The following is a 57,671-nucleotide window of genomic DNA, read 5'->3' as shown; positions in this document are numbered from 1 at the left end:
CCGAGCCTCCACCCGCGCACGGCCACGATGGTCACCACCGCCGCGAGCGTGGAGTGGACGGTGGTCAACACCGAGGTCGAGGCGCTCCAGCTGGAGTACTCCTGGATCAAGGAGTTCGACCCGCGGTTCAACGTCAAGTACCGCGACGACAAGTCCTACCCGTGGCTGGCCGTGACGGTCGGCGAGGAGTTCCCCCGGGTCATGGTCGGGCGCGGCGCGAAGCGCAAGGGCACCCGCTACTTCGGCCCCTACAGCCACGCCTGGGCGATCCGGGAGACCGTCGACGTGCTGCTGCGGGTCTTCCCGATGCGCTCGTGCAGCAACGGCGTGTTCAAGCGCAGCCAGCAGATCGGCCGACCCTGCCTGCTGGGCTACATCGACAAGTGCACGGCTCCCTGCGTGGGCAACATCAGCGCCGAGGACCACCGCAGGATTGTGGAGGACTTCTGCGACTTCATGGGCGGTCAGACCTCCGCCTTCATGAAGCGCATCGAGAAGGAGATGTACGCCGCCAGCGACGCCCTCGACTTCGAGCGGGCCGCTCGGCTGCGCGACGACCTCGGTGCCATGGAGCGAGCCCTGGAGAAGCAGTCGGTCGTGCTGGGCGACGGTGCCGACGCCGACGTGATCGCGCTGGCCGAGGACCCGCTCGAGGTGGCGGTGCAGATCTTCCACGTCCGTGGCGGCCGGATCCGGGGCCAGCGCGGCTGGGTGGCCGACCGGGTCGAGGAGGGCGGGACCGACAAGCTCGTCGAGGACTTCCTGCTCCAGTTCTACGCCGACGAGCCCGACGCCATCCCGCGCGAGATCCTGGTGCCGGCGCTCCCGACCGACCACGCCGAGGTGGAGCAGCTGCTCGGGGAGCTGCGCGGCAGCAGGGTCCAGGTGCGGGTGCCGCAGCGTGGCGACAAGAGGTCACTGCAGGAGACCGTCGCGCGCAACGCCGCGCAGACGCTCGCCCTGCACAAGACCAAGCGCGCCTCCGACCTGACCACCCGCAACCAGGCGCTGGAGGAGATCCAGGAGGCGCTGGAGCTGCCCGAGGTACCGCTGCGCATCGAGTGCTACGACATCTCGCACCTGCAGGGCTCGGAGATCGTCGCCTCGATGGTCGTCTTCGAGGACGGCCTGCCGCGCAAGAACGAGTACCGCCGGTTCGTCATCCGCGGCCAGGAGGGGTCCGACGACGTCCGAGCGATGCACGAGGTCATCACGCGGCGGTTCCGGCGGCTGCTCGACGAGCAGGCGACGTCGGTGCCGTCCTCGGAGATCGGTGGCGCCGGGTCGGGCTCTCGGGAGGGACCAATGCTGGTCGACCCCGAGACCGGGCGGCCGCGGAAGTTCGCCTACGCGCCCGGCCTGGTGGTCGTCGACGGCGGCGCGCCGCAGGTGGCGGCCGCCGTACGCGCCCTGGACGAGCTCGGCATCGACGACATCCCGGTGTGCGGCCTGGCGAAGCGGCTGGAGGAGGTGTGGCTGCCGTCGCAGGAGGACCCGGTCATCCTGCCGCGCAGCTCCGAGGGCCTCTACCTGCTGCAGCGGGTCCGCGACGAAGCGCACCGGTTCGCGATCGCCCACCACCGCAACCGGCGCTCCAAGACCATGGTCGAGAGCCTCCTCGACGACGTGCCCGGCCTCGGCGAGGTGCGCCGCAAGACACTGCTCAAGCACTTCGGGTCGCTCAGGAAGCTGCGCGCGGCGTCGATCGAGGAGATCGCCACCGTGCCCGGCATCGGACCCGGCACAGCGGCAGCGATCAAGGCCGCGGTCGACCAGAATGCTCCCGGTGTCGCGGTCAACACGGCGACCGGAGAGATCGAGGAGTCCTGATGAGCGAGCCCGAGCATCCCGCGCAGCCCGAGCCGGCCGAGCCCGGTGAGCTGGTCGTGGTGACCGGCATGACCGGTGCCGGACGGAGCACGGCCGCCAAGGAGCTGGAGGATCTCGGGTTCTACGTCGTGGACAACCTGCCGCCGTCGCTGCTGCCCGACGTGGTGCGACTGGTCGACCAGTCCCGCGGTCCTGCGCAGCGCATCGCAGTCGTCGTCGACGTGCGGTCGGGCTCGTTCTTCGAGGAGCTGCAGGCGACCGTCCACGCCGGCGTGGAGGGCCGGCACGCGACGCTGCTGTTCCTCGACGCCGGCGACGAGGTGCTCGTGCGCCGCCAGGAGGCCGCCCGCCGACCGCACCCGCTGCAGGGCAGCGGCCGGTTGCTCAACGGCCTGCAGCGCGAGCGGGTGGTGCTCGCCGACCTGCGGTCGATGGCCGATCTCGTCATCGACACCAGCAGCCTCAACGTGCACCAGCTGACCGCGCGCATCGCGGAGGCCTTCGGTACGCCGGAGACGACCCGCCTGAAGGTGTCGGTGGTCAGCTTCGGCTTCAAGTACGGCATCCCCGTGGATGCCGACTTCGTCGCCGATATGCGCTTCCTGCCCAACCCGCACTGGATCCCCGAGCTCCGGCCCGGCAACGGCCGCGACAGCCCGGAGGTGGCCGGCTACGTCTACTCCCGGCCCGGCGCCCAGGAGTTCCTCGACGGCTACGTCCCGGTCCTGGCCGGTGTGGCCGAGGGCTACCTGCGGGAGGGCAAGCGCTTCATGCGGGTCGCCGTCGGCTGCACCGGCGGCAAGCACCGCAGCGTCGCCATGGCGGAGGAGATCGTGCGCCGGTTGCGCGAGCTCGGGCTCGAGGCGCGGCCCATCCACCGGGACCTGGGGCGCGAGTGACGGCGACCTCCAGCCGGGACTCCCGGCACGACCGCGCCCAGGCCGTGGTCGCGTTCGGCGGCGGCCACGGCCTGCACGCGTCCCTGTCGGCGCTGCGGCGCCTCGTCGACGACCTCACGGTCGACGAGCTGACCGCCGTCGTCACCGTCGCCGACAACGGCGGGTCCTCGGGCCGGCTGCGGCGCGAGTTCGACGTGCTGCCCCCCGGTGACCTGCGCATGGCGCTCGCGGCGCTGTGCGGCAGCGACGACTGGGGCCAGACCTGGGCCGACGTGCTGCAGCACCGGTTCGCCGGCGACGGCGAGATGAAGGGCCACAGCCTCGGCAACCTGCTCATCGTCGGACTGTGGGAACGCCTGGGCGACCACGTCCAGGCGCTCGACTGGGTGGGACGACTGCTCGGCGCCAAGGGGCGGGTGCTGCCGATGGCGCTGGTCCCGATGGACATCAGCGCCCAGGTGCGCGGCCTGCTGCTCGACGACCCGCACGCCCTGACCTCTGTCCGGGGGCAGGTGCAGGTCGCCACCACCGACGGCGTCATCGACTCCGTCGCGCTGGTCCCGGCCGACCCGCCGGCGGCCCCGGAGGCGGTCGCCGCCATCGGTGCGGCGGACTGGGTGTTCCTCGGTCCGGGCTCCTGGTTCACGTCGGTGATCCCGCACCTGCTGGTGCCGGGCCTGCGCGAGGCGCTCACGACCACCCACGGGCACGTCGTCGTGGTGCTCAACCTCGCCGAGCAGGCAGGGGAGACCCCGGGCTTCGGTCCGGCCGACCATCTCGCCGTACTCCTGGAGCATGCGCCCGACCTCACGGTCCACACCGTGCTGGCCGACCGCGGCTCCGTGGCCGACGGGCTCGCGGAGCTGCGTGAGATCGTCGCGGCGTGCGGCGCCGCGCTGGTGCTCGACGACGTCAGCGTCGGCGACGGCACCGCACGGCACGACCCGGACAAGCTGGCCGCGGCGTACGCCCGGATCATGGCCCGGGACGGGGGTCCCGATGATTGAGTCGCTGATTGACGCGCGTGAAAGGATTCCCGCATGGCGATGACGGGTCAGGTGAAGGCGGAGCTCTCGAGCACCCAGATCACGAAGCCCTGCTGCCGCAAGGCGGAGGTGGCCGCCACCCTCCGCTTCGCCGGCGGGTTGCACATCGCCGGCGGCCGGATCGTCGTCGAGGCCGAGCTGGACACCGGCGCGGCCGCGCGCCGGCTGCGCCGCGACATCGCCGACGTCTACGGCCACGCCGCCGAGGTCGCCATCGTGCAGGGCAACGGCATCCGGCGCGGCAGCCGCTACATCGTCCGCGTCGTGAAGGACGGCGAGGCGCTGGCCCGCCAGACCGGTCTGCTCGACGGCCGGGGCCGTCCGATCCGCGGGTTGCCGCCGGCGGTCGTGGCCGGCGGGTCGTGCGACGCCGTCGCGGCGTGGCGCGGCGCCTTCCTCGCGCACGGCTCGCTTACCGAGCCGGGCCGCTCCTCCTCCCTCGAGGTCACCTGCCCCGGTTCGGAGGCGGCGCTCGCCCTCGTCGGCGTCGCGCGGCGGCTCGGCATCCAGGCCAAGGCCCGCGAGGTGCGCGGCGTCGACCGGGTCGTGATCCGCGACGGAGACGCCATCGGCCAGCTGCTGACGCGGCTGGGCGCGCACGAGTCGCTGATGGCCTGGGAGGAGCGCCGGATGCGGCGCGAGGTCCGCGCCACGGCCAACCGGCTCGCCAACTTCGACGACGCCAACCTGCGCCGCTCCGCGCGCGCGGCGGTCGCGGCCGGGGCCCGGGTCGAGCGGGCGCTGGAGATCCTCGGCGAGCAGATCCCCGACCACCTGCGCCAGGCCGGGCAGCTTCGTCTGGAGCACAAGCAGGCGTCCCTGGAGGAGCTCGGCCAGCTCCACGACCCGGTGCTCACCAAGGACGCCATCGCAGGCCGGATCCGCCGGCTGCTGGCGATGGCCGACAAGCGGGCCGAGGACCTCGGCATCCCGGACACCGAGGCGTCGCTGACGCCCGACATGCTCGCGGAAGACGCCTGACCCTGCGACTCGCGACGGGTGTGACCAGCGTCGCGTCCCTTGGATCGTGCCAACGGTCCCAGCAGCCGGGACACGGCCTCGGGGGCGCTCTGGTTCGCGAAGCCGAGTCGGTAGGGTCGGGTGGTCGGCCCTACCGGGCTGCACCCACCGACCCTCCGTCATCGCATCAGAGCAGGAGCTACCGCAGTGACCGTTCGTGTAGGCATCAACGGGTTCGGCCGGATCGGCCGCAACTTCTTCCGCGCGGTTCGCGCGTCCGGTCTCGACATCGAGATCGTGGGCGTCAACGACCTCACCGACAACGCGACCCTGGCGCACCTGCTCAAGTTCGACTCGATCCTCGGCCGCCTCGACGCCGACGTCTCCGCCACCGAGGACGCGATCAAGGTCGGCGACCAGGAGATCCGCGCGTTCGCCGAGCGTGACCCCGCCGCGCTGAAGTGGGCGGACCTGGGCGTCGACGTCGTCGTCGAGTCGACCGGCTTCTTCACCGACGCGACGAAGGCGCGCGCCCACGTCGACGGTGGCGGCGCGAAGAAGGTCATCATCTCGGCGCCGGCCTCCAACGAGGACATCACGGTGGTCATGGGCGTCAACCACGAGCAGTACGACGCCGAGACGCACACCGTCATCTCCAACGCCTCGTGCACCACGAACTGCCTGGCGCCCATGGCGAAGGCGCTCAACGACGGCCTCGGCATCAACAAGGGCCTGATGACGACCATCCACGCCTACACCGCGGACCAGAACCTGCAGGACAACATCCACAAGGACCTGCGCCGTGCCCGCGCCGCCGCGCTCAACATCGTGCCGACCTCGACCGGTGCGGCCAAGGCGATCGGCCTGGTGCTCCCCGAGCTGAAGGGCAAGCTCGACGGCTACGCGCTGCGCGTGCCCACCCCGACCGGCTCGCTCACCGACCTGTCCTTCGAGGCGTCCCGCGAGACGTCGGTCGAGGAGGTCAACGAGATCGTCAAGGCGGCCGCCGACGGCCGGATCCTGCGCTACTCGACCGACCCGATCGTCTCCTCCGACATCGTCACCGACCCGGCGTCGTGCATCTTCGACGCGCCGCTGACCAAGGTCATCGGCAACCAGGTCAAGGTCGCCGGTTGGTACGACAACGAGTGGGGCTACTCCAACCGCCTCGCGGACCTGATCGCCTACGTCGGCGAGACTCTCTGACGCATGGGCTCCTACGCGGGACTGGGCGAGGTCGGCGGCAAGCGCATCCTCGTCCGGTCGGACCTCAACGTGCCCCTCGACGGTGACCGGATCACCGACGACGGCCGGATCCGGGCCTCCGTCCCCACCATCCGCGCGCTGGCCGACGCCGGCGCGCGGGTGGTGGTGACCGCCCACCTGGGCCGCCCCAAGGGCGAGCCCGAGACGAGGTACAGCCTCGCCCCCGTGGCGAAGCGGCTCGGTGAGCTGCTCGGCCGCGACGTCGCCTTCGCCACCGACACGGTGGGCGAGTCCGCCCAGGCGGTCGTCGGCGGGCTGACCGACGGCCAGGTCGCGCTGCTCGAGAACGTCCGGTTCAACGCGGGCGAGACCAGCAAGGACGACGCCGAGCGCGGCGCCTTCGCCGACCGGCTCGCCGCACTCGCGGACGGGTTCGTGTCCGACGGCTTCGGCGTCGTGCACCGCAAGCAGGCCTCCGTGTACGACGTGGCGCAGCGACTCCCGCACGCGATGGGCGGCCTGGTCGCGGCCGAGATCGACGTGCTGCGCCGGCTCACCGAGACCCCGGAGCGGCCCTACGCCGTCGTGCTCGGCGGCTCGAAGGTCTCCGACAAGCTCGGTGTCATCGACAACCTGCTCGGCAAGGCCGACAAGCTGCTGATCGGTGGCGGCATGGTCTTCACCTTCCTCAAGGCTGCCGGCCACGAGGTCGGCAAGAGCCTGCTCGAGGAGGACCAGCTCGACACCGTGCGCTCCTACCAGCAGCGCGCCCAGGAGCTCGGCGTCGAGATCGTGCTCCCCACCGACATCGTGGTCGCCGACAGCTTCGGCGACGAGGCGAGCGCCCGGGTGGTGGCTGCCGACGCGATCCCGGCCGACACCCTCGGCCTCGACATCGGCCCCGAGTCCGGCGCCGCGTTCGCCGCGGCGCTCGCGGACGCGCGGACCGTGTTCTGGAACGGACCGATGGGCGTCTTCGAGCAGCCGGCGTTCGCCGAGGGCACCCGTGCCGTCGCCGACGCCCTCACAAGGGTGCCCGGGCTCTCGGTCGTGGGCGGGGGCGACTCGGCGGCCGCCGTACGCGCGCTCGGCTTCGCCGAGGACCGGTTCGGCCACATCTCGACCGGTGGCGGTGCGTCCCTCGAGTACCTCGAGGGCAAGCCCCTGCCCGGCATCGACGTTCTGCTTGACGAGGGAGCCTGACCATGCCCGCTGCACCTCACCAGGGCCGGACCCCGCTGATGGCGGGGAACTGGAAGATGAACCTGAACCACCAGGAGGCGGTGGTCCTGGTCCAGAAGCTGGCCTGGACGCTGTCCGACAAGCGCCACGACTTCGCCAAGGCGGAGGTCGTCGTGGTGCCGCCCTTCACCGACCTGCGCTCGGTGCAGACGCTGGTGGACGGCGACCGGCTCGCGATCAAGTACGGCGCCCAGGACGTCTCCGTCCACGAGTCGGGCGCCTACACCGGCGAGATCTCGGCCGGCATGCTGGCCAAGCTCGGCTGCTCCTACGTCGTCGTCGGCCACTCGGAGCGGCGGGAGTACCACGCCGAGACCGACGAGGTCGTGAACGCCAAGGCCAAGGCGGCGCTGGCGGCCGGCATGACGCCGATCCTCTGCGTCGGCGAGGGCCTGGAGATCCGGCAGGACGGTGCCCACGTGCCGCACTGCACGGGCCAGGTCGAGGGCGGCCTGGCCGGGTTCACGGCCGAGGAGGTCGCCGGCATGGTCATCGCCTACGAGCCGGTCTGGGCGATCGGCACCGGTGAGGTCGCCACGCCCGAGGACGCCCAGGAGGTGGCGTACGCCGTCCGCGAGTCCGTCCGCAAGAGCCACGGCGACGAGGCGGCCGACGCGGTCCGCGTCCTGTACGGCGGCTCGGTGAAGGCCAGCAACGTCGCGGCGATCATGGCGCAGCCCGATGTCGACGGTGCCCTGGTCGGCGGCGCGAGCCTCCAGGCCGACGAGTTCGCGGCGATCTGCCGGTACTACGACATGCCGGTGCTGTGAAGCGCCGCCGTTGACGTAGGATTCGCCGCGTGGAACTTCTCTTCACCATCCTCCTCATGGTCACCAGCGGGCTGATGATCCTCCTCGTGCTGCTCCACAAGGGCCGGGGCGGTGGCCTCTCCGACATGTTCGGCGGCGGCGTCTCGAGCTCGCTCGGAGGCTCCTCGGTGGCAGAGCGGAACCTCGACCGCCTCACGGTCGGCATCGGCGTCATCTGGTTCGCGTGCGTGATCGCGCTCGGCCTGATCAAGGCCTACTGAGTAACCGACGCGATTCCCTCGAGAGATAGGACCCACAAGTGGCTGGTGGAGGCAACGCGATCCGAGGTAGCCGGGTCGGGGCCGGACCGATGGGCGAGGCCGAGCGGGGCGAGGCCGCCCCGCGCAAGGCCGTCACCTACTTCTGCGCCCGCGAGCACCGCTCCGTGGTGACGTTCTCCGTCGAGGCCACCGCGCCGGACTCGTGGGACTGCCCCAAGTGCGGTCTGCCGGCCGGCCTGGACGTGGAGAACGCGCCGCCGGCACCGAAGATCGAGCCCTACAAGACGCACCTCGCCTACGTGAAGGAGCGTCGCTCCGACAAGGAGGCGGCCGACATCCTCGACGAGGCCGTCCAGCTGCTGCGCTCGCGCCGCAAGTCGGGCGACATCATCTTCTAGAGCGCCTCGCGACGACGACGAAGGGCCGCCACCCGTCGGGGTGGCGGCCCCTCGTCGTACCTACCGGATGCGTCAGGAGCGGCGCAGCTCGCCGACGAAGTCGCCCACCTCCGCCCGCAGCACCTCCGCCATCTGGGCCAGGCCCTGGCCGCTGCCGGTGCCGTCGACGGCGACGCCGACGGCCTCCGCCATGGGCGTCATCTCCTGCATGGTGGTGTCCACGCTCGCCATGGCGCTGGCGCTCGCCCGCGCCGCCTGCTGGATCGCCTCGACCTGGGTGGTGATGCGACCGGTGGACTCCGCGGTCGAGTCGGCGAGCTGCTTGACCTCGTCTGCGACGACCGCGAAGCCGAGGCCCGCGGTGCCGGCGCGGGCGGCCTCGATGGTGGCGTTGAGGGCGAGCAGCCGGGTCTGCGCGGCGATCCGGGAGATGACCTCCACGACCTGCTGGATCTCCTGCGCGGACCGTTCCAGGACGCTGACCGTCATCGAAGCCGCCTCGGCCTCCTTGCCGACCTGGTGGGCCGCCCCGACCAGGCCGGCGGCCGTGGCGCTCAGCTCGACCGATGCGGCGGCGACCTGCTGCGCGACCGCCGCGACGGTGTCGTCGAGGCGGTCGGCGAGCTCGGCTCGCCGGTTTGATGTCTCGTCCAGCGCACGCTGGGTGGTCGCCATCGCGGTCGTCGCGCGGTTGATCGTCTCGGCCCCACTGCGGAACGCGCCGGATTGGCCCGCGGTCAGGAAGCGGCGGTGGAACCGGCCCTCGCTGGCCGCCTGCAACGAGGCGGCCGATTCACGGACGTAGGCGTCGGCCTGGTCCAGCACCGCGTTGATCGCCGAGCGCAGACCCTGCAGGTCCGGGTCGCCCTCGGTGCCGGCGACAGCCATCGCGCGCGCCTCGAGGTCGCCGTTCGCCACCCGCTCGCACACCTGTCGCCAGGCCCGGATCGCCTCCCGGGACGCCGCCGGGGTGTCTGCGCGGACGGCGTCGCGGCGGGCCTCGCGATGGGTACGCCGGCTCATGCAACCGCCCCGGTCGTGAGCGACCAGACAAGCTCGTCATAGCTGGTGCCACGCTCGGCGAGCAGCCGGTCGAGCGCCTCGAGCCCGGCCTGGGCCGCGTCTCCGGCGTTCGCGTGGCCCGCCTCGGCGCGCAGCATCTCCTGGTAGAGCGGCCAGATCGCGCCGACCGCCGCCGGGGCGGGCAGCCGCCGGTTGGAGTGATAGCCGACGACGGAGCCGTCGGCGGCGAAGCTCGGCGTGACGTGCGCCAGCACCCAGTAGTGGGCGCCGTCACCGGCCAGGTTGAGGATGTAGGCGAAGATCTCGCGGCCCTCCGCGAGGGTCTGCCACAGCAGTCGGAACACGCCGCGGGGCATGTCGGGATGGCGGATCACGTTGTGCGGCTGGCCGAGGACCTCCGGCTCGGTCAGCGCGGAGACGCGGCAGAAGACCGGGTTCGCGTAGGTGATGCGGCCCTTGAGGTCGGTCTTGCTGACGATGACCTCGTCGGGGCCGAAGCGGCGCTCGACTCCCGACGGTGCGATGGACGCGGACAACTGCTCGCCTGCCTCTCCGGTCTGCCGAGGGCCCACGACCCTCCGCAGTGCAGTTCGGTCGCCGCGCCGGCCGGCTTGAGGGAACCTCGGTGTGGTGAACGCCTCACGGGCCGGCTACAGCTGCGAGGCGGCCCCGCGGTCGAGGAACCAGATCGTCTCCTCGGTGCCCTGCACGGCTGCGGCGGGGGTCTGGTGCCGGTCGGCGCCGCCGAGGGCGCTGGCGACGGCGCCCGCCTTACCCTCGCCGCTGACGAGGTACCAGACGGCGTGGGAGCGCCTCAGTGCGGCGAAGGTGAGGCTGATCCGCTCCGGCGGTGGCTTCGGGGAGCCCGTGACGCCCACGGCGTCGGCATCCTCGACGTCGAGCTGGGGGAAGCCGGGGAACAACGAGGCGACGTGCCCGTCGGGGCCGACACCCAGCATCAGGATGTCGAAGCCGGCGGGGCCGGGCCCGTGGCGACGCAGCTCCTCGGCGTACGCCGCCGCGCCCGTCTCGACGTCTGCCGCATCCGCGGTCGACGCCATCGCGTGGATCCGGTGGGCGGGCACGCCGACCTCGTCGAGGAACGCGGCTCGGGCCTGGCCGACGTTGCGGTCGGGGGAGTCGCCGGCGACGAACCGCTCGTCGCCGAACCAGACCTCCACCGCGCCCCAGTCGACGCCCGACGCAGGGGCGAGCCGGGCGATCTCGCGGTGGATCGTCTCGGCGATGGTCCCACCGGTCAGCACGACGTGCGGGACGTGGCCGCTGGCCTGGAGGTCGGCGAGCCGGTTGAGCAGCTCACCCGCCACGGCGGTCGAGAGCTGGTCGGGCCCGTCGTGGACCTCGATGCGCGGTTCGGTCACGGGCGGGCCTTCCGGTGGGAGCGGTAGTACTCGATGAGCGAGCGCGTGGACGGGTCCTGCGCGGCAGCGGCCGCCGCGTCCCCCGCGACGGCCGGGCTGACCTGCAGGGCGAGCTGCTTGCCCAGCTCGACGCCCCACTGGTCGAAGCTGTCGATGCCCCAGACCACGCCCTGGGTGAAGGTGATGTGCTCGTAGAGCGCGATCAGCTGGCCGAGCACCGACGGCGTGAGCTCGGGGGCCATGATCGAGGCCGTCGGCCGGTTGCCGGTGAACACCCGCGCCGGCACGATCGGCTCCGGCGTACCTTCGGCACGGACCTCCTCGGCGGTCTTGCCGAAGGCGAGCGCGCGGGTCTGCGCGACGAAGTTGGCCAGGAACAGCTCGTGGACGTCGACGTCCTGCCCGTCGTGCACGTCGCGCAAGGGGTACGCCGGCGTCGCGAACGCGATGAAGTCCGCCGGGACGAGGCGGGTGCCCTGGTGCAGGAGCTGGTAGAACGCGTGCTGCCCGTTGGTGCCCGGCTCGCCCCAGAACACCTCGCCGGTGGGGGAGGTGACCGGTGAGCCGTCCCAGCGCACGCCCTTGCCGTTGGACTCCATCGTGAGCTGCTGCAGATAGGCGGGGAAGCGGTGCAGCAGCTGCGCGTAGGGGAGCACCGCGTGGGTCTCGGCGCCCAGGAAGTCGGTGTACCAGACGTTGAGCAGCCCCATCAGGGCCGGCACGTTGCGGGCCGTCTCGGTGGTTCGGAAGTGCTCGTCGAGCGCGTGGAAGCCGGCGAGGAACTCGGTGAACCGCTCCGGGCCGATCGCGACTGCCAGCGAGGTGCCGATCGCGGAGTCGACGGAGTAGCGGCCGCCGACCCAGTCCCAGAAGCCGAACGCGTTGGCCGGGTCGATGCCGAAGTCCGCCACCTTGTCGAGCGCGGTGGACACCGCGACGAAGTGCTGTGCCACCGCCTCCGTCCGGTCGACACCGTCCCCGAGGCCCTCCAGCAGCCAGCTCCGGCACAACCGGGCGTTGGTCAGCGTCTCCAGCGTTCCGAAGGTCTTGCTGGCGACGATGAACAGCGTCGTGGCGGGGTCCAGTCCGGCGAGCGTGGTCGCCGTGTCGGTCGGGTCGATGTTGCTGATGAACCGACACTCGAGCTCCGGGTGCCGGTACGGCGCGAGCGCCTCGTAGGCCATCACGGGACCGAGGTCGGAGCCGCCGATGCCGATGTTGACGACCGTGCGGATCCGCTGTCCGGTGGCGCCGGTCCACTCACCGGAGCGGACCCGGTCGGCGAAGGAGTAGACCCGACGCAGGACGTCGTGCACGTCCGGGACGACGTCGTGGCCGTCGACGGCGGGCCGCTGGCCGGCCGGCGCGTCCGCGGGGAGCCGCAACGCCGTGTGCAGCACGGCGCGGTCCTCGGTGACGTTGATCCGCTCGCCGCGGAACATCGCGTCACGACGCTCGGTCAGGCCCACCTGCTCGGCCAGGTCGAGCAGCGCGGCGAGCACGGCCTCGTCGAGGAGTCCCTTGGACAGGTCGACGTACAGGTCGGCGGCCTGGAAGGTCAGTCTCTCGGCACGGCCGGGGTCGGCGTCGAACCAGCCGCGCAGATCGGGCGCGAAGCCCGCTGCGAGGTCGCTGAGACGGCGCCAGGCCTCGGTCGCGGTCGCGTCCACCGGGGCACCGACCACGGTCAGGCGCCCGCCTTCTCCATCTGGCCCTTCACGGTGTCGATCAGCTCGAGCCAGGAGGCCTTGAACTTCTCGACGCCCTCGGTCTCCAGCGTCAGGAACACGTCGGTGACGTCGATGCCGGCTGCCTCGAGCCGGTCGAAGACCTCCTGCGCCTCGGCGGCGCGCCCGCTGACCTGGTCGCCCTTGACCTCGCCATGGTCGGCGAACGCCGCCAGGGTCTTCTCCGGCATCGTGTTCACGGTGTCGGCGACCACCAGGTCGGTGACGTAGAGGGTGTCGGGGTAGTCGGGGTTCTTCACGCCGGTGGAGGCCCAGAGCGGCCGCTGGGCGTGGGCGCCCGCTGCGGCGAGCGTCTGCCACCGCTCGCCCGCGTGCACCTCCTCGAAGGCGGCGTAGGCCAGCCGGGCGTTGGCGACGGCCGCCTGGCCACGCAGCGCCAGCGCCTCGTCGCTGCCGAGCTTCTCGAGCCGGGCGTCGACCTCGGTGTCGACCCGCGAGACGAAGAACGACGCGACCGACCGGATCGTCGACAGGTCGAGACCCTTCTCCCGCGCCTGCTCGAGCCCGGAGAGGTAGGCGTCCATGACGGCGCGGTAGCGCTCGACGGAGAAGATCAGGGTGACGTTGACGCTGATGCCCTCCGCGATCGCCGCGGTGATGGCCGGCAGCCCCTCGAGCGTCGCCGGGATCTTGATGAGCGCGTTGGGCCGGTCCACGGCCGTCCACAGCGCCTTCGCGGAGGCGATGGTGGCCTCGGTGTCGTTGGCCAACGTGGGCTCGACCTCGATGGAGACGCGGCCGTCGTCCTTGGTGGCGTCGGCGACCGGCGCCAGAATGTCGCAGGCGTTGCGGACGTCCTCGGTGGTGAGCTCGAAGATCACCGTGTCGACGTCGGCGCCCCCGGCGACCAGGTCGCGGACCTGCGCGTCGTACCGCTCGCCGTTCGCGATCGCCGCGGCGAAGATCGTGGGGTTGGTCGTCACTCCCACCACGGACTTCTCCGCGACGACCTCCGCCAGGTTCCCGGTCTCGATGCGCTCTCGGGAGAGATCGTCGAGCCAGATCGAGACGCCGGCGTCGGCGAGGGCCTTCAGGCGGTCACTCATGGTGCACTCCTCGTGGGGTTGGAACGATCCAAGCTGCCACACTACCGGTACCCAGAATCAGGCTCCGGCCGCTGCGATGCTGTCCTTCGCGGCCTGCGCGACCGCCTCGGGGGTGAAGCCGAACTCCCGGAAGATGCGGGCGCCGTCCGCCGATGCGCCGAAGTGCTCGAGGCTGACCATCCGGCCGGCGTCGCCGACGTACTCCCGCCAGCCGAGCCGCAACCCCGCCTCGACGCTGACCCGCGCCTTGACCGTCGGGGGCAGGACCTGGTCGCGGTAGGCCTGGGTCTGCTGCTCGAACCACTCGATGGACGGCATCGACACGACGCGGGCGTTGATGCCCTCGGACTTCAGCTGCTCGCGCGCGGCGACGGCGAGCTGCACCTCCGAGCCCGTGCCGATGAGGATGACGTCCGGCTGAGCGCCGTCGGCCTCGACGAGGACGTAGCCGCCCTTGCCGACGTTCTCCGTCGTGGCGAAGCCCTGCTCCCCGCGCGGGAACGTCGGGACGTTCTGACGGCTGAGGATCAGACCGGCCGGGCGGTCGGTGTGCTGGAGGATCTGCAGCCACGCGGCGGCGGTCTCGTTGGCGTCGGCCGGCCGCACGACGTCGAGGCCGGGGATCGCGCGCAGCGCCCAGAGGTGCTCGACCGGCTGGTGGGTCGGACCGTCCTCGCCGAGGCCGATGGAGTCGTGGGTCCAGACGTAGACCACCGGCGCCTGCATCAGCGCGGCGACGCGCACGGCGCCGCGCATGTAGTCGGAGAACGTCAGGAACGTGCCGCCGAAGACGCGGGTGCCGCCGTGGACGGCGATGCCGTTCATGATCGCGCCCATGCCGTGCTCACGGATGCCGAAGTGGAGCACGCGGCCGTCGTACGGGTCGCCCTCCCACTCCTCGACCGAGCGGTCCTTCGGCAGGAAGGACTTCGCGCCCTTGATGGTCGTGTTGTTGGAGCCCGCCAGGTCGGCCGAGCCGCCCCACAGCTCGGGCATGAGCGGCGCCATCGCGTTGATGACCTGACCGGAGGCCGCTCGGGTCGCCACACCCTCCTCCGAGGCCTCGAACACCGGCAGCGCGGCCTCCAGTCCCTCGGGCAGCGCCCGGCTCTTCATCCGCTTCAGCAGGGCGGCGCGCTCGGGATGGGCAGCCGCCCAGGCGTCGTACTGCTTGTCCCACTCGGCGCCCCAGGCCTTGCCGCGCTCGAGCAGCGAGCGGGTGTGGGTGATGACGTCGTCGGGGACCTCGAAGGCCTGCTCCGGGTCGAACCCGAGGATCCGCTTGGTGGCCGCGACCTCCTCGGCGCCGAGGGCGGACCCGTGGGCCGCCTCGGTGTTCTGGGCGTTCGGCGCGGGCCAGGCGATGACGGTCTTCAGCACGATGATCGACGGCTTGTCGGTGACCGCCCGGGCGGCGACGACCGCGTCGTACAGCGCCGGCACGTCCTCGTGGTAGTTGGCCAGGTCGTTGTGGTCGGTGCCGGTCCAGTCGACGGTCTGCACGTGCCAGCCATAGGCCTCGTAGCGCTTCGCGACGTCCTCGTTGAACGCGATGTGGGTGTCGCCCTCGATCGAGATCCGGTTGGCGTCGTAGATGACGGTGAGGTTGCCCAGCTCCTGGGTGCCGGCGATCGAGGAGGCCTCGCTGCTGACGCCCTCCTCCAGGTCGCCGTCGGAGGCGATGCAGTAGATGTGGTGGTCGAACAGCGACGCGCCCTCGGGTGCCTCGGGGTCGAGCAGGCCACGCTCACGCCGGGCCGCCATCGCCATGCCGACCGCGTTGGAGATGCCCTGGCCGAGCGGGCCGGTGGTCACCTCGACGCCGCTGGTGTGGCCGAACTCGGGGTGACCGGGCGTCTTGGAGCCCCAGGTGCGCAGGCTCTTGAGGTCGTCGAGCTCGAGGCCGAAGCCGCCGAGGTAGAGCTGGGTGTACAGCGTGATGGAGCTGTGGCCCGCGCTGAGGACGAAGCGGTCGCGCGCCATCCAGTTCGGGTCGGCGGGGTCGTGACGCATCACCTTCTGGAACAGGAGGTACGCCGCCGGCGCCAGGCTCATCGCCGTGCCGGGGTGGCCGTTGCCGACCTTCTGGACCGCGTCCATCGCGAGGACCCGGGCGGTGTCGACCGCCCTGTCGTCGAGTTCGTTCCACTCAAGGTCGGGGGTGATGCTCACAACTGTCCTCTCGATACGGGCGCCAGCGTTTCCGAGCCTACTCATCGTCGGAGTTAGACTCACACCGTGTCCCACGTCGACGAGCAGGTCTCCGGTGCCCTGCAACAGGAGACCGGTCGGGCGACGGCCAAGGACGTGCTGGCGGCGTACGTCGGCCTGACCAAGCCTCGGGTCATCGAGCTGCTGCTGCTGACCACGGTCCCGGTCATGTTCTTCGCCGCTCGCGGCGTGCCCGGACTCGGCCTCGTGGTCGCCACGGTCGTCGGCGGCACGTTCTCCGCCGGATCGGCGTCGGTGTTCAACTGCGTCTACGACCGCGACATCGACGAGCAGATGCGCCGCACCCGCCGACGCGCGCTGCCGCGCCACATCGTCTCGCCGGCGGCGGCGCTCGTGTTCGGCACCGTGCTCGGCGTGCTCTCCACGGTCGTCCTGTGGGCGTTCGTGAACCCGCTCTCGGCCGTGCTGTCCGTGACCGCGAACGCGTTCTACGTCTTCGTCTACACGATGCTGCTCAAGCGGCGTACGACCCAGAACATCGTCTGGGGCGGGATCGCCGGCTGCTTCCCGGCGCTGATCGGCTGGACCGCGGTGACCGGCGAGCTCTCGTGGGTGCCGGTCGTGCTCTTCCTCGTCGTGTTCTTCTGGACACCGCCGCACACCTGGGCGCTGGCGCTGCGCTACCGCGAGGACTACGCGAACGTCGACGTCCCGATGCTCCCGGTCGTCAAGCCGGCCCGGGCCGTCGGCCTCCAGATCGTGGCCTACAGCTGGGTCATGGTCGCGACCTCGCTGGTGCTGTGGCCCGTCGCCGACACCGGGGCGTTCTACCCGCTCGCCGCGATCGTCCTCGGTGCCGTGTTCCTCGTCGAGGCCCACAAGCTGGCCGCCCGAGCGAAGGGCACCGAGGACCTCTCCGTGATCCAGCCGATGCGGCTGTTCCACAGCTCGAACCTCTACCTCTCGCTGCTCTTCGTCGCGGTCGCCCTCGACCCGCTCATCTCACGCTAGACCCGTCGAGTCGCGGGTTCTCGAGGGTCGAGTCGCGGGTTCTCGAGGCGTGAGTGTCGGGTTCCTGAGGGGTGACTCTCGCCAACCCGGGTCTCAACGCACGCCAACCCAGGTCTCAACCCTCGCCAACCCGGGTTTCAACCCTCGCCAACCCGGGTTTCAACGAGCGCGGGAGCGGACCAGGACCCAGGCGATGGCGGCGGCGGTGACGCCGGCGCCGAGCATGTGGAGGCCGACGAGGAGCTCGGGCAGGTCGGTGAAGTACTGCACGAAGCCGATCAGACCCTGAGCGAGCTCGACGGTGAGCAGCGTGACGGCTGCCGGGAGCAGCGGCTGCTGCTGGGAGCGGCCAGAGCGCTCGGCCCGCAGCGCGAGGACGATCAGCGCGACGGTGAGGGCCACCAGGGCGTAGACCGACCACGCGTGGACGTGCGACATCAGACGGGGGTCCAGGCCGGTACGACGCGACTCCAGATCGCCGGAGTGCGGGCCCGAGCCGGTGACGACGGTGCCGAGCCAGAGCACCACCCAGCCGACGAGGAAGACCGCGATCGCGAGCCACCGCAGCACCGGTGGCGCGGCCGTGCGGGAGGGGCCCCCCAGCAGGTCGATGAGCCACACGCACAGCCCGACGATCGCCATGGAGGCGAGCAGGTGGAGGGCGACGACGTACGGGTTGAGGTCGGTGAGGACGGTGACGCCGCCGATGACCGCCTGGAGGGGTACGCCGAGCGCGATGAGGGTGCTCAGCACCAGCGGCCGGCGGTCCGCGGCGTCGGCGTTCGCGGCCTTGGCGCGGCGGTGCACCACCAGCGCCAGCGCCCAGCAGGCGATCACGACGGCGGCGACGACGAACGTGAGCAGACGGTTGCCGAACTCGATGGCGCCGTGCAGGCCGAGCTCGCCGTGCGGGGTGTAGGACGCCTCGGTGCAGCGCGGCCAGGTCGGGCAGCCCAGGCCCGAGTCCGTGAGCCGTACGGCGCCTCCCGTGACGATGATGCCGATGTTCGCGACCAGGCTGGCGACGGCGGCCCGGCGGAACCAGCGGCGCAGCCGCTCGGTCGTGGCGGGGATCGGGTCCGTCTGCGTCTTTGCCTGGGTCATTCCCACTTGAAGGTCCTTGCGGTCAGAACAGTGCCGAGCAGCGCCCAGCCGAGCAGTACGGCGAGGTCGCGCCAGGCGACCGCGCCGTCGAGGAAGGCGGTGCGGACGGCCTCGCCCAGCGCACCCGAGGGCAGCCAGCCGGCGACGTCCCCGAAGCCGCCGTACGCCCCGGCGGGCAGCACGACCGCGCCACCGGCGAGGAGCAGCAGGTAGATGAGGTTCGCGGCGGCGAGCGTGGCCTCGGCGCGCAGGACACCCGCCACGAACAGGCCGAGCGAGGCGAAGGCCAGCGTGCCGAGCACGATGGCGAGCAGGAAGCCCAGCGCACCGGCGCGTGGCGTCCAGCCGAGCAGCTGCCCGACGCCGCCGATGACGAACAGCTGCACCAGCTCGACGGCGAGCAGGGCCAGCACCTTGCCGGCGAGCAGCCCGAGCCGGGGGAGCGGCGAGGAGCCGAGGCGCTTGATGACGCCGTAGCGCCGCTCGAAGCCCGTGGCGATGGCCAGCGAGGTGAAGGACGTCGACATGATCGCCAGGGCGAGCACGCCGGGGGTGAAGACGTCGACCAGCCGGTGGTCGCCGACCAGGTCGTGGAGGTCGAGGCGCGCACCGCCCTTCACTCCGGCGAGGAGCACGATGACCGGGATCACCAGGGCCAGCAGCAGCTGCTCGCCGTTGCGCAGCATCAGCCGCGCCTCCATGCCGGCCTGGGCGAGCACCATCCTGCCCAGCGGCGCGCCGCCGGGGCGCGGGGCGAACGTGCCGGAGCTCGTCGGTGTCGTCGGGCTCGTCATGCCGGCTCCTCCTCCAGGCCGTGCCCGGTGAGCTCGAGGAAGACGTCTTCGAGGGTCCGGGAGCCGAAGGTGAGCGACTGCACGCCGACGCCGTGGCGCTCGCCCCAGCTGGCGACCGAGGCGCGCAGGTCGGCCTCCGCCGCGGTGCCGAGCTCGCGGTCGACGACCAGCCGAGCCGTCGCCGCTGAGCCGCGCGTCAGCTCCACGGGCGTGCCGGAGGCGACCAGCCGGCCGCGGTCGATGATGTGGACCTCGTCGGCCAGCTGCTCGGCCTCCTCGAGGTAGTGCGTGGTCAGCACGACGGTCACGCCGTCGGCGCGCAGCTCACGCAGCAGCTCCCAGGTCGTACGCCGGGCCTGCGGGTCCATCCCCGCGGTCGGCTCGTCCACGAACACGATCTCGGGCCGGCCCACGATCGCCATCGCGAGGCCGAGCCGCTGCTGCTGGCCGCCGGAGAGCCGGCGGTAGGGGGTGCGACCGCACTCGGCCAGACCGAGCCGCTCCGAGAGCAGGTCGATGTCGAGCGGATGGGCATGCAGCCGGGCGACGTGGCGCAGCATCTCCATGGCGCGCACGCCGCTCCAGGCGCCCTGGCCCTGCAGCATCACGCCCATCCGCGGCAGCAGGGCGGCCCGGTCGCGCACCGGGTCGAGCCCGAGCACCCGGACCGACCCGGACTGCGGGCGCCGGTAGCCTTCACAGGTCTCGAGGGTCGTGGTCTTGCCGGCGCCGTTGGGGCCGAGGACGGCGGTGATGCTCTCCCGAGCCACGGAGAGGCTCAGCCCGTCGACGGCGGTCTTGGCGCCGTACCTCATCACCAGGTCGGTGACCTCGACGGCAGGGGATGGCACCCGAGAAGTGTAGGAACGAGCGCAGGCGCCACCGAATCGGGTCGCCCGGCTGTGGCCTGGGTCTCATGCCCGTGACAGGTAAGGGTGACCTTGCTTGAACGGCGTCCGCGAATATCGCCACACTGTTGTTGTGAAAATCGTCGAGGCACCCGATCGCACGCGCCAGCGTGTCGCTCGGTCGATCCTCCTCGACGGTCCGTCGACCGCTGCGGTGCTCGCCGAACGGCTCGACCTGACCCCGGCGGCCGTCCGCCGTCACCTCGACCAGCTGCTGGAGGAGGGCCTGGTCGAGGCGCGCGAGCCGCGGCACCAGACCCACCGTGGGCGGGGCCGCCCCGCGAAGGTGTTCGCGCTGACCGAGCGCGGTCGCGAGGGGTTCGACCAGCACTACGACGACCTCGCGGTCTCCGCGCTGCGGTTCCTGCGGGAGACCGCCGGCGACGCCGGCGTACGGGAATTCGCCCACCGTCGGGCGGCGTTCATCAAGGAGAGGTTCGCGGTCGTCGCGGCGGCCGATCCCTCGAAGAGCCCGGCGCAGGTCCTGGCGCAGGTCTTCACCGACGAGGGGTACGCCGCGAGCGTCCGCGAGCTTCCGGTCGTGGGGGAGCAGCTGTGCCAGCAGCACTGCCCGGTGTCCCACGTCGCGCACGAGTTCCCGCAGCTGTGCGAGGCGGAGACCGAGGCGATCGGCGCGGTCCTGGGCACGCACGTCCAGCGGCTGGCGACCATCGCGCACGGTGACGGCGTGTGCACCACCTGCATCCCGAGCACCAAGATCTCGACAAGCTCGATCAACGAGAACCAGAAGAAGGAGCAGGTCACCTCATGACCTCGATCGAAGAGCTCAACCCCGAGCTGAAGGGCATCGGCCGCTACGAGTTCGGCTGGGCCGACCCCGACGTCGCCGGCGCCGCCGCGACGCGAGGCCTCAACGAGGACGTCGTGCGCGACATCTCGGCGAAGAAGAACGAGCCGCAGTGGATGCTCGACCTGCGCCTGAAGGGCCTCAAGCTCTTCCACCGCAAGCCGATGCCGACCTGGGGCTCGGACCTCTCGGAGATCGACTTCGACAACATCAAGTACTTCGTGCGGTCCAGCGAGAAGCAGGCCGCGTCGTGGGACGACCTGCCCGAGGACATCAAGAACACCTACGACAAGCTCGGCATCCCGGAGGCCGAGAAGCAGCGTCTGGTCGCCGGCGTCGCCGCGCAGTACGAGTCCGAGGTCGTCTACCACTCGATCCGCGAGGACCTCGAGGCCCAGGGCGTGCTGTTCCTCGACACCGACACCGCGCTGAAGGAGCACGAGGAGCTCTTCAAGGAGTACTTCGGCACCGTCATCCCGGTCGGCGACAACAAGTTCGCCGCGCTCAACACCTCGGTGTGGTCGGGCGGGTCGTTCATCTACGTGCCCAAGGGCGTCCACGTGGACATCCCGCTCCAGGCCTATTTCCGCATCAACACCGAGAACATGGGCCAGTTCGAGCGCACGCTGATCATCGTCGACGAGGACGCCTACGTGCACTACGTCGAGGGCTGCACCGCGCCGATCTACAGCTCCGACTCGCTGCACTCCGCGGTCGTCGAGATCATCGTGAAGAAGGGCGGCCGCTGCCGCTACACGACCATCCAGAACTGGTCGAACAACGTCTACAACCTGGTGACCAAGCGCGCCGTGTGCGAGGCCGGCGCCACCATGGAGTGGGTCGACGGCAACATCGGCTCCAAGGTCACGATGAAGTACCCCGCCGTCTACCTGATGGGCGAGCACGCCAAGGGCGAGACGCTCTCCATCGCCTTCGCCGGCGAGGGCCAGCACCAGGACGCCGGCGCCAAGATGGTGCACGCCGCGCCGCACACCTCCAGCTCGATCCTGAGCAAGTCGGTGGCGCGTGGCGGCGGCCGGACGTCGTACCGCGGGCTGATCCAGGTCAACGAGGGCGCCCACGGCTCGAAGTCCAACGTGCTGTGCGACGCGCTGCTGGTCGACCAGATCAGCCGCTCGGACACCTACCCGTACGTCGACATCCGCGAGGACGACGTGTCCATGGGTCACGAGGCGAGTGTCTCGAAGGTCTCCGACGACCAGCTGTTCTACCTGATGAGCCGCGGCATGGCCGAGGACGAGGCGATGGCCATGATCGTCCGCGGCTTCGTCGAGCCCATCGCCAAGGAGCTCCCGATGGAGTACGCCCTGGAGCTCAACCGCCTGATCGAACTGCAGATGGAGGGTGCTGTCGGATGACGGCCGTTGACAACGCGCTGGACTCGGTGCGTGAGGTGCTCGAGCTCGAGAAGGTGGAGTCGCACCTCCACCCCGAGGGCTCGTTCGACATCGCGGACCACCCGGTGCCGACCGGCCGCGAGGAGATCTGGCGGTTCACCCCGCTCAAGCGGCTGCGCGGCGTCGACACCGACGCCGCCTTCACCGGTGCCCTCGACGTGACGTACGACGTCCCCGACGGCGTCCGGACCGAGCGGGTCCGCGACGCCGCGCTCAAGGGCGTCAGCGGCTACCTCCCGACCGACCGGATCGCCGCGCGGGCGCTCGCCGAGGCCGCCGAGACCTCGACGATCACCATCGCGTCCGACACGGTCGTGGACCGGCCGGTCTACGTCGCGGTCGCCGGCACCGGCCTCGACGCGGCCGCCGCGCACGTCGTGCTGACCGCGGAGCCGTTCTCGAAGGCCACCGTGGTGTTCACCTTCACGGGCAGCGCGACGCTGGCCGACAACGTGGAGATCGTGGTCGGCGACGGCGCCCAGCTGACCGTCGTCAGCATCGACGACTGGGCCGACGACGCCGTGCGGGTCGGCCACAAGCACGTCAAGGTCGGCCGCGACGCGGAGTTCAAGCACATCGACATCACCTTCGGGGGCGACGTCGTCCGCAACGACACCACCGCGGAGTACGCCGGGCCGGGCGGCTCGGTCGAGATGCTCGGCCTCTACTTCGCGGACGCCGGCCAGCACATCGAGCACCGGCTGTTCGTCGACCACACTGCACCGAAGACGAAGTCCAACGTCGTCTACAAGGGCGCGCTGCAGGGCGACGGCGCCCACACCGTGTGGATCGGGAACGTGCTGATCCGCAAGGTCGCCGAGGGCATCGAGACCTACGAGGAGAACCGCAACCTGGTGCTCACCGACGGCTGCCAGGCCGACTCGGTGCCGAACCTGGAGATCGAGACGGGCGAGATCGAGGGCGCCGGCCACGCGTCGGCGACCGGCCGCTTCGACGACACCCAGCTGTTCTACCTGCAGTCCCGAGGGATCCCGGAGGACGAGGCCCGCCGCCTGGTCGTGCACGGCTTCTTCAACGACCTGATCCGCCAGATCGGCGTACCGGAGCTCGAGGAGAAGCTGACCTCGACCGTCGAGGCCGAGCTGGCCAAGAACGTCCTCAAGGCCTGAGCGCCATCCACCCGCTGACCTGTACCACCCTGAACGGAGTTCCCCAGACATGAGCACCCTCGAGATCAAGGACCTCAAGGTCTCCGTGGAGACCGAGGACGGTCCCAAGGAGATCCTCAAGGGCGTCACGCTGACGATCGGCGACGGCGAGACCCACGCGATCATGGGCCCCAACGGCTCGGGCAAGTCGACGCTCGCCTACTCGATCGCCGGGCACCCGAAGTACACCATCACCGGCGGCACCGTGACCCTCGACGGCGAGGACGTGCTGGCGATGGGCGTCGACGAGCGCGCCCGCGCCGGCCTCTTCCTCGCGATGCAGTACCCCGTCGAGGTCCCCGGCGTCTCGGTCTCGAACTTCCTGCGGACCGCGAAGACGGCGCTCGCCGGCGAGGCCCCGAAGCTGCGCACCTGGGTCAAGGACGTCAACGGCGCGATGCAGAAGATGAACCTCGACCCGACCTTCTCCCAGCGCTCGGTCAACGAGGGCTTCTCCGGTGGTGAGAAGAAGCGCCACGAGATCGCCCAGCTCGACCTGCTCGACCCCAAGGTCGCGCTGCTCGACGAGATCGACTCCGGCCTCGACATCGACGCGCTGAAGATCGTCTCCGAGGGCATCAACGACTTCCGTGCCCGCGACGGCAAGGGCGTCCTGCTCATCACGCACTACACCCGCATCCTGCGCTACGTGAAGCCCGACCGGGTGCACGTGTTCGTCGCCGGCCGGGTCGCGGAGTCGGGCGGCGCGGAGCTGGCCGAGGAGCTGGAGTCCAACGGCTACGACCGGTTCCTGAAGGCCGCGGCGGTCTGACCATGGCCACGACGTCCGGCCTGGCGGGACTGCTTCCCGAGCTCGAGGTGGTCCGCAAGGACTTCCCGATCCTCGAACGCACCCTCGCCGGAGGCGTCCCGCTGGTCTACCTCGACAGCGCGAACACCTCGCAGAAGCCGCAGATCGTCATCGACACGATGGTCGACCACCTCGAGCGGCACAACGCGAACGTCGCGCGGGCGATGCACCAGCTCGGCGCGGAGTCGTCCGAGGCGTTCGAGAACGCCCGGGACCTGGTCGCCGGCTTCATCAACGCGCCCAGCCGCGACGAGGTGATCTTCACGAAGAACGCCTCCGAGGCGCTCAACCTGGTGGCGCAGACGCTGGCGTGGGCCCGTGGCGACTGGTCCGCGGGCGTCGGCACCGTCGACGAGGGCTGCGACATCGTCATCACCGAGATGGAGCACCACTCCAACATCGTGCCGTGGCAGCTGCTCACCGAGCGCACGGGTGCGAGGCTGCGCTGGTTCGGCCTCACCGAGGACGGCCGGCTCGACACCTCGAACATCGACGGCCTGATCACCGAGCGGACCAAGGTCGTCGCACTGACCTGGGTCTCGAACATGCTCGGCACGATCAACCCGGTCGCCGAGATCGCCGCCAAGGCCAAGGCGGTCGGTGCGCTCGTCGTCGTCGACGCCTCCCAGGCCGCGCCGCAGCTGCCGGTCGACGTCATGGCGCTGGCCGCCGCCGGGGTCGACCTCGTGGCGTTCACCGGGCACAAGGTGGTCGGCCCCACCGGCATCGGCGTGCTCTGGGGCCGGCGTGAGGTGCTGGAGCAGCTGCCGCCGTTCCTCGGCGGCGGCGAGATGATCGAGACCGTCCGCATGGAGGGCTCGACGTACGCCGGCATCCCGCACAAGTTCGAGGCCGGCACCCCGCCGATCGTCGAGGCCGTCGGGCTCGGCGCCGCGGTCAGCTACCTGGGCCACCTGGGGATGGAGAACGTCCACCGGCACGAGCAGGCCATCACGGCGTACGCCCTGGAGGGGCTGCAGAGCGTGCCGGGCCTGAGTGTCCTCGGCCCGCTGGACGCCGCGTCGCGCGGCGGTGCGATCTCCTTCGAGCTCGCCGGCGTCCACCCGCATGACGTCGCGCAGGTGCTGGACTCGCGCGGCATCGCGGTGCGCGCCGGCCACCACTGCGCGCGGCCGGCCCATGCCCGGTTCGGCGTGCAGAGCTCGACGCGGATGTCGTCCTACCTCTACACCACGCCGGCGGAGATCGACGCTCTCGTCGAGGGCCTGGAATACACCCGTTCCTACTTCAAGTTGGGATGAGGCGATGACCCAGTCACCCGACCTGGATGCGCTCTACCAGGAGATCATCCTCGACCACTACAAGAACCCGCACGGCAAGGGCCTGCGGGGTGACGCCGACGACGCCCACAGCGCCGAGGTGCACCACGTCAACCCGACCTGTGGCGACGAGATCACGCTGCGCGTCCATCTCGCCCAGGACGGCGAGGAGAGCGTCGTCAGCGACGTCTCCTACGACGCCGTCGGCTGCTCGATCTCGCAGGCCTCCGCGTCGGTGCTGCACGACCTGGTCGTCGGCAAGCGGCTCGACGAGGCGATGGCGATCCACGGCGAGTTCCTCACCCTGATGCAGGGCAAGGGCACCGTCGTGCCCGACGAGGAGGTCCTCGAGGACGGCATCGCGTTCGCCGGAGTCGCCAAGTTCCCCGCGCGCGTGAAGTGCGCCCTGCTGAGCTGGATGGCCTGGAAGGACGCCACCGCACAGTCGGTGGGCTCCCCGGCCGCTGAGGAGAAGTGATGAGCGAGCACACCCACGACCACAGTCACCACGGGCACGACAGTCATGACCACGCGCACCACGGTCACGACCACGCGCACGACCAGGCCCCGGTCGGTGGCCACACGATGACGGTGACCGTCGCCGAGGGCGCGTCGGTGTCCGTCGACGACGTGACCGAGGCGATGAAGGACGTCGTCGACCCCGAGCTCGGCATCAACGTCGTCGACCTGGGCCTCGTCTACGGCGTCCACGTCGACCAGGAGTCCAACGTCGTGCTGGACATGACCCTCACCTCGGCGGCCTGTCCGCTGACCGACGTCATCCAGGACCAGACCAACAGCGCCCTGGAGGGCATGGTCAAGGACGTCGCCATCAACTGGGTCTGGATGCCCCCGTGGGGCCCGGACAAGATCACCGACGACGGCCGCGAGCAACTGCGAGCCCTCGGCTTTAACGTCTGAGGCGCGACCGAGCGAGCGAAGCGAGCTCGGTCGCGACCCGAAGAGGTCGAGCGAGCCCCACGGCTGAGCTTGCGAAGCCGTGACGGGCGGGTCGAGACCTCAGTCGTGCGAGCGGGCGAGTTCGATCGCGTCCTCTCAGGCTCTCGCGGAGTTCGATCGTGGCCTCTAAGGCTGCCGCCGGGGCCGCGGCGGAGCAACCTCCGTCGCGACCCCAGCCCATCGCGCCTCGGGTTCAGTCCTCGTTGCGGATCGTGCCGACCGCGGCCGGCCCGGCGGTGGCGCCACGTGCTCCGGAGAGCACAACCTTGAACCTCTCGTGCTTCTCCCTCTTCCGGTCGCCCTTGACGGCGACCGTGAAGGTGGCGGTGACCTGCCCCGGCGCGAACGAGATCACCTGACGGCGTCGGGCGTAGTCCTTGCCGGCCTTCGCGGTGCCGTTCGCGGTCGCGACCGTCACCGAGACCGCTCCCGTGGCGGGCTGCGAGAGGCGCACCGTGAACCTGAGCGCCTTCGTGCCGCGGTCCGGCTCTCGCAGGCTGGCGCCGGTGACCGTCACGGTCGGGGCGACGGCCGTGGGCGCCGGACCCGGACCACCCGGCACCGCAGGTGCGTCGTCGTCGACGATGGTCAGCTGCGCCGTGGCCGTGTCGGGCGCCGTCCCGACGGTGACCAGCGCCGTCTCGTCCACCTCGTCGACCGCATCGCCGTGCACCATGACGTCGAAGGTCGCTGTGGTCGCGCCGGCCGGGACCGTCACCTGGCCGCCGTCGGCGCCCAGGTCCTGCCCGGGCGCTGCGGTCAGCCCGGTGACCGACCACGGCAGGACCAGGTCGCTCGCGGGTGCGACGCCGAGCGTCACGGTGAAGCGCGCCGGCGTCCGCGCTCCGTCCCCGCCCTCGACGACGCTGACGTCGCCGACGGTCATCCCGACGGGTGGCTCGGCGCTGGCGTCGCCCACTGCCTCGACGTCGGCATGCACGTTGTCGCCCTCGCCCGGGGCGCCGTCGTCAGCGATGTCGTCGAGGGACACGCGCACGCTCCCGGCAGGTCGCGCCGTGTAGTCGACCGTGTCGCTGCCCTGGCCGCCGGTGATGTCGTCGGCGCCGTCAGGCGCGGCACCCTGGTCGAAGGTGTCGGCCCCGGATCCACCGCTCAGGACGTCGTCCCCGGACCCGCCGGCGAACACGGTAGGGATCGCCGACCGGGTCGTCAGGGTGTCCCGTCCCGGTCCGCCGACGAGCGTGACGGGCTGCGTACGACGGTGGTCACCGATCGAGAAGGAGTCGTCGCCCGCACCACCGACGATGCGCTCGACGGTCGGGTGCACCATGTCGCGGCCGCCGTTCTCCTCCGGGCGGCTGCTGTCGTCCTCGGCACCACCGTCGCTGTCGTTGCCGTCGTCCTTGACCACGACGCTCGACGTCCGCTCGGCGTAGCTCACGGTGTCGATGCCCGCGTCGCCGAGCAGGTCGTCGGCGTGACGGCCACCGTCGAGGAGGTCGTCGTCGGCGCCACCCTCGAGGACGTCGTCGTCGTCACCGCCCCGCAGGGTGTCGTCGCCCGCGTCACCGGCGAGCGCGTCGACCCCGGCGCCGGAGTCCAGCGTGTCGGAGCCCGGCCCGCCTGAGAGCTGGTCCTTGCCGCCGCCGGACACGGCGACGTCGTCGCCCTCCCCGCCGGCGAAGGTGTTGTCGCCCTCGCCGAGCTCGACGTGGTCGTCACCCGCCTCGGCCCGGACCAGGTCGTTACCGTCGCCCAGATGCATCACGTCGGTCCCGAGCGCGCCGACGTAGAAGTTCCGCTCGCCGGCGTAGCCGTGGACGGTGTTGGTGCTGGTGTCGGTCTCGACCTCGTCGCCCTCGGCTCCTGCCGTGCCGGTGAAGACCGAGCCACCTTGCAGCCCGTTCCAGATGGTGTCCGCACCACGACCGCCGTAGACGGTGCCGCCGCCGTCGGAAGGCCCGGCGACGATCGTGTCGTCACCGTCCTGGCCCGCGAGCACGTCATCGCCCGCGCCGCCGTCGATGTCGTCGCGACCCGCGCCCGCGCGCACCTGGTCGTACCCGTCGCCCATCGTGACGCGGTCGTCGCCCGCACCGGCGTCGACCTCGTCATCACCGGCGCCGAGGTCGAAGACGTCGGACCCGCCGTTGCCCCACGCGGAGTCGTCGCCCGGGCCACCGACGAAGACGTCCGGCTGGTCCTCGACGGCCGTGAGCCGCCCGTTGAACTCGAGGTCGAACAGCTGGTCGTCACCCTCCCCGCCGTCGAAGGAGTCAGCTCCGCCGAGGCCGTGGACGGTGTCGGCACCGTCGCCGGTCTCGAACACCTCGTCGCCCGCCCAGCCCTCGACGAGGTCGTCGCCGCTGCCGGTGACGACGCGCTCGACGTCCCGGCGCACGTCGTCGCCCTCGGTGCCGAAGTCCGCCCCGTCGTCGGCGGCCTCGTTCTTGTGGACGTGCACGGTCGAGGTGCGGTCGGCGTAGTCGACCCAGTCGAGGTCGGCGCCGCCGGCGAGTACGTCGGCCTGCGCACCGCCGTGCAGGCGGTCCGCTCCGCCACCCCCGGTCAGGGTGTCGTCGCCCGCCTCGCCCGAGAGGTCGTCGCTGCCGGCCCCGCCGTCGAGGACGTCCGCACCCGGGCCGCCCTCGATCAGGTCCGCACCGGCACCGCCGCGCAGCTCCTCGTCCCGGGCGCTGCCGGTGAGCTGGTCGTCGTGTGCGGACCCGATGACGATGTCGGTGTCGATGACGTTGTCGGTGGCGGCTCCGAGCGGCCCGTCGCCGGGCTGCCCGTCGAGCACGATGCGCACCGTTCCGGAGGCGCCGCCGTAGTCGACCGTGTCACGACCGCCCATCCCCACGAAGGTCTGGGCGCCGGGTCCGTCGACCAGCGTGTCGTCGCCGCCGCTGCCGATGACCTGGAGGCTGCCGTGCCCGCCGAGGAAGGTGTCGTTGCCCTCGTTGCCCATCAACAGGCCGTTCCCGGTGCCGGCGGTGATCCGGTCGTCGCCGGCGCCGCCGTCGACGCGCATCGTGCCGGTGGCGGGAAGCTCGATGTGGTCGTTGCCCGACCCGCCGTACGCGTTCTCGACACCGGCATGGCTGTCGGTCTCGCCCGCCGAGCCGCTGGCGCCGGCCAGCCGGACGGTGACGGCGTCGGAGTGGTCCCGGTAGTCGGTCGTGTCCGACCCCGAGCCGCCGTCGACGGTGTCGTCGCCCGCGCCGCCGCGCAGGACGTCGTCGCCGGCCGCGCCGCCGAGGGTGTCGTTCCCGGCCCCGCCGTCGAGGGCGTCAGCGCCCGGGCCGCCGTCGAGCACGTCCGCCGTCGCTCCGGCGATCAGCGTGTCGGACCCGGCCTGCGTGGCGGTGACGGCGCCGCAGCCGACGCCGCCGTCGCCGTACAGGTTCGCCCGGCCGGCGTCCGACGCGAGCCGGTCGTTGCCGGCGCCGCCGCACATGGTGACCGGCAGCGGGGGAGCGTCCAGGCCGGCCGATGCGACCACGTCCATGACGTCGGCACCGCCCTGCAGGTCGGCGAAGACCTCGCGGACGCCCTGGTAGTCCTCGACCAGGCCCTGGGCCCGGACGGTCACCGTGTCGGCACCGGTCTGCTCGACCCGGATCGACTGGGCCGAGGCGTCGGTCCGCAGCACGAGCACGCCGTCGGTGACGTCGGCGAGCATGTTGACGTACTCCTCCACCGGCGTGCTGCAGAAGTCGAAGAGGTTGTCCTGCTCGTAGATCCGCGCCGAGACGATCGGGAACTCCGCCTTGCCGAAGATCGTGTCGACGTACGCGCGGATGAAGGCGTCGATGTAGGCACGCGCGTCGAAGAAGCAGAGCGGGTTCGGGTTGGTCCGCAGCTGCGCGGCCATCTGGGTGAACCTCAGCTTGCCGGTGCTGTCGGCCTTGAGGTTGAACTCCGCGGTGCCGTGCACGCCGCCCTCGGCGCCCGCCTTCAGCCCCGGGATGCCGACGGACGCGCCGGCGGTGAGCTCGGCGTCGAACCGGATCTCGGGGACGTCGTTGCCCGCGGTGTCGAAGTCGTCGAGGTAGAGGCCCTGCAGCAGGCCCTTCTTCACCTCCCACACGCCGTTGTTCGTGGCGTCGTCGTCGCTGAGGACCTCGAACGCCTTGCGCAGGCCGTAGGTGTCGAAGCCCGCGGCGAAGTGGCCGGAGACGCCGGCGCTGCCGCCGATGTAGAGGCTTGCGGGCCCGACGGGGTAGTCGAACTGGAAGCCGCGGGAGACGGAGAGCCGGCCGGCGTCGAAGTGGGCGAGGGTGACGTCCTTGCCGAGCAGCATGCCGAAGAGCGACGACGGCTTCTCGAACGCCGGGAACGTGAAGCCGCCCTCGGTGCCGGCCCTCTCGAGGGCCTCGTCGGTCTCCTTCGAGCCGAATCTCAGCGCGTCCAGGACGCTGGCGTCGCGCGCCTGCGGGTTCGCCACGAGGGAGTCGGCCTCGCTGAGGGCGACCGGCTTGCTGGCCCTCTCCGCCAGCACGTCGAAGGACCCGATGACGATCTTGCCGCCGGGGACGCCGCCCTGGTCCAGTGCCTTGACGAGGTCGATGAACGTGACGACGCGATCGATGAGCTGGAGTCCGGTGGACTCGCCGCCGTTCGCGGCCCGGTCGGCGGCCTTGAAGGCGTCGTACCACGTCGGCGCCTCCTCGCCGATCAGCTCGGCGGCCTCCGCGACGCCCGGGATGGGCTTGCGGATCGCCGCGATCGGCTCCTCGAGGGGGCGGGTGTAGGTGCGGATGCCCGCGGCCACCGGCTTGATGAAGTCCGTCACCAGGCTGCCGGCGTCGACGGCCACGTCCTGGAACGAGAGCGTGAGGTCGGAGGTCGGTGCGTCCGCGCTGCCGTCCCAGCCGAGCCGGCCGTCCAGGACGAACGTCGTGCTGAAGGTGGGCAGCGCCGACGGAGCACCGGTCGGCTTCACCGTCTGCAGGTCGAGCCGCAGACCTGCGTTCGCCTGTAGCGACGGCGTGAGCTGCAGTCGGCCGAGGTCGGCGAGCGGCAGCCGGCCGTCCGCCCGGTCGCTGCCGAGGTCGAGGCCGGCGCTGAGGCTGACGTCGGGTCCGTCGTCGTGGACGTCCTCGATCGTGATCGGGAAGAACGCCAGGTCGCCGGTCAGGTCGGCGGACGTCGGGACCTCGGGCAGGCTCGCCGACACGCTGAGCGCGTACTCCGGCGTGTCGCCGTCGGTGGGGAGGTAGAAGCCGAGGTCGCGGTCGAGACCGAACCGGAGCCGTACGTCGAGGCCCGCAGCGCCGGTGATCTCACCCTGGGAGGCGAGTCGCAGGCCCGGGAAGCCGATGTCGAACGGCGCGGTGCCGTCGCTGTCGCCGTAGTGCAGGGGGAGCTCGACCTCGAGGCTCTGCAGCCGGCCGATCGGCTCGGGGCCTGCGCAGGCGGCCACGGTGCCGTCGTCGGCATTCCGGCAGGTGGTGAGGATCGTCGGACTCTGACCATCGGCCAGTCCGGTGGTCGTCGACAGGATCTGCTGGGCCTGTGCGCGCAGCGCCTCCACGGTCGCCGACGCCGCCGCGGCCGTGCTGAGCTCCTGGACCCGGCCCAGGACGGCGTCGTCGAACCTCGCGAGCACGTCGGCTCCGGCCGTTACGTCGGTGCCCAGCAGCGGGATCCTCGTTCCGGCGGGCAGGGTGCGCAGGCCGGACTCGACCTGCGCCACGAGCGTGCGGACGCCGTCGACGAGGAGCGAGAACTGGATCGCCTCGTTGGACAGGCTGGCCTCGACCGCGGAGCTGTCGATGCTCCAGCCGGCGGGGGCGAGCAGGTCCGGAGCGCTGAACGTGATGGTGCCGAGCGACGTCGCGCCGGCGTACACCGGCAGACTGGCGCAGGCGTCCACGCCCGTGGTGGCGCCGCAGGTCGGCCGGAAGCCCTCGACCGACTCGTGGAGGTCCAGGCTCGCGGGCAGGAGGGACGCGAGGTAGTCCGCGAACCCCGTGCTGCCGATCACGTGCCGGGCGCCGGTCGACTCCGGCGCGACCATCCGCAGCCGCGCGGCGAGGGCGGCCTTGGCGTGGGTGCTGCCGTCGGCCGAGGCCTGGCCGAGGCTGACCTGCACCGGTCCGAGGGCGGCTGCGACCACGCCGTCGACGCGCGCGCCCACGCCCAGGTCGAGAGTGGCGTCGTCCTGCAGGAAGAGCCGCGGCGTGCCGCTGACGCTCGGCAGCGCACCGGGCGCGCCGGGCACCACGTCGGGGAGCTGGACACCGAGGGTGAGGTCGGCGCGCGCGTCGTACGACACGGTGACCTTGCCGTCGGCACCGAGTCCGGCGACGCCTCCTGCGGTGGACCCGCTGCCCAGGTCGAGGTTGAAGGGCAGGGCGAGGGGGTCGGCGGTGACGGCGCAGCCGTCGACCTTCGTGGCGCGGTCGGTGGAGCAGACGCCGAGGTCGAGGTGGAGCAGTACGGCGGCGGGGGAGTCGGCGGTCTTCTTCTCGTAGCGGACCTCGACCAGGTCCGAGGCGGCCGCCGCGGCCGCCATGGAGCGCTCCGCGGCCGCGATCGAGCCCGCGCCCAGCCCGCGCAGTCCCAGCGCGCTCCCGAGGACCTCGGTCAGCTTGTCGCGCAGCTCGGGCAGGGTGTCGATGTCGTTGACCTGGATCAGCTCGTCGAGGACGCCCTGGACCTCGACCAGGACCGGGTCGAGGTCGGCCATGCTCCTGCCGACGAGCGGAAGCGGCTGCTTCGTCGACGCGTTGCCGGCCGCGATCGACGCCCGCAGCCTGGTGACGGTCTCCCGGGTGGCGGTGAGCACGTCGGTCACGAGCTTGCGGGGGTTGTCGGTGTCGAACGCGAACGGCAGCGCGATGTCGGTGAAGTCCTCGTCGGCGCTCACCTGCAGGGCGCCGGCGCCGGCCGTGTCGGGCACGGTGGGCCAGGCGAGCCTGAGCGAGCCGGCGGCGACGGGCAGACCGACCGCGTCGGCAGTGGCGGTCAGCGTCGTGGATGGGACGGTCGCATTGACCGCGGCGGTCACCGGTAGCGCGGCGGCCGCCGAGAGCTCGGCGAGCGTGGTGTGTCCGTCGCCGTTCGGGTCGGTGAGACCGATCGAGACCATCGGCGCGCCGTCGTCCTTGCGCTGCAGCAGCGGGACGGCGCCGTCGACCGACGCGTCGCGGAGGCGGAGCCCGAGGAGGGAGACCGCCGCCTGCACGTCGAGATCGGCGGTGACGGGCGCGTCCAGGCTGAGGATGCGCCCCTCGGCCCCGTTGGTGAGGAAGAACCGCTGGTCGAACGGCTTGCCCGGGGACAGGTCGATGCCGAGGCCGGCGTCGAGCACATACGACGGTGTGACGCTCACCTTCCCGCCGCCGTGGACCGTCGTCACCCCGGCACCGGTGAAGGTGTCGCCGAAGTCGAGCGACGCCTCCTGCGGCCCGGCCTGGTGGCTCGTGTCCACATCGAGCAGCACCCGGCCGGCGTCGTACCTCAGCGCGAGCTCGTCGACCGACAGTCCGAGTGATGTGGCGAGCCGCGGCGCGATGTCCTGGAGCGTCGTCACCGCGGCGCCCTCGGCGGTGTCGACCGTGATCGAGGCCATCGGGTCGGCCTCGTCGGTGAAGCCGTTGTCGACGAAGAAGCTCACCAGCCTCTCGTCGGCGGAGACCAGGTCGTGCAGCGGCTCGGTCACGAACGGCAGGTCCAGCTCACCGGCCGTCTGCGCGGACGACAGCGCGCGGGTCGCCTGCGCCAGTCCGTTGACGACGTCGCCGATGGTGAGCGCCCGGAAGCCGTCGAGGGCACCGAGCGCCACCTCCGGGGCGGCCAGGCCGTTGCAGAGGCTGGTGTCCGCGATTGAGATCCGCCCGGTCTCGGACTCGAGGCCGGGCAGGTCCGTCGTGACCGCGAGGGACGTCTGCGCGCCCTTCGAAACGCAGTCGAGGGCGAAGGGGCTCGCCTCCGCCGTCAGCTCGCCCGCGTCGAGGACACCGTCGGCGTTGGGATCGCGCAGCCGGACGGCGACACCGGCCTCCGCCGTCGCGGCACCCGTCGCGCGGGCGGCCAGCACGCCGATGCGTACGTCGGCCGGCGACCCGGCCGGGAGGGCCGCCTCCACCGCGGTCCGGACCGCGCCGACGGCTCCGGTGGGCACGGGCATCGTGGCCGTGCCCGTCGTCGTGTCGACGCGGACCGTGGACGAGAGGTCAAGGTCGAGACCCAGGCGTGCCGCGTCGACCTCGACGTCGACCCCGTTGACCGTGATGCGCAGCGGCGCGGTGTCCGCCGAGGCGGCCACCAGGCTCAGGGCCACGTCGTACGTGCCGGACGCCCCGGCGGGCGCCACCTCGGCTGCCAGGTCGACGGTGAGGCCGTCGACGGCGTGGTAGTCGCTCGCCGGGTCGCCGTCGCCGTCGAGGTCGTCGAGCCGCTCGTCGAGGTCGGTCAGCGTCAGACCGGGCTCGCGCACGACCTCGGCCACCCGGCCCTGCGCCCAGGGCACGAACCCGAAGGTTTGGGCGAAGCGGTCGGTCGCGAGCTGCTGCGCCCCGAAGACGACGTTGCGGGTGACCTCGTCGTCGGCCACCGCCAGCCGGCCGACCAGCCCCAGCCACGACGATGTGCCTTCGGCGACCGCTCGCAGGGTCGGGTCGACCTCGGTGATGGCGAGCAGTGCCGGTGACGATCCGACCTCTCGCGCGCCGGTTCGGGACGGCGCCTCGCCCATCGCCGCCGTGGCCGACCACGCCCCACCGAGCACGACCAGCGCGCCGAGCATCACCAGGATGCGCCGCTGGCGGAGGAGCCGCAGGGTGCGGACGGAGCGGTGGCGGGGTCGGGGCATGGGCGTACTCCTGGTCGGGGGGTGACGGTAGGTTCCGGCGAGGACGAGGGATCACGAGCGATGCAGTCCCTCGCCCGAGACCGGCCGCGTCACTAGTCGTGGCGAAGGGCCGCATCGGTTCACGCTGGTCTGGACCAGTGACGGGACGACGGCCTGGTCGAGACCGAGAAGGAGGCCCGCGGTGAGCAGCTCGTCGGTGTTCGTGCCGTCCGCACGGATCGAGCGCTGGGTCGCGAACTTCGTGGCGCGCCACGGGGAGACCGTGCTCGCGGTGGCCGACGGTGCCCTGGGTGGCACCGCCGCCGACGGCTCGACCTTCACCGCGCACCCACCGTTCTCACGGACGTACGACGGCCCGCCGGACGTCGCCCGCCTCGCCGCCGCTCTCGACGCTCCCGCTGACTGGGGGGTCCTGCTCGTGCGCAAGGGAGGCTTCGCCGTCGCACGGCTGACCGGCGAGCGGATCGTCGACAGCAAGGTCGGCCGGCGCCACGTCCAGGGCCGGTCCAAGGCGGGCGGCTGGAGCCAGCAGCGCTTCGCCCGGCGCCGTGACAACCAGGCGCGCGCCGCGTTCGAGGCCGCCGCCGAGCATGCCGCCCGCGTGCTGGGCGGTCTGACCGGGCCGGTCGTCGTCGGAGGTGACCGAGCCGCCGTCGACGACGTGCTCGGGGACGCCCGGCTGCGTCATCTCCGAGTGGCGGGGCCGTGGCTCGCCGTACCCGACCCGCGTCGCGACGTCCTGGAGCAGGCGGTCCGCGACGCCCTCGCGGTGCGCGTCGATGTGCAGAACGCCGTCGGGGGCGCCGACATCGGCTAGCGTCCCGAGCATGTGGGAGCCCGCGCCTGGGTGGCTGGCGATGCCGGGTGGCACCGGCATGTCGACCCTGGGCGTGTGGCGCACCGTCGTCGGTGACCGCCCGGTCGTGGTCAAGCGGCTCGCCGCTCCCGCAGCCGGCGATCCGCCGGAGCTCTCGAACCCGCGGCACTTCGCCTACTGGCGCCGCCCGGCGGACGTGGCGACGTACGGCGTCGTCGACGCCACGCCCGGGCTGCGGGCGCCCCGTACGCACGTGGAGGAGGACGCCGACGGCATCACCCTGGTGCAGGACTGGGTCGAGGACGCCGCCACGAGCGGGCTGTTCGCCGCCCACGCCATGGCGCGGTTCGCCGCCGCGGACCTGGGCCCGCTGCGTTGGCTCGCCCGGGACCAGCTCAGGGACCGGCTCGCACGGGTCGAGCGCGGTGGGGGCTGGCGCACCCTGGGCCGTACGACGGCCGCCGACATCGCCGACGCGCTGTGGCGCAAGCGCGAGCGGCTGCTCGACGCCGTCGACGCGCTGCCGCAGGTCGCCCAGCACGGCGACCCGACGCCGGCCAACCTGCCCGGCCGGAATGGTGACGACGTGGTCGCCATCGACTGGAGCTGCCTGGGGACCGGGCCGGTCGGCGCCGACCTGGGCTACTACCTGCTGATGGCGCGCGAGGAGTTCGAGCCGCTGCTCGACGCCTACCTGCTCGGCCTGCCCGCCGGACTGGCGACCCGCGAGCAGGTGGTCCTCGGCGCGCAGGTCACGGCCGTCTACACGGTGGTCACGCGCGCCGAGTGGGCGTTGGCGCGCGTGGCCGGTGGCGAGGGTGCGCTGGCCGGCAAGTTCCGCCACCCCGCCGTCGCGCCGCACCTCCGGGCGCTGCAGCGCCAGCATGCGGCCGTGGAGGCGCTGCTGGAGGCGTGAGGCGTCATACGAGGGGGTCGCCCCAGGAGCCACCCCGTATGACGTCCGAGCTCACAGGCGCTCCGCGGCGAACGTGTCGCAGACCTGGAGGTCGTTGCCGGCGGACATGCCGGTCCGGAACCAGCGGACGCGCTGCTCGGAGGACCCGTGGGTCCAGCCCTCGGGGTTGACCCGGCCGCCGGAGCGGCGCTGGATGTAGTCGTCCCCGACCGCTGTGGCGGCCCCGATGGCGTCCTCGATGTCCTGGTCGGTGATGTCCTCGATCAGCACGTTGCCGTCGGCGTCGGGCACGGTCTGCGCCGCCTGCGCCCACATGCCGGCGAGGCAGTCGGCCTGCAGCTCCAGCCGCACCGCGTCGCTTGTCGGGCCCTGCTGGGTGCGCACCCGGCCCATGTAGCCCAGCACGTTCTGGATGTGGTGGCCGTACTCGTGCGCCAGCACGTAGGACCGGGTGAACGGCGCGTCCTCCCCGCCGAGCTGGCGCTCGAGGACGTCGGCGAAGAACCGGGTGTCGAGGTAGATCGTCTCGTCGGTCGGGCAGTAGAACGGGCCGACGTCGGAGGTGGCGGAACCGCAGCCCTGAGTGTCGACGCCGCCGGTGAACGTGATCACCGCCTGCTCGCCCCGGAACCGGTCGCCGAGGCCGGCCTCCCAGTACTCGTAGAGCGAGTTCTCCACCGCCACCAGCGCACAGTCGGCGTTCTCGTTCGCGTCCTCCCCGCTCTGGCACTGGGCGTAGCGGTCCGTGCCCGCCGCCGTCGCGCCCCCGAACCGGCTGCTGTCGAGGCCCACCGAGGAGCCGCCGCCCCCGAGCACGCTGCCGGGGTCGAGGCCGAGCTGGGAGCCGAAGAAGAGCACGATCAGCACCAGGACGATGCCGCCGATGCCACCGCCGGCCCTGCCCCCGGGCAGCGGGAGGCGCATGCCGCCGCCGCGGCCGCCCCCTCCGACGTCACGCGTGCGGCTGGTGTCGAGCCGGGCCTTCGGGTTGAAGCGCATCGGGATCCTCTCGTCGTCCTGCGGCGATTCGGGACGTCGTCCCGCTCGCCCCTAGACTGGTAACCCTCATGATCACCGCTCACCAGCTCGAGGTCCGCGTCGGTGCGCGACTCCTCATGGAGAACGTCTCCTTCCGCGTCGGTCCCGGGGACAAGGTGGGCCTGGTCGGGCGCAACGGCGCCGGCAAGACCACGCTCACCAAGGTGCTGGCCGGTGACCTCCTCCCGGCCGCCGGTGAGGTCACGCGCAGCGGCGAGCTCGGCTACCTGCCGCAGGATCCCCGCGTCGGGGACCCCGAGGTGCTGGTGCGGGAGCGCATCCTCTCGGCGCGCGGTCTCGACGACGCCGTACGCCGGATGCGGGCCGCGGAGGAGCAGATGGGCTCCGAGGACCCGGGCGTGCGCGAGAAGGCGATGCGGCGTTACCAGCGTGCCCAGGACGCGCTCGACGCCGGTGGCGGGTACGCCGCGGAGGCCGAGGCGCTGCAGATGGCGCAGTCGCTCGGCATCCCGGACCGGCTCATGGACCAGCCGCTCAAGACGTTGTCCGGTGGCCAGCGACGCCGCGTCGAGCTGGCGCGCATCCTCTTCTCCCACGCCGAGGTGCTGATCCTCGACGAGCCGACCAACCACCTCGACGCCGACTCGATCACCTGGCTGCGGGACTGGATGAAGTCCTACCGCGGCGGCTTCATCGTCATCAGCCACGACAACGACCTGCTCTCCGAGACGGTCAACAAGGTCTACCACCTCGACGCGAACCGGGCCGTCATCGACGTCTACAACATGGGTTGGAAGCACTACCTGACCCAGCGCGAGACCGACGAGGCCCGCCGCAAGCGCGAGCTGATGAACGCGCAGAACAAGGCCAAGACGCTCACCGACCAGGCCAACAAGATGCGCGCCAAGGCGTCGAAGGCCTCCGCGGCGCAGCAGATGCTCAAGCGCGCCGAGAAGCTCATGACGAGCGTCGAGGGGGAGCGGCAGTCCGACAAGGTCGCCGCGATCAAGTTCCCCACGCCGGCGCCGTGCGGGAAGACGCCGCTCACCGCGGCCGGTCTGTCGAAGTCGTACGGCGGCCTGGAGGTCTTCACCTCCGTCGACCTCGCGATCGACAAGGGCTCCCGCGTCGTCATCCTCGGGCTCAACGGCGCGGGCAAGACCACGATGCTGCGGATCCTCGCGGGCGTCGACCAGCCCGACACCGGGATGGTGATCCCCGGGCACGGGTTGAAGGTCGGCTACTACGCGCAGGAGCACGAGACCCTCGACGTCGGCCGCACCGTGCTCGAGAACATGCAGTACGCCGCCCCGCAGCTCGCCGACACCGAGGCGCGCTCGGTGCTGGGCTCGTTCCTGTTCGCCGGCGACGACGTCCACAAGCCGGCCGGCGTGCTCTCCGGCGGCGAGAAGACCAGGCTCGCCCTCGCCTCGCTCGTCGTGAGCCAGGCCAACGTGCTGCTGCTCGACGAGCCGACGAACAACCTGGACCCGGCTTCCCGCGAGGAGGTCCTCAACGCGATCCGGAGGTACGAGGGCGCCATCATCCTCGTCACGCACGACGAGGGCGCCGTGCACGCGCTGGAGCCGGACCGGGTGCTGATCCTGCCCGACGGCGTCGAGGACCTCTGGAACGAGTCCTACGGCGACCTGGTGTCGCTGGCCTGATCCGCCGGGTCTGATCCGCGGGGCCGCGTGGGTACCGGTGCGGCGTGTCCGTCCTGCTGAGCGCCGTCGAGCGCCTCTCCGCACGCCTGGCCCGCCTGCGCTCCGCCCGGGCGCTGCACCCGCACGGGACCGTCGCCGCTGCGACGTGGACGGTGAACGACCCGACCAGCGCGCTGGGGCGCACGCTCGGGACGGGCAGCCGCCCGGCCGTCGTACGGCTGTCGCGCGGACTCGGCCTGCCGCGGCCGCTGCCCGACGTCCACGGGGTGGCGGTCCGGATGGAGGCCGACGGCCACCGGGTGGACCTGCTGTTCAGCGGGGGCGCCGGGGTCGTGAGCACGTTGCTGCCCTACCGGGCGCCCGGCGGCTTGGTCCTGCTCGGACTGCGCAGCGAGCCGGGCGGCTACGCCATCGGCGAGTACGCCGGAGCGGGCGGCTGGTGCGCAGTGGGCACGCTCCGCCTGGCCGAACCGGTCGGGGACGACGAGGATCCGTTCGATCCCTACCTGCACCACCACCCGGATCTGATGCCGGTCCGGCTCCTCGCCGGTGTCCGCGAGGCGGCCTACCGGGGATCCCGGCGCGGGCGCAGTCACTGATCCCGGGATACTTGCCCCCATGGCCGGCAACATGGGGATGGGTGGAGTCTGGCGCAACCTGCGCGCCGACCGCGGGGTGCTCGACGCGCGGCTGCGGCGGGGGACCGTCCGGCGGGTGCTCTCGTTCGCCCGGCCGCACCGTCGCCTGATCGCCGGCTTCCTGGCGCTCACCGTCGTCGACGCCGGACTCGTCGTCGTCACGCCGCTGCTGACCAAGCACGTGGTCGACGACGGCATCCTCGCCGGCGATCTCGACGTCGTCGTGTGGCTCGCCCTCGCCATGGGCGGGGTCGCGCTGGTCGTCGCCGGACTCGGCATCGTGTCGGGCTACCTCTCCTCCCGGATCGGGGAGGGCTTGATCTTCGACCTGCGGACCCAGGTCTTCGCGCACGTGCAGCGGCAGTCGCTCGCGTTCTTCACCCGCACCCAGACCGGGGCCTTGGTCTCGCGGCTCAACAACGACGTCATCGGCGCGCAACGGGCCTTCACCTCGACGCTGTCCAACACCGTCGCGAGCCTGATCGCCGTGCTGGTCGTCGGGATCACGATGCTGTCGCTGAGCTGGCAGGTCACGGTGCTGTGCCTGCTGCTCTTCCCGATCCTGCTGGGGGCCTCGCGCTGGGTGGGCGCCCGCCTGGCCGGCCTCACGCGCGAGCAGATGAACGGCAACGCCGACCTGGCCACCGCGATGACCGAGCGGTTCAACGTCGGCGGGGCGCTGTTGCTCAAGCTCTTCGGCCGCCGCGCCGAGGAGGACGTCGTCTTCGCCACCAAGGCGGCGACCGTCCGCGACATCGGGGTGCGGATCGCGCTGCTCACGCGGGTCTTCAGCATGGCGATGACGCTGGTGCCGGCGCTTGCGACCGCGCTGGTGTACGGCGTCGGCGGGTGGCTCGTCATCGAGGGGCGGGTCACGCTCGGGACCCTGACCGCGCTCGGCCTGCTGCTGGTGCGGCTGCTCGGCCCGCTGCAGAGCCTGTCCAACGTCCGCATCGACGTGATGACCGCCCTGGTCAGCTTCGAGCGGGTCTTCGAGGTGCTCGACCTGCCGTCCACGATCCAGGAGCGGCCCGACGCGGTGGTCCTGCCTCGCACGGCGGCGCGCGTGGAGTTCGACCGGGTCGGCTTCGCCTACCCCCGCGCCGAGGACGTCTCGCTCGCGTCCCTGGAGGCGGTCGCCCGCACGGAGTCGCGGATCTCGGGTCCGGTGCTGCACGAGATCACGTTCACCGCCGAGCCCGGGCAGATGGTGGCCCTGGTGGGGCCGTCCGGCGCGGGCAAGACGACGATCACCCACCTCGTGGCGCGGCTCTACGACGCCGGCACCGGCGCAGTGCGCGTCGACGGGCATGACGTCCGCGACGTCACCCTGCAGTCGCTGGAGCACGCGGTCGGGTACGTCACCCAGGACGCCCACATGTTCCACGACACCATCCGCGCCAACCTCGCCTACGCGCGTCCCGACGCCAGCGAGGACGATCTCTGGCACGCGCTCGGGGCGGCGCAGGTGGCCGCCCTGGTCAGGTCGCTGCCCGACGGCATCGACACCGTGGTCGGGGACCGCGGCTACCGGCTCTCCGGAGGCGAGCGACAGCGGCTGGCCATCGCCCGGTTGCTGCTCAAGGCGCCGAACATCGTGGTCCTCGACGAGGCCACCGCCCACCTCGACAGCGAGTCCGAGGCCGCCGTACAGGCCGCGCTCGACGCTGCTCTGGCCGGCCGCACGTCGCTCGTCATCGCCCATCGGCTCTCGACGGTGCGCAACGCCGACCAGATCCTCGTCGTCGACGCCGGCCGGATCGTCGAACGCGGTACGCACGACGAGCTGCTCACGGCCGGCGGGCTGTACGCCGAGCTCTACCGCACCCAGTTCGACCGCCAGGAGACACCGGGTCGCTGAGGTCGGTCAGGTCGGCAGGAGCGGAGTCGACCTGGGTCGGCGTCCCATCCGAACGGCGTCACGCCCCGCCAGCACCCAGAGGCTCACGGCGAGCAGCGCTGCCACGGCGCCGAGCGGCTGGGAGGTGCCGTGCCCTTCGAGGAGAGGACCCAGCGCGATGACGGTGAACCATGCCGCGACCGCGCCAAGCCGGAGGACGGAGCCGGCATTCGCCTCCGAACCTGGCGCTCGCCACAGGCAGACGACGTTGCGGACGAGGCAGTAGGCGACCCAGCCTGTGGCGACCAGCGCCGCCGCCTTGACACTCCACGGGTAGGCCGAGAACTCGCGCAGGCCGGTGAACGCCATGGGGAGCAGGAACGTCCCCTGGAGCAAAAGCCAGCCGAGGTGGCGACCAACGGTCGACCGGCGTCCACGATCCACGTCACGCACCGTAACTGCTCCTCGTGCCGCCCGACTCCTCGTCGGCGAATTCCGGCACGATCAGCCGATGCGATCGTCCAGCGCGAGGATCGCGTCGAGCCGCCAACGGGGTTCCACCGCCTCGACAATCCGGACAATGTCCTCGGGGGCGCCGACCGAACCGCGCAGCAGGTCCGCCGGCGGGACAGCGCCGACGGTTGTCTCCGAGACACGGAGTCCCGACCAGTCACTCTCGAAGTAGCGAGTCTGGGCGTCGTCCACGACCTCTCGGACTGCCGACCGGTGGGTCTGCAGGAGGGACGTCGGGGTCAGGCGGAACTCGTCGGTCATGACCGTCGTCGGGTCCGGCAGTGCGACCGTGTGCACGACGCCGTCGTCATCGATCCACACCGTCGCGAGTATCCCACCCGGGCTGCGTCTCGGGCTGGCGAATGTCGGGTGGTCGAGTCCGCTGCCCTGCTTTCTCGTTGGTCGAGCAGCGAGCGTCAGCCTTCTCGTTGGTCGAGCAGCGAGCGTCAGCGAGCGTGTAGAGACCTCTGTAGGTGCTGCTGGAAGGTGGGAGCTATTGCCGTCGGGTGTAGCGGACGTCGCCGTTGGGGAGTCGTTGGGTGTGCCAGGCGGGGTCTGGGCGCGGTGATGGTGGTGGCTGCAGAGCAGGATGCCGTCGGCGAGGTCGGTCTTGCCGCCGTGGGACCAGGGGGTGCGGTGGTGGGCTTCGCACCAGGTGGCGGGGATGGTGCAGCCTTCGGCGCGGCAGGTGTGGTCGCGTAGGGCGAGTGCTTTGCGTTGGGCGGGGGTGAAGAGGCGTTGGCCGCGGCCGAGGTCGAGGACCTCGGATCTGGCGCCGAGGACGGCGGGGATGATCTTGGCGGTGCAGGCCAGGCGGCGGGCGTGGTGGGCGGTGAGCCGGTCGCCGCCGATCACCGTGCCGGTGCCGAGGTCGTGGCGGAGCTGGTCCAGGCCGATGGTGACGACCACGGTGGTGGCGTCTCCGCCGTGGAGCGGGAGCCGTTGCGGGTCGAGAGTCTCCAGGAGCTGGCAGAAGGCCTGGCCCAGGCGGCGGGGGTAGGAGCCGGTACCGGCCTGGGTGGTGGTGCGGTCGGTCTTGCGGGGGTTGGTGAACGCCTCGAGGTAGGTCGCCAGGCGGTGGGCGGTGGCGTTGGGCAGGAGGCCGGAGAGGCGGGTGGTGCCGTCGGGCAGCGGCTTGAGGGTGAGCTTGGTCGTGGCGCGGGCGTGGGCTTCTTCGGCGGCGAGGAGTCGGGCTTCGTGGGCTTCGGCGGCTTCGGGGGCGGTGATCTCGAGGATTCTGCGGCCGGCGATCTTCAGTTCCTGCGGCCGCAGCGTCTGGGCCGCGGTGATGAGTGCGTGCTCGGCCCGCTTCCGGGTCACCGTGTCGACGTCGTCCGGTAGGTCGTCGAGGGCTTGGGCGATCACGCGGGACTGGGCGAGGTTGACGCTGCCGGCTCCCAGCGCTTCTCGCAGTGTGGCGTAGTGCTGGTCGAGCCTGAGGGCGAGGTGCTGGTCGGCACGCGGTGCCCGGACGTCCTGCCGTGTCTCTGCGGCCAGCCAGGAGGCGGCGTCGCGGGCGCCGGTGGCCTCCGCGACATCGCCCGCGGCTGCGAGGACGCGGAGTCGGACCTCGGCCAGCCGGGTCTCGAGGGTGGCGAGCTGGCGCAGCAGGTCGGCCTTGTCGCTGGTGGTCAGGTAGATCGCGTCGGCGTCGGTGATCGCGTCCAACGCCTCGGCCATGACCTGCGCGCAGCCCAGCAACGGCGGCTGGCCGGGGGCGAAGGCGATGGTCATAGCGAGTCCCGAGAGAGAGGTTCATCCAGTGCTCGTGACGCTACAAGCCGTCACCGACACTCTGGTCCGGGCGCCTCGGTCGTCCAGCAGCGAGCGCCAGTTGCGGTGGTCTCGACACGTTCGGCCGCGGGCGGCCTCACTGCTCGACCAACGAGATGGCGGGGCGGCCTCACTGCTCGACCAGCGGGACCTGGCCGGGCGGCGTTCTCCGTTGGTCGAGCCGCCGAGCCGCTAGGCGAGGCGTCTCGAGACCTCGGTGGGTGGGGCTGGGTGCCGGGTACGGCGGGTGCCTGGGTTGCGGTGGTCTCGACACGTTCGGCCCCTGGCGGGCCTCACTGCTCGACCAACGGGGAGGGCGGCCTCACTGCTCGACCAACGGGGGAAGCGGCCTCACTGCTCGACCAACGGAAGAGGGACGGAGATCAGGACCGGCCGGGTCCCGACCTCTCCTTCTCGTACGCCGCCCTGTAGGCGTCTCGGACCGCCTGCTTGCGTGCCTGACGCTCGGCCTTGACGGGGTCGGTGGGCCGCGGCCCGCGAGTGGCGCGGCCGGAGCGCCACTCCTCCCACAGCAGGTAGAGGAAGCCGCCGACGGCGAGCACGCCGAAGAACCACCACTGCAGCCCGTAGAAGAAGTGCGGACCGTTGTCGAGCTCGGGGAGCTCGGCGGCGCGCAGCGGCTCGGCGGCCGGAGGCGTCTCGCTGCGCAGGTGCACCCAGCCGCCGTACGTCGGCCGTCCGATCGCCTCGCCCGCGGTCACGCTGGACAGCGCGCGGGTGGAGTGGTCGGTGACCCGGATGCTGTCGCCGGTGCCGTCCTGGCGGATGTACCCGGTGATGGTCACCTCGCCGGCCGGCGGCGCGGGGATCTCCGGATGTGCGTCGTTGTTGGGCGCGGCCAGCCACCCGCGGTCCACGAGCAGCGCCGTGCCATCGGCGGTGATTAGCGGGACGACGACGTCGACCCCCGGGGCGCCGTCACCGTCGGTGCGGTAGCGCCAGACGATCGTGTTGGCGGTGTCGTAGCTGCCGGTCGCGGTGACCAGCCGCCACTCGTCGTCGGCGGCGACCCGACGCCCGACCGCCAGCACGTCGGCGACCGGCTCGGGGTCGCGGGTCTCGTTGGTGCGGACGACGTCATTGCCGGCCCGACGGTCCTCGAGGCGGTCGAACTGCCACTGCCCCAGCCACCACGTGGCGGTCGCCACGACCACGACGACGAGCGCGAACAGCGCCCATCGCCGGCTGAGAAGGAAACCGAACGACCGCACCGGACGAGGCTAACCGTCGCGGCGAAGCACCTAGGATGGCGGGGTGACTCCTCTCGCGGACCGGTTCGGGCGGGTGGCCACCGACCTGCGGGTCTCGCTGACCGACCGCTGCAACCTCCGCTGCTCGTACTGCATGCCGGCCGAGGGCCTGGACTGGCTCCCGGACGAGACCGTGCTGAGCGACGACGAGGTGGTCCGGCTCATCACGATCGGCGTGGAGCGGCTCGGCATCCGTGAGGTGCGCTTCACCGGCGGCGAGCCGCTCGTTCGCCGCGGCCTGGTCGACATCGTCGCCCGAACCCACGCCTTGGGCGTGGAGACGTCCCTGACCACGAACGCGCTCGGGCTGGCCCGCACCGCCCGGTCGCTGGCCGCCGCCGGCCTGGACCGGGTCAACGTCAGCCTCGACAGCGTGCGTCCCGAGACGTTCGCGGCGATCACCCGGCGCGACCGGCTGCACGACGTCGTCGCCGGCCTGGCGGCCGCGCAGGAGGCGGGCCTGGGTCCGGTGAAGATCAACGCGGTGCTGCTGCGCGGTCTCAACGACGACCAGGCGCCCGAGCTGCTGCGCTGGGCGCTGGAGCACGGCTACCAGCTGCGGTTCATCGAGCAGATGCCGCTTGACGCCCAGCACGGCTGGTCCCGCGCCCGCATGGTCACGGCCGACGAGATCTTCGACCGGCTCGCCGCGGAGTTCACCCTCACCCCGGCCGAGGAACCGCGGGGGAGTGCGCCGGCCGAGCTGTTCGCCGTCGACGGCGGCCCGGCCACCGTCGGCGTCATCGCGAGCGTGACCCGCCCGTTCTGCGGCGACTGCGACCGGGTGCGGCTCACCGCCGACGGCCAGGTGCGCAACTGCCTGTTCGCCCGCGAGGAGTCCGACCTGCGCACGGCGTTGCGGAGCGGCGCCGACGACGAGGAGATCGCGCGGCGCTGGGTGGTGGCGATGGCCGGCAAGCGTGCCGGTCACGGCATCGACGACCCGACCTTCCTGCAGCCGGACCGCCCGATGTCCGCTATTGGTGGCTGACGACGTCCTTCAGGAACCCCCGCGCCCCCAGGAAGTCGCCGAGCGACCCCTTGTGGTCGTCACAGGCCAGCCAGACCTTGCGGCGCTCCGGCGTATGGATCTTGGGGTTGTTCCACTGCAGCTCCCACGCGCCCGGCGCGGTGCAGCCCTTCGCCGAGCAGAGGTCCTGCCCGGTCTTCTCGTCGAGGCTCACAGCTCGCGTCCCCGATCGCCGGGAGGAAGCTGTGGCCGGCCGAAGGGACTGTCGTCGAGCTTGAACGTGTCGCCCCGGGTGTCGGCGGTGTTGGCCATCACGACGGCGACGTAGGGCAGCACGAGCGCGGCCAGCATGAGGATGGGCCACAGCCAGTGGAGCCCGTTGACCCCCGCGATCACGGCGCCCACGAACGCGACCAGGCGGATGCTCATCGAGATCACGTAGCGCCGCTGCCGCGAGCTGATGTCGACGTCGCGGCTCTCAGCCGCGCTGGTGATGCGGACCGGTTCGTCGACGTGGCGCCGACGGTGGTCCTTCACCCTGCTCATGGCCTCCACTCTACGCCGCCTGCCTGACCGCGGATCGTCCGCCTCGCGCCCGTACGGCGCCAGGTGATTCGGCGTACTTAGGAGTAATCACTAGCGTCCGATGACGTGAGCGACACCTCCCCTCCCGAGCCCCGCTCGGTCCTCGTGACCGGCGGCAACCGCGGCATCGGACGCGCCATCGCCGAGGCCTTCCTCGCCCAGGGCGACAAGGTCGCCGTGACGACCCGCAACGGCGGTGCTCCCGACGGCGCCCTCGACGTGCGGTGCGACATCACCGACCCGGCCCAGGTGGAGGCGGCGTACGACGCGGTCGAGGCCGCCCACGGTCCGGTGGAGGTGCTCGTGGCCAACGCCGGCATCACCGCCGACACCCTGGTGCTGCGCATGAGCGAGGAGGACTGGTCGAGCGTCATCGACACCAACCTCACCGGCTCGTTCCGGCTCGCCAAGCGCGCGGCCAAGGGCATGCTGCGGCTGCGTCGCGGCCGCATCGTCTTCGTGTCCAGCGTCGTGGGGCTGCTGGGCAGCGCCGGGCAGGTCAACTACGCCGCCTCCAAGGCCGGCCTGGTGGGCATGGCCCGCTCGCTGGCCCGCGAGCTGGGCAGCCGCAACATCACGGCCAACGTGGTCGCGCCCGGCTTCGTCGAGACCGACATGACCGCGGTGCTCACCGACGAGCAGCGCGCCACGATCAAGGCGCAGGTCCCGCTGGGCCGCTACGCCACACCCGACGAGGTCGCGGGCGCGGTCACCTGGCTCGCCGGCAGCGGCGCGTCGTATGTCACCGGAGCCGTCATCCCTGTCGACGGCGGACTAGGAATGGGGCACTGACATGGGTCTGCTGGACGGCAAGACGATCCTGGTCGCGGGCGTCACGATGGACAGCTCGATCGGCTTCGCGACCGCGAAGGTCGCCCAGGAGCAGGGTGCGACCGTGCTCATCTCCAACTTCGGCCGGGCGCTGTCGATCACCCGTCGCATCGCCAAGCGGCTCCCGGTGGAGCCGCCGGTGCTCGAGCTTGACGTCACGGACGCCGAGCATCTCGCGGGTCTCGCCGACCAGGTGCGCTCCCACCTCGGCGAGGACGCGGCGCTGGACGGCGTGGTCCACTCCATCGCCTACGGCAACCCCGAGACGCTGCTCGGAGGCAAGTTCCTGGACGGTCCGTGGCCCGACGTCGCGCAGGCGGTCCAGGTCTCGGCGTACTCCCTGATGAGCCTCGCCCAGGCCTGCCGGCCGCTGTTGCGCCCGGGAGCCGGTGTCGTGGGGCTGACCTTCGACGCCACGGTCGCCTGGCCGGCGTACGACTGGATGGGCGTGGCTAAGGCCGGCCTGGAGTCGTGCGCGCGGTACCTCGCCCGCGACCTCGGCCCGCACGGCATCCGGGTCAACCTGGTCTCGGCCGGTCCGCTCAAGACCCTCGCCGCGAAGGCCATTCCGGGATTCGAGGCGCTCGAGAGCATGTGGGACGAGCGCTCCCCGCTGGGGTGGGACAACGCCGACCACGTGCCGACCGCGAAGGCCGTCTGCGCGCTGCTGTCGGACTTCTTCCCCGCCACGACCGGCGAGATCGTGCACGTCGACGGCGGCTACCACGCCATGGGGGCCTGAGTCGGACCCACGCCGTACGCTCGGCGTATGCGGACGCTGGTGATCATGCGGCACGCCAAGGCCGAGCCGGCAGCGGCGACCGACCACGAGCGCGAGCTCACTCGGCGCGGACACGCCGATGCCGCGGCGGCCGGCGCCTGGGTCGCGGGTCGCGGCATCCGGCCCGACGTGGCGCTGGTCTCGGGTGCGGGTCGGACCCGCCAGACCTGGGAGGACGTCGCCATCGGCGCCGGCTGGGACCTCGACCTGGCGGCCTTCGACGAGGCGCTCTACACCGCCTCGACCGAGGCGGCGATCGACCTCCTCCGCGAGACCGACGACGCCGTCGGCAGCCTGGTGGTCATCGGCCACAACCCCACGGTGTCCTACCTCGTGCAGCTGCTCGATGACGGCGAGGGCGATCTCGAGGCCGGCAACCGGCTCGCGCTCGGCTTCCCGACCTCGGCCGTCGCCGTCCTCTCGTACGACGGCCGCTGGGCCGACCTGGGTGCGGGCTCGGCCTCCGTCGTGGCCTTCCACGCGCCGCAGGGCTGAGTCAGCCGCGGGGCTTCGGCGGGGGCGGCGGCTGCAAAGTGTCACCGTGACGCTTGCAAGTGTCACCGTGACAGTTGGCGCTCCGAGTGACGGTTTGAAGTGTCACCCGCGTCGCCAACTGTCACCGTGACACTTTGCGCGCCGGGCCAACGCGACCGGTTGTCCACAGGTCGTGTCCGGACAGGGTGCGGCGGGCCGGGAGGAAGCACATGCTGACGCCATGCCCGAACGTCCTGAACCGCGCGATCTCCTGGTCGCGTCCCGGGTGCGCCGCATGGAAGGCGGCGTGCCGCCCCACCTCGACCTGACCTGAGCAAGGTCCGACGCGGCTTCTACCGGCCGGCGGCCACGCCGCTGACGATCTCCGACGAGTACCGGCTCCGCATCCACGCAGCCGTCGAGGCCCGCACCGAGCCGATGGTCATCTGCGACGAGTCCGCCGCCGAGCTGTGGGGGTGCCCGCTGCTGAGGACGGACACCCGCCTCGTGCACGGCAACCGGCCCGGCAAGGCGCGGCGTACGACGGCAGGGGTCCTGGTCCACCGGCGGGCGATGGCCGACGAGGACATCGTCGACGTCGACGGGCTGCTGGTCACCGGGCCGGCGCCGACCGCGATCGCCGTCGCGGCCAAGCTCTCGCTCCCGAACGCGCTGCTGCCGCTCGACCATCTGGTGCGGATGCTCAATCCCGATCCGCTGGGCGATCCGGCGGGCCGGGCGGTCGTCGAAGGCCTGGTCGGCCGGATCCCGGACGGCATGCGGGGCCACGCGCGCGCCGTCCAGAACCTGCGCACCGCGGACGCCCGGTCCGGGTCTGCCGGCGAGTCGTTGAGCCGGGGGCAGATGCTGTTGCTCGGCGTACCCCTGCCGGACCTGCAGGTGTCGTTCCCGCATGCCGACGGTGGCGGTGTGGACGTCGTGGACTTCGACTGGCCGAGCCTGGAGTCGTTCGGGGAGTTCGACGGCGACGGCAAGTACTTCGACGACGAGCTCACTGGGGGCCGATCGCCGCGGGAGGTGCTTCGCGACGAGAAGCTCCGGGAGGACCGCGTCCGCCGGCACCGTCCCCGGGCCGCCCGCTGGGGCTGGGACGTCGCGATGTCGCGCCACCGGCCGGCCCGCGTGTTGGCGGAGATCGGCGTACGGGCGGCCTGAGGTCGCCGACGAGTCCTGGGGCGAGTCGAGCGAGCTCCGGTCGGCCGTGCCGCGCAAAGTGTCACCGTGACAGTTCGCCACGAGGGTGACACTTCAAAGCGTCACCCTCGACGCCAAATGTCAACGTGACACTTTGCAAGTGTCACCGTGACAGTTTGCGGGAGCGGCCCGCCGCAGCGACGCAGCGCCGCAGCGCCGCAGCGAGACGCGACCGGCTCACACAGGCGGAGCGGGCGTGACGATGCCCGCCTCGGCATCGGCGGCCTCGATCTCCTCGCGGGTGATGCCGAGCAGGTACATGATCGTGTCGAGGTACGGCACGTTGACGGCGGTGTCGGCCTGCGACCGCACGACCGGCTTGGCGTTGTAGGCGATGCCGAGGCCGGCCGCGGCGAGCATGTCGAGGTCGTTGGCGCCGTCGCCGATGGCGATGGTCGCGGCCTCGGAGATGCCGAGCTCGGCGGCGAACTCCCGCAGCGCCTGCGCCTTGCCGGCACGGTCCACGACCGGACCGAGGATGCCGCCGGTGAGCTCGCCGTCGACGATCTCCAGCTCGTTGGCGCGGGCGTAGTGGATGCCGAGGTCGGCCGCGAGCCGGGAGGTGATCTGGCTGAAGCCGCCGGACACGATCGCGAAGCGGTAGCCCAGCCGTCGCAGGGTGCGCACCATGGTCCGTGCGCCGGGGTTGAGCTGGATGGCGGCGTACACCTCGTCGAGCGCCGACGCCGGCACGCCCGCCAGCAGCTTCACGCGGGACCGCAGCGACTCCTCGAAGTCGATCTCGCCGCGCATCGCGCGCTCGGTCACCTCCGCCACCTCGGCCTCACAGCCGGCGTGCGCGGCGAGCATCTCGATGACCTCGCCCTGGATCAGCGTGGAGTCGACGTCCATCACGATCAGCCGCATGCCGTGGCGCAGCAGGTTCGTGGCCTGGACGGCGATGTCGATGCCCTGCTCGGCCGCCTCGTGGGCCAGCAGCATCCGCAGCTGGTCGGGGTCGGCACCGGAGACCGCGAGCTCGATCGCCGTGACGGGATAGCGGGCCAGCCGCTGGATCCGGTCGATGTTGGCGCCGGCCTCGGCGATCCGCCCCGTCACCGCCGCCATCCCGGAGGCCTGCAGCGGCGCGCCGATCACCGTGACATGCGCGCGGTGCACCTTGGCCGCGTTGTCGCCGCTGCCGCGCACGATCTCGACGTGCATGCCGAGGTCGGTCCCGGTCCGCGTGACCGCGTCCCGCAACGCCACCTCCGCCGCGCCGTCCGCGGGAACGGTCACCAGCACGCCCAGCACGAGCCGGCGCCGCAGCACGATCTGCTCGAGGTCGACGACCTCGACACCGGCCTCGGCGAGGTGGGCGAAGATCGCCCCGGTGACACCAGGCCGGTCCCGGCCGGTCAGCGTGATCAGCAGGGTCTCGGGGCGAGGGGCGTCGGTGGTCATCGTGGCAGCAGGCTAGTGGCTAGGACGGCCAGACCTCCGGCGATCCCGCCGCCACGAGACCGCGCCGGGCGGCGCGCGCCAACGGGAGCAGGACCGCGCGCCGGGCTGCGATCTCGTGAACGGCCACCGCGCCGCCGTCGTCGGCCAGGGCCAGGTCCACGATGGCGCGGGCCTGCAGCGCCCGGGCGGCGAGCTCCACGCACCGCGCGGGTACGCCGGCCGGCGCCTGGATCGGCGTCCGGTGCCGCAGGTTCAGCAGCTCGTCGGCGACCTCGGGGCGCCAGCGCGCGACATCGAGGTCGGCCAGCGCGTCGGCCGTCCGGGGCAGTGCCGACCGCAGCTCCCGGTCGGCCTCGCCCACGTCCGGAAGCTGCCGGCGCTCGGCCGGGTAGGCGCGCCACGTCACGGCCGCACCCACCCGGCTCGGCACGAGCCCGACGCCGGCACCCGCCACGACGACGGCCTGACCTGCCTCGAGGGCGGCGTCGTTGAACGGCCGCGGTCCACCGAGCCCGACCGGGTCGCCCTCGGCCGGCAGCGCGAGGCCGAAGGAGGCCGCCCCCTCGGCCCGGAGCCGGCCCAGTCCGGTCACCAGCGTGTCGGCCGCGTCCGGCGTACCGCCCAGGCCGAGGCCGTCCAGGCCCGCGACGACGTGCGTGGCGTCCTCGCCGATGACGGCGTCGAGGAGCAGATCGGTCACGACCGCCCCGCGCAGCCATGCGGTCGCCCACCAGGCAGTCCGCAACGCCAGCGGGACGCCGTCGGTGTCGTGCTCCAGCAGCCCTTGTGTCACGGCCGTCGAGTGTAGGTCGGGGGCCCCGCCGAACGCTCAGCCGCGCTCGCTAGGCTGCCCGCATGGCTGCTGTCCTCGACCTCCGCGACGTCACGGTGCGGCGGGGTCAGTCCCTCCTCCTGGACCGGCTCAGCTGGACCGTCGAGGAGGACGAGCGCTGGGTGATCCTCGGGCCGAACGGCGCCGGCAAGACGACCCTGTTGCAGATCGCCGCCGCCCAGATGCACCCCACCGTCGGCTCCGCCGAGGTCCTCGGCTCCCGGCTCGGCGCGGTGGACGTCTTCGAGCTGCGGCCGCGGATCGGCCTGACGAGTGCGGCGCTCGCGGAGCGGATCCCGCGCGAGGAGCGCGTCCACGACGTGGTCGTGTCGGCGTCCTACGGCGTCCTCGGCCGCTGGAAGGAGCAGTACGACGAGCTCGACCACGGCCGCGCCGGCGACCTGCTGGTCGAGATCGGGATCAGCCACCTCGCCGACCGCACCTTCGGGACGCTGTCGGAGGGCGAGCGCAAGCGGGTGCAGATCGCCCGTGCGCTCATGGTCGACCCGGAGCTGCTGCTGCTCGACGAGCCGGCGGCGGGGCTGGACCTGGGTGGTCGGGAGGACCTCGTCTCCACGCTGTCCACACTGGCCTACCACCCCGACGCGCCGGCGACCGTGCTCGTCTCCCACCACGTCGAGGAGATCCCGCCCGGCTTCACCCACGTGCTGATGCTGCGCAGGGGCGCGGTCGTCGCCGCCGGGCTGCTCGAGGAGGAGCTCAACGAGGTCAGTCTCTCGGCGACCTTCGGCATGCCGCTCTCGCTCAGCCACGAGGACGGCCGCTGGGCTGCGCGAAGGCGCACGCGGCGGCTCGCCTGAGGGCTACAGTCGCGCCATGGAGTGGCTGGGGGAGAACCAGTGGGCCGCGTGGCTGGCCCTGTCGGTGGCGCTCGGGATCGCCGAGCTGTTCAGCCTCGACCTGGTCCTCATCATGCTCGCCACCGGTGCCGCGGCCGGTCTGCTGACCTCGCTCGGGACCGACTCGGTGATCGCGCAGGTACTGGTCGCCTCGCTCGCCTCGGTGGCGATGCTCGCCGTCGTCCGCCCGAGTCTGGCGCGCCGTCTGCACGGCGGACCGGAGCTGGTGCTCGGCCACAACCGGCTCATCGGCGCCCGGACCGTGACGCCGGTCCGGCTGAGCGTCGGCGAGCCCGGCCAGCTGCAGATCAGCGGCGAGCAGTGGACGGCGGTGCCGTACGACGACACCCTCGTCATCGCCGCCGGCCAGACCGTGGAGGTGCTCGAGATCCGCGGCGCCACGGCGTACGTCCACCCCATCGCAACCCTCGAGCCCTGACCGGAGGCAACCCATGGAACTCGCCCTGCTGATCGTGATCGCGCTCGTCGCGCTGCTCGCGGTCACCACCCTCGCCAAGACGGTGAAGATCATCCCTCAGGCGCGCGCCGGCGTGGTGGAGCGGTTCGGGAAGTACAAGAACACCCTGCAGCCCGGCCTCAACGTGATCGTGCCGTTCATCGACAAGGTGCGCTACAAGATCGACATGCGGGAGCAGGTCGTGTCGTTCCCGCCGCAGGGCATGATCACCCAGGACAACCTGACGGTCTCGATCGACACGGTGCTCTACTTCCAGGTCACCGACCCGATCGCGGCGACCTACGAGATCGAGAACTACATCACCGCCGTCGAGCAGCTGACGATGACCACGCTGCGCAACATCGTCGGCGGCATGGACCTGGAGAAGACGCTCACGAGCCGTGAGGCGATCAACAGCCAGCTCTCGGCCGTGCTCGACATCGACACCGGCCGCTGGGGCCTGAAGGTCAAGCGCGTCGAGATCAAGAGCATCGAGCCGCCCGGCTCGATCAAGGACGCCATGGAGCAGCAGATGCGCGCCGACCGCAACAAGCGCGCCGCGATCCTGACCGCCGAGGGCGAGCGGCAGTCGGCGATCCTGTCCGCCGAGGGCAACAAGCAGTCCGCGATCCTCAACGCCGAGGGCCAGCGCGAGGCGCTCATCCTGGCGGCGCAGGCCGACCGGGAGGCCGCGATCCTGCGTGCCGAGGGTGAGGCGAAGGCCATCGAGACGGTCTTCGGAGCGATCCACGCGGGCGGTCCGGACCAGGGCCTGCTGTCCTACCAGTACCTGCAGATGCTGCCCCGCATCGCCGAGGGCGACGCCAACAAGGTCTGGATCGTCCCGAGCGAGATCGGCAAGGCGCTCGAGGGCCTCGGCTCGACGCTCGGCAACCTGCCGGGGTCCCAGCAGCAGCCCTGACACGCGGGGCCCGGAGGGTCTCGACACGCTCGGCCGCGAGCGGCCTCGCTGCTCGACCAGCGAGGCCCTGAGCCGTCCGTCAGTCGACGTACGCCGTCAGCCAGCGGCGGGTCTCGTCGTACGCCGTCTGCCGCGCCTCCGGGCGCGAGAGGTAGACGTCGTGCTTCGCGCCGGGAACAGCGACGTAGGTGACGTGACGGCCCACGGCGGTGGCCCAGCGCCGGATCTGCCGGACGCTCAGCACGATGTCGCGGGTGTGGACGAGGTCGCCCATCACGCGGCCGACGCCGGAGCGGTCCGAGGAGAGCACGAGCACCGGAGCCGGCACCGACAGCCCCCGCTGCAGCTGGGCGTGGCCGTGCCGGATGGCGGCCAGCCAGCCGGCGTAGACCCGCATCGAGCCGAGCGGCTTCCACTCGACGTTGAAGTCGAACTCGCCGGCGTGGTCGAGGTGGAGGCTCTTGGCGTAGAGACCGTCGACCTCACGGCCGATCTCGAACATCGGCTTGCGCTTGCCCAGCTGCTTGATGACCGGCGTGCCGACGACGCGCAGCACGGCCGAGCCCTGCAGGTCCAGCCAGGGCGAGTTGAGCACGAGGCCGGCGAGCGCGGCAGGCTGGCGACGGTCGGCCCACAGCGAGGTGACCAGGCCGCCGGTGGAGTGCCCGATGACGACGACGCCGGTGTGGCCGTCACGCTCGGTGATCATCGTCCAGGCGGCGTCCAGCTCGGGGTCGTACTCCGAGAGGTCGTGCACGAACGCCGGCGTCTGATGCGGGCGCAGAGAGCGGCCGTACTTGCGCAGGTCGAGTGCGTAGAAGTCGTAGCCCTGCTCGTTCCACCACTCCGCATAGGCGGTCTGGAAGAAGTAGTCCGAGAAGCCGTGGACGTGCAGCACCGCGCGAGTCGTGGCCCGCGACGCCGGCCGCTTGACGAGCGTCGCGACCACCGCGCCCTCGTGGTCGTCGGGGAGCGTGATGGTCTCGGCGGTGTACGGCGCGCCGAGGACGTCCTCCACGATGGCGCTCTCCTGGGACGTGGTCATGGCCGCAGTCTGCCAGCCCGCAACGCCAACGCCCGGGCCGGATGATTGGTCGTGACGAGCCAGGCCCGACCGCGGCGCATCCAGTAGGCGAGCAGGAGCGGGTGGTCCGGCGTCCACACCAGCAGCCGCAGCCCGCGCCGCCGGGCCAGCCGACGCAGCGTGAGCAGGGCGAGCAGGTGGTGGGCGACCAGGACGTCGGCGCGGGAGGCGGCGACGCGGTCGCCGGGGAACAGCTCCGCCCATCGGCGTCGCACCTGCTCGCGCCATGGCAGGCCGGCGACGCCGGACCCGACGGCGAGGCCGACCAGGAGGTCGCGGCCCTCGGCGTCGGCCCAGGCGCGCAGCGCCCGCGCCGTGGCGGCCCGGCCGGTCGTCACCACGTGCGGTCCCGCGCCCAGTGCGTCGAGCGCCTGGTGCACCGCGGCGATCTCGTGGACGCCGCCCGGCGAGCCGAACTTCAGATCCACGTGCGCGTGCGCCCGGCCGGCGAGCGCGGCGAGTAGGGCGTCGTAGCGCACCACGTCGACGCGGCCGTCGTCGTCGTGGAGGACGACGAGGCTGCCGTCGTCGCGGCGCTGCAGGTCGAACTCGACGTACTCCACCCCGAGCGCCAACGAGCGCTCCAGCGCGTGGAGGGTGTTCTCGGATGCGGTGTCCTCACCGGCGCCGCAACGATGGGCGCTGACCAGCACGGGATCGCGGTGGCGCACCCCGCCAGCCTAGGGCGCGCGGAGAGGTCGCAGTTCCGTGTGACGTGCGGCACGCCGACGCGATGTTTCGCGGAGGCGGCGTCTGGCTAATGAAGCGGCGGGGAGGGCTCGGTGCAGAGAGGACACAGAGGTCATGACATCGAAGCCCATCATTGCGGCGACCGCCGCGACGTTCACGGTACTGGCGTTGGGAGCGCCAGCCGCCGCCGGACCCGACCGCGCCGCTGCCGGAGGTGACAACGGACGCCACCTCGGTCACTCCACCGCGCCGGGCCAGGCTTCCGCCAGCCCAGGCGCCGAGGGACGCCACAGGGGACAGGCCCAGCACGACGCCGCGAAGGCGCGCGTGGCCCAGAAGCAGGCCCAGAAGCAGGCCCAGAAGCAGGCCCAGAAGAGGGCCGAGCGGGAGGCTCGTCAGGAGGCCCGACGGCAGGGCAGCAGTGCGGGCGCGCCCGCGGCGGCCCCGGCGGCCAGCACGACCACGGCCGGGGCGGGGGACCCGGCCGGCAACAACGGAACGGTCAAGATCGCCGGGCTGGGCGACCTCGACGGCATCCCGAACAACGTGGCGCACCCGGGGTGCGCCTTCCAGGTCGAGTGGTACGGCTTCGACGAGGGCGCCGACGTCGTGTCGACCGTCTCGTTCGCCATGCAGGCGCCCACCGGCGACGCGGGCCTGACCGTCGACGGCCCGACGCAGGTGGCCGTCGGGGGAGACCCGGCCAGCGGCGCGGGCACGGCGACCGGCCTGGACGGCGTGCAGGCCTACACGCTGACGTTCAGCGGCGAGCCGCACGCCCAGCAGGGCTACCACGTGAAGCTGACGGTCTCGACGCCGCGCTCGCAGGGCAACGACACCAAGACCAAGGTCTTCTGGGTCGAGGACTGTACGACGGCAGCGCGCCCGATCGCCGGCCAGGCCGGACCCGTGGCGGCTCTCCCGGGCGCCGTGCCGGCGGCGGAGGCTGACAGCGCGACCGTCGCGGTCGGTGGGGCGGCCGCCGTCCCGCAGCCCGTCTCGGCCACCAGCAGCGCTCGTCCGGACCCGACGACCGGCGCCGTCCTGGGCATCACCGCCACGCGCGATCGCGCCGCCGCGCCCGTGCCGTTGGCGGTCGAGG

At 71.9% G+C, this 57,671-nt stretch carries 49 protein-coding genes and 2 pseudogenes (1 of these 51 running past the window's edge); 31 read left to right on the top strand and 20 right to left on the bottom strand.

Annotation, left to right across the window (positions count from 1 at the left end; all coding sequences use genetic code 11):
- The 9 genes from uvrC to VGE38_RS15255 form a co-directional block, all read left to right on the top strand.
- On the top strand, positions 1-1,830 hold the 3' portion of the coding sequence (gene uvrC, locus VGE38_RS15295; protein WP_331143413.1) for an excinuclease ABC subunit UvrC. 150 nt of this gene lie to the left of the window's left edge; only the last 1,830 of its 1,980 coding nucleotides appear in the window; its start codon lies beyond the left edge, outside the window; the stop codon is at positions 1,828-1,830.
- Complete coding sequence (gene rapZ / locus VGE38_RS15290) at positions 1,830-2,729, top strand: RNase adapter RapZ (RefSeq protein ID WP_331143412.1); 900 nt, start codon at positions 1,830-1,832, stop codon at positions 2,727-2,729. The genes uvrC and rapZ overlap by 1 nt, the downstream gene beginning before the upstream one ends.
- The gene (locus VGE38_RS15285; protein WP_331143411.1) at positions 2,726-3,736 is read left to right on the top strand and encodes a gluconeogenesis factor YvcK family protein; all 1,011 of its coding nucleotides are present in this window, start codon (positions 2,726-2,728) and stop codon (positions 3,734-3,736) included. The genes rapZ and VGE38_RS15285 overlap by 4 nt, the downstream gene beginning before the upstream one ends.
- 33 nt (positions 3,737-3,769) lie before the next feature.
- A complete protein-coding gene (gene whiA / locus VGE38_RS15280) occupies positions 3,770-4,756 on the top strand; it encodes a DNA-binding protein WhiA (RefSeq protein ID WP_331143410.1) in 987 nt (328 codons plus the stop codon).
- Between the two features lie 186 nt (positions 4,757-4,942).
- On the top strand, positions 4,943-5,941 hold the full coding sequence (gene gap, locus VGE38_RS15275) for a type I glyceraldehyde-3-phosphate dehydrogenase (protein ID WP_331143409.1): 999 nt from the start codon (positions 4,943-4,945) through the stop codon (positions 5,939-5,941).
- Between the two features lie 3 nt (positions 5,942-5,944).
- On the top strand, positions 5,945-7,144 hold the full coding sequence (locus VGE38_RS15270; RefSeq protein ID WP_331143408.1) for a phosphoglycerate kinase: 1,200 nt from the start codon (positions 5,945-5,947) through the stop codon (positions 7,142-7,144).
- Between the two features lie 2 nt (positions 7,145-7,146).
- Positions 7,147-7,953, top strand: a complete 807-nt coding sequence (gene tpiA, locus VGE38_RS15265) for a triose-phosphate isomerase (RefSeq protein ID WP_331143407.1) — start codon at positions 7,147-7,149, stop codon at positions 7,951-7,953.
- A 29-nt stretch (positions 7,954-7,982) separates the two neighbouring features.
- Positions 7,983-8,213, top strand: coding sequence for a preprotein translocase subunit SecG (gene secG / locus VGE38_RS15260; protein ID WP_331143406.1), 231 nt, complete (start codon positions 7,983-7,985; stop codon positions 8,211-8,213).
- Positions 8,214-8,251: 38 nt separating this feature from the next.
- Positions 8,252-8,611, top strand: a complete 360-nt coding sequence (locus VGE38_RS15255; protein ID WP_331143405.1) for an RNA polymerase-binding protein RbpA — start codon at positions 8,252-8,254, stop codon at positions 8,609-8,611.
- A 72-nt stretch (positions 8,612-8,683) separates the two neighbouring features.
- On the opposite strand, the gene VGE38_RS15250 is transcribed toward VGE38_RS15255, so the two are convergent.
- The 6 genes from VGE38_RS15250 to tkt form a co-directional block, all read right to left on the bottom strand.
- A complete protein-coding gene (locus tag VGE38_RS15250) occupies positions 8,684-9,634 on the bottom strand; it encodes a methyl-accepting chemotaxis protein (protein ID WP_331143404.1) in 951 nt (316 codons plus the stop codon).
- On the bottom strand, positions 9,631-10,170 hold the full coding sequence (locus VGE38_RS15245; RefSeq protein WP_331143403.1) for a PAS domain-containing protein: 540 nt from the start codon (positions 10,168-10,170) through the stop codon (positions 9,631-9,633). The genes VGE38_RS15250 and VGE38_RS15245 overlap by 4 nt, the downstream gene beginning before the upstream one ends.
- A gap of 114 nt (positions 10,171-10,284) precedes the next feature.
- The gene (pgl, locus tag VGE38_RS15240) at positions 10,285-11,016 is read right to left on the bottom strand and encodes a 6-phosphogluconolactonase (RefSeq protein WP_331143402.1); all 732 of its coding nucleotides are present in this window, start codon (positions 11,014-11,016) and stop codon (positions 10,285-10,287) included.
- Positions 11,013-12,701 carry a glucose-6-phosphate isomerase gene (gene pgi, locus VGE38_RS15235; RefSeq protein WP_331143401.1) on the bottom strand — a complete coding sequence of 563 codons (1,689 nt, stop codon included), beginning with the start codon at positions 12,699-12,701 and terminating at the stop codon, positions 11,013-11,015. The genes pgl and pgi overlap by 4 nt, the downstream gene beginning before the upstream one ends.
- Positions 12,702-12,703: 2 nt before the next feature.
- Positions 12,704-13,810 (bottom strand): transaldolase, encoded by a 1,107-nt coding sequence (gene tal, locus VGE38_RS15230; RefSeq protein ID WP_331143400.1) that lies wholly within the window; start codon positions 13,808-13,810, stop codon positions 12,704-12,706.
- 57 nt (positions 13,811-13,867) lie between these two features.
- A complete protein-coding gene (gene tkt, locus VGE38_RS15225; protein ID WP_331143399.1) occupies positions 13,868-16,027 on the bottom strand; it encodes a transketolase in 2,160 nt (719 codons plus the stop codon).
- 21 nt (positions 16,028-16,048) lie between these two features.
- On the opposite strand from tkt, the gene VGE38_RS15220 reads away from it, so the two are divergent.
- Complete coding sequence (locus tag VGE38_RS15220) at positions 16,049-16,993, top strand: heme o synthase (protein WP_331143398.1); 945 nt, start codon at positions 16,049-16,051, stop codon at positions 16,991-16,993.
- A 159-nt stretch (positions 16,994-17,152) separates the two neighbouring features.
- Here the strand turns inward: VGE38_RS15220 and VGE38_RS15215 are convergent, their stop codons facing one another.
- From VGE38_RS15215 to VGE38_RS15205, 3 genes are read right to left on the bottom strand one after another with little or no spacing between them, the layout of a single operon-like run.
- Entirely contained in the window at positions 17,153-18,097 is a 945-nt protein-coding gene (locus VGE38_RS15215; protein ID WP_331143397.1) for a COX15/CtaA family protein, read from the bottom strand.
- Positions 18,094-18,891, bottom strand: a complete 798-nt coding sequence (locus VGE38_RS15210; RefSeq protein WP_331143396.1) for an ABC transporter permease — start codon at positions 18,889-18,891, stop codon at positions 18,094-18,096. Before VGE38_RS15210 ends, VGE38_RS15215 begins: the two co-directional genes overlap by 4 nt.
- On the bottom strand, positions 18,888-19,742 hold the full coding sequence (locus VGE38_RS15205; RefSeq protein ID WP_331143395.1) for an ABC transporter ATP-binding protein: 855 nt from the start codon (positions 19,740-19,742) through the stop codon (positions 18,888-18,890). The genes VGE38_RS15210 and VGE38_RS15205 overlap by 4 nt, the downstream gene beginning before the upstream one ends.
- 136 nt (positions 19,743-19,878) lie before the next feature.
- On the opposite strand from VGE38_RS15205, the gene VGE38_RS15200 reads away from it, so the two are divergent.
- The 7 genes from VGE38_RS15200 (at position 19,879) to VGE38_RS15170 (ending at position 26,206) form a co-directional block, all read left to right on the top strand.
- Positions 19,879-20,571, top strand: a complete 693-nt coding sequence (locus VGE38_RS15200; protein WP_414690975.1) for a helix-turn-helix transcriptional regulator — start codon at positions 19,879-19,881, stop codon at positions 20,569-20,571.
- Positions 20,568-21,986, top strand: a complete 1,419-nt coding sequence (gene sufB / locus VGE38_RS15195) for a Fe-S cluster assembly protein SufB (protein ID WP_331143393.1) — start codon at positions 20,568-20,570, stop codon at positions 21,984-21,986. Before VGE38_RS15200 ends, sufB begins: the two co-directional genes overlap by 4 nt.
- The gene (gene sufD / locus VGE38_RS15190) at positions 21,983-23,155 is read left to right on the top strand and encodes a Fe-S cluster assembly protein SufD (protein ID WP_331143392.1); all 1,173 of its coding nucleotides are present in this window, start codon (positions 21,983-21,985) and stop codon (positions 23,153-23,155) included. The genes sufB and sufD overlap by 4 nt, the downstream gene beginning before the upstream one ends.
- A gap of 49 nt (positions 23,156-23,204) precedes the next feature.
- Entirely contained in the window at positions 23,205-23,966 is a 762-nt protein-coding gene (gene sufC / locus VGE38_RS15185; RefSeq protein WP_331143391.1) for a Fe-S cluster assembly ATPase SufC, read from the top strand.
- Positions 23,967-23,968: 2 nt separating this feature from the next.
- Complete coding sequence (locus tag VGE38_RS15180) at positions 23,969-25,267, top strand: cysteine desulfurase (protein ID WP_414690970.1); 1,299 nt, start codon at positions 23,969-23,971, stop codon at positions 25,265-25,267.
- A 4-nt stretch (positions 25,268-25,271) separates the two neighbouring features.
- Positions 25,272-25,763: a Fe-S cluster assembly sulfur transfer protein SufU gene (sufU, locus tag VGE38_RS15175; protein WP_331143390.1), complete on the top strand. Its 492-nt coding sequence runs from the start codon at positions 25,272-25,274 to the stop codon at positions 25,761-25,763.
- 107 nt (positions 25,764-25,870) lie between these two features.
- Positions 25,871-26,206: a metal-sulfur cluster assembly factor gene (locus VGE38_RS15170; RefSeq protein ID WP_331143456.1), complete on the top strand. Its 336-nt coding sequence runs from the start codon at positions 25,871-25,873 to the stop codon at positions 26,204-26,206.
- A 232-nt stretch (positions 26,207-26,438) separates the two neighbouring features.
- Here the strand turns inward: VGE38_RS15170 and VGE38_RS15165 are convergent, their stop codons facing one another.
- Positions 26,439-35,030 carry a Calx-beta domain-containing protein gene (locus VGE38_RS15165; RefSeq protein ID WP_331143389.1) on the bottom strand — a complete coding sequence of 2,864 codons (8,592 nt, stop codon included), beginning with the start codon at positions 35,028-35,030 and terminating at the stop codon, positions 26,439-26,441.
- Between the two features lie 181 nt (positions 35,031-35,211).
- On the opposite strand from VGE38_RS15165, the gene VGE38_RS15160 reads away from it, so the two are divergent.
- Both VGE38_RS15160 and VGE38_RS15155 read left to right on the top strand, forming a co-directional pair.
- Entirely contained in the window at positions 35,212-35,847 is a 636-nt protein-coding gene (locus VGE38_RS15160) for an acVLRF1 family peptidyl-tRNA hydrolase (protein WP_331143388.1), read from the top strand.
- Positions 35,848-35,857: 10 nt separating this feature from the next.
- Complete coding sequence (locus VGE38_RS15155; protein ID WP_331143387.1) at positions 35,858-36,763, top strand: phosphotransferase; 906 nt, start codon at positions 35,858-35,860, stop codon at positions 36,761-36,763.
- Between the two features lie 51 nt (positions 36,764-36,814).
- Here the strand turns inward: VGE38_RS15155 and ypfJ are convergent, their stop codons facing one another.
- Positions 36,815-37,762: a KPN_02809 family neutral zinc metallopeptidase gene (gene ypfJ, locus VGE38_RS15150; protein WP_331143386.1), complete on the bottom strand. Its 948-nt coding sequence runs from the start codon at positions 37,760-37,762 to the stop codon at positions 36,815-36,817.
- Positions 37,763-37,830: 68 nt separating this feature from the next.
- Between ypfJ and VGE38_RS15145 the strand changes: the two genes are divergently transcribed.
- Genes VGE38_RS15145 through VGE38_RS15135 form a run of 3 tightly spaced genes read left to right on the top strand, consistent with a single transcriptional unit; the run spans position 37,831 to position 41,928 of the window.
- A complete protein-coding gene (locus VGE38_RS15145) occupies positions 37,831-39,429 on the top strand; it encodes an ABC-F family ATP-binding cassette domain-containing protein (protein ID WP_331143385.1) in 1,599 nt (532 codons plus the stop codon).
- Positions 39,430-39,473: 44 nt separating this feature from the next.
- Positions 39,474-40,028 carry a hypothetical protein gene (locus tag VGE38_RS15140; protein WP_331143384.1) on the top strand — a complete coding sequence of 185 codons (555 nt, stop codon included), beginning with the start codon at positions 39,474-39,476 and terminating at the stop codon, positions 40,026-40,028.
- Between the two features lie 19 nt (positions 40,029-40,047).
- A complete protein-coding gene (locus tag VGE38_RS15135; protein WP_331143383.1) occupies positions 40,048-41,928 on the top strand; it encodes an ABC transporter ATP-binding protein in 1,881 nt (626 codons plus the stop codon).
- Between the two features lie 6 nt (positions 41,929-41,934).
- Here VGE38_RS15135 and VGE38_RS15130 read toward each other — a convergent pair whose 3' ends face one another.
- The 3 genes from VGE38_RS15130 to VGE38_RS15120 form a co-directional block, all read right to left on the bottom strand.
- A complete protein-coding gene (locus tag VGE38_RS15130) occupies positions 41,935-42,351 on the bottom strand; it encodes a hypothetical protein (protein ID WP_331143382.1) in 417 nt (138 codons plus the stop codon).
- 60 nt (positions 42,352-42,411) lie between these two features.
- On the bottom strand, positions 42,412-44,154 hold the full coding sequence (locus tag VGE38_RS15125) for an HNH endonuclease signature motif containing protein (protein ID WP_331143381.1): 1,743 nt from the start codon (positions 44,152-44,154) through the stop codon (positions 42,412-42,414).
- A gap of 422 nt (positions 44,155-44,576) precedes the next feature.
- The gene (locus VGE38_RS15120) at positions 44,577-45,425 is read right to left on the bottom strand and encodes an SURF1 family cytochrome oxidase biogenesis protein (RefSeq protein ID WP_331143380.1); all 849 of its coding nucleotides are present in this window, start codon (positions 45,423-45,425) and stop codon (positions 44,577-44,579) included.
- Positions 45,426-45,468: 43 nt separating this feature from the next.
- On the opposite strand from VGE38_RS15120, the gene moaA reads away from it, so the two are divergent.
- Complete coding sequence (moaA, locus tag VGE38_RS15115) at positions 45,469-46,455, top strand: GTP 3',8-cyclase MoaA (protein ID WP_331143379.1); 987 nt, start codon at positions 45,469-45,471, stop codon at positions 46,453-46,455.
- On the opposite strand, the gene VGE38_RS15110 is transcribed toward moaA, so the two are convergent.
- Both VGE38_RS15110 and VGE38_RS15105 read right to left on the bottom strand, forming a co-directional pair.
- Positions 46,442-46,648 carry an acetone carboxylase gene (locus tag VGE38_RS15110; RefSeq protein WP_331143378.1) on the bottom strand — a complete coding sequence of 69 codons (207 nt, stop codon included), beginning with the start codon at positions 46,646-46,648 and terminating at the stop codon, positions 46,442-46,444. The two genes, moaA and VGE38_RS15110, sit on opposite strands and share 14 nt — an antisense overlap.
- On the bottom strand, positions 46,645-46,980 hold the full coding sequence (locus VGE38_RS15105) for a DUF3099 domain-containing protein (RefSeq protein WP_331143377.1): 336 nt from the start codon (positions 46,978-46,980) through the stop codon (positions 46,645-46,647). The genes VGE38_RS15110 and VGE38_RS15105 overlap by 4 nt, the downstream gene beginning before the upstream one ends.
- Before the next feature lie 105 nt (positions 46,981-47,085).
- Between VGE38_RS15105 and fabG the strand changes: the two genes are divergently transcribed.
- From fabG to VGE38_RS15085, 4 genes are all read left to right on the top strand, one after another.
- Positions 47,086-47,811 (top strand): 3-oxoacyl-ACP reductase FabG, encoded by a 726-nt coding sequence (fabG, locus tag VGE38_RS15100; protein WP_331143376.1) that lies wholly within the window; start codon positions 47,086-47,088, stop codon positions 47,809-47,811.
- 1 nt (position 47,812) lies between these two features.
- The gene (fabI, locus tag VGE38_RS15095; RefSeq protein WP_331143375.1) at positions 47,813-48,592 is read left to right on the top strand and encodes an enoyl-ACP reductase FabI; all 780 of its coding nucleotides are present in this window, start codon (positions 47,813-47,815) and stop codon (positions 48,590-48,592) included.
- A 27-nt stretch (positions 48,593-48,619) separates the two neighbouring features.
- Complete coding sequence (locus tag VGE38_RS15090; RefSeq protein ID WP_331143374.1) at positions 48,620-49,126, top strand: SixA phosphatase family protein; 507 nt, start codon at positions 48,620-48,622, stop codon at positions 49,124-49,126.
- 417 nt (positions 49,127-49,543) lie between these two features.
- On the top strand, positions 49,544-50,281 hold the full coding sequence (locus VGE38_RS15085; protein WP_331143373.1) for a type IV toxin-antitoxin system AbiEi family antitoxin: 738 nt from the start codon (positions 49,544-49,546) through the stop codon (positions 50,279-50,281).
- A 216-nt stretch (positions 50,282-50,497) separates the two neighbouring features.
- Here the strand turns inward: VGE38_RS15085 and serB are convergent, their stop codons facing one another.
- Positions 50,498-51,724 (bottom strand): phosphoserine phosphatase SerB, encoded by a 1,227-nt coding sequence (gene serB, locus VGE38_RS15080; RefSeq protein ID WP_331143372.1) that lies wholly within the window; start codon positions 51,722-51,724, stop codon positions 50,498-50,500.
- A gap of 19 nt (positions 51,725-51,743) precedes the next feature.
- Positions 51,744-52,517: an Rv1486c family protein gene (locus VGE38_RS15075; RefSeq protein ID WP_331143371.1), complete on the bottom strand. Its 774-nt coding sequence runs from the start codon at positions 52,515-52,517 to the stop codon at positions 51,744-51,746.
- Between the two features lie 62 nt (positions 52,518-52,579).
- Between VGE38_RS15075 and VGE38_RS15070 the strand changes: the two genes are divergently transcribed.
- The 3 genes and pseudogenes from VGE38_RS15070 to VGE38_RS15060 all read left to right on the top strand — a co-directional run.
- A complete protein-coding gene (locus tag VGE38_RS15070; protein ID WP_331143370.1) occupies positions 52,580-53,377 on the top strand; it encodes an ABC transporter ATP-binding protein in 798 nt (265 codons plus the stop codon).
- Positions 53,378-53,393: 16 nt separating this feature from the next.
- Positions 53,394-53,855, top strand: coding sequence for an NfeD family protein (locus VGE38_RS15065; RefSeq protein ID WP_331143369.1), 462 nt, complete (start codon positions 53,394-53,396; stop codon positions 53,853-53,855).
- 13 nt (positions 53,856-53,868) lie between these two features.
- Positions 53,869-54,777 (top strand): annotated as a pseudogene (locus VGE38_RS15060) (SPFH domain-containing protein); the annotation flags it as partial.
- A gap of 97 nt (positions 54,778-54,874) precedes the next feature.
- Here VGE38_RS15060 and VGE38_RS15055 read toward each other — a convergent pair.
- On the bottom strand, positions 54,875-55,840 hold the full coding sequence (locus tag VGE38_RS15055) for an alpha/beta hydrolase (protein ID WP_331143368.1): 966 nt from the start codon (positions 55,838-55,840) through the stop codon (positions 54,875-54,877).
- Complete coding sequence (locus VGE38_RS15050; RefSeq protein ID WP_331143367.1) at positions 55,837-56,550, bottom strand: glycerophosphodiester phosphodiesterase family protein; 714 nt, start codon at positions 56,548-56,550, stop codon at positions 55,837-55,839. Before VGE38_RS15050 ends, VGE38_RS15055 begins: the two co-directional genes overlap by 4 nt.
- Positions 56,551-56,896: 346 nt before the next feature.
- Here VGE38_RS15050 and VGE38_RS15045 point away from each other — a divergent pair.
- Positions 56,897-57,671, top strand: a pseudogene (locus VGE38_RS15045) (hypothetical protein); the annotation flags it as partial.

The sequence above is a fragment of the Nocardioides sp. genome (genome assembly GCF_036405735.1).
Lineage (GTDB): Bacteria > Actinomycetota > Actinomycetes > Propionibacteriales > Nocardioidaceae > Nocardioides.
This window is presented reverse-complemented; position numbering and strand designations above follow the sequence as displayed.

What these genes read in the sequence shown, in the direction of transcription:
- rapZ (WP_331143412.1), top strand. Translation starts at nt 1,830, where the DNA reads ATGAGCGAGCCCGAGCATCCCGCGCAGCCCGAGCCGGCCGAGCCCGGT.
- whiA (WP_331143410.1), top strand. Translation starts at nt 3,770, where the DNA reads ATGGCGATGACGGGTCAGGTGAAGGCGGAGCTCTCGAGCACCCAGATC.
- VGE38_RS15270 (WP_331143408.1), top strand. Translation starts at nt 5,945, where the DNA reads ATGGGCTCCTACGCGGGACTGGGCGAGGTCGGCGGCAAGCGCATCCTC.
- tpiA (WP_331143407.1), top strand. Translation starts at nt 7,147, where the DNA reads ATGCCCGCTGCACCTCACCAGGGCCGGACCCCGCTGATGGCGGGGAAC.
- VGE38_RS15250 (WP_331143404.1), bottom strand. Translation starts at nt 9,634, where the DNA reads ATGAGCCGGCGTACCCATCGCGAGGCCCGCCGCGACGCCGTCCGCGCA.
- tal (WP_331143400.1), bottom strand. Translation starts at nt 13,810, where the DNA reads ATGAGTGACCGCCTGAAGGCCCTCGCCGACGCCGGCGTCTCGATCTGG.
- tkt (WP_331143399.1), bottom strand. Translation starts at nt 16,027, where the DNA reads ATGAGTAGGCTCGGAAACGCTGGCGCCCGTATCGAGAGGACAGTTGTG.
- VGE38_RS15215 (WP_331143397.1), bottom strand. Translation starts at nt 18,097, where the DNA reads ATGACCCAGGCAAAGACGCAGACGGACCCGATCCCCGCCACGACCGAG.
- VGE38_RS15210 (WP_331143396.1), bottom strand. Translation starts at nt 18,891, where the DNA reads ATGACGAGCCCGACGACACCGACGAGCTCCGGCACGTTCGCCCCGCGC.
- sufB (WP_331143393.1), top strand. Translation starts at nt 20,568, where the DNA reads ATGACCTCGATCGAAGAGCTCAACCCCGAGCTGAAGGGCATCGGCCGC.
- sufD (WP_331143392.1), top strand. Translation starts at nt 21,983, where the DNA reads ATGACGGCCGTTGACAACGCGCTGGACTCGGTGCGTGAGGTGCTCGAG.
- sufC (WP_331143391.1), top strand. Translation starts at nt 23,205, where the DNA reads ATGAGCACCCTCGAGATCAAGGACCTCAAGGTCTCCGTGGAGACCGAG.
- VGE38_RS15180 (WP_414690970.1), top strand. Translation starts at nt 23,969, where the DNA reads ATGGCCACGACGTCCGGCCTGGCGGGACTGCTTCCCGAGCTCGAGGTG.
- sufU (WP_331143390.1), top strand. Translation starts at nt 25,272, where the DNA reads ATGACCCAGTCACCCGACCTGGATGCGCTCTACCAGGAGATCATCCTC.
- VGE38_RS15170 (WP_331143456.1), top strand. Translation starts at nt 25,871, where the DNA reads ATGACGGTGACCGTCGCCGAGGGCGCGTCGGTGTCCGTCGACGACGTG.
- VGE38_RS15165 (WP_331143389.1), bottom strand. Translation starts at nt 35,030, where the DNA reads ATGCCCCGACCCCGCCACCGCTCCGTCCGCACCCTGCGGCTCCTCCGC.
- VGE38_RS15155 (WP_331143387.1), top strand. Translation starts at nt 35,858, where the DNA reads ATGTGGGAGCCCGCGCCTGGGTGGCTGGCGATGCCGGGTGGCACCGGC.
- ypfJ (WP_331143386.1), bottom strand. Translation starts at nt 37,762, where the DNA reads ATGCGCTTCAACCCGAAGGCCCGGCTCGACACCAGCCGCACGCGTGAC.
- VGE38_RS15145 (WP_331143385.1), top strand. Translation starts at nt 37,831, where the DNA reads ATGATCACCGCTCACCAGCTCGAGGTCCGCGTCGGTGCGCGACTCCTC.
- VGE38_RS15135 (WP_331143383.1), top strand. Translation starts at nt 40,048, where the DNA reads ATGGCCGGCAACATGGGGATGGGTGGAGTCTGGCGCAACCTGCGCGCC.
- VGE38_RS15125 (WP_331143381.1), bottom strand. Translation starts at nt 44,154, where the DNA reads ATGACCATCGCCTTCGCCCCCGGCCAGCCGCCGTTGCTGGGCTGCGCG.
- VGE38_RS15105 (WP_331143377.1), bottom strand. Translation starts at nt 46,980, where the DNA reads ATGAGCAGGGTGAAGGACCACCGTCGGCGCCACGTCGACGAACCGGTC.
- fabI (WP_331143375.1), top strand. Translation starts at nt 47,813, where the DNA reads ATGGGTCTGCTGGACGGCAAGACGATCCTGGTCGCGGGCGTCACGATG.
- VGE38_RS15090 (WP_331143374.1), top strand. Translation starts at nt 48,620, where the DNA reads ATGCGGACGCTGGTGATCATGCGGCACGCCAAGGCCGAGCCGGCAGCG.
- VGE38_RS15085 (WP_331143373.1), top strand. Translation starts at nt 49,544, where the DNA reads ATGGTCATCTGCGACGAGTCCGCCGCCGAGCTGTGGGGGTGCCCGCTG.
- serB (WP_331143372.1), bottom strand. Translation starts at nt 51,724, where the DNA reads ATGACCACCGACGCCCCTCGCCCCGAGACCCTGCTGATCACGCTGACC.
- VGE38_RS15070 (WP_331143370.1), top strand. Translation starts at nt 52,580, where the DNA reads ATGGCTGCTGTCCTCGACCTCCGCGACGTCACGGTGCGGCGGGGTCAG.
- VGE38_RS15065 (WP_331143369.1), top strand. Translation starts at nt 53,394, where the DNA reads ATGGAGTGGCTGGGGGAGAACCAGTGGGCCGCGTGGCTGGCCCTGTCG.
- VGE38_RS15055 (WP_331143368.1), bottom strand. Translation starts at nt 55,840, where the DNA reads ATGACCACGTCCCAGGAGAGCGCCATCGTGGAGGACGTCCTCGGCGCG.